General features: G+C 64.7%; 55 protein-coding genes, 1 tRNA gene and 1 pseudogene (2 of these 57 only partly in view). 31 read left to right on the top strand and 26 right to left on the bottom strand.

Annotation, left to right across the window (positions count from 1 at the left end; all coding sequences use genetic code 11):
- Positions 1-79, top strand: the end of a protein-coding gene (locus ACIPUD_RS10340; RefSeq protein ID WP_085384470.1) for a hypothetical protein. It extends 212 nt beyond the left edge of the window; the window shows 79 of its 291 coding nt (coding positions 213-291); its start codon lies beyond the left edge, outside the window; its stop codon occupies positions 77-79.
- Between the two features lie 53 nt (positions 80-132).
- Here ACIPUD_RS10340 and ACIPUD_RS10335 read toward each other — a convergent pair whose 3' ends face one another.
- The gene (locus tag ACIPUD_RS10335; RefSeq protein ID WP_446480521.1) at positions 133-417 is read right to left on the bottom strand and encodes a hypothetical protein; all 285 of its coding nucleotides are present in this window, start codon (positions 415-417) and stop codon (positions 133-135) included.
- Positions 418-699: 282 nt separating this feature from the next.
- Between ACIPUD_RS10335 and ACIPUD_RS10330 the strand changes: the two genes are divergently transcribed.
- The gene (locus ACIPUD_RS10330; RefSeq protein WP_446480520.1) at positions 700-1,140 is read left to right on the top strand and encodes a hypothetical protein; all 441 of its coding nucleotides are present in this window, start codon (positions 700-702) and stop codon (positions 1,138-1,140) included.
- Between the two features lie 18 nt (positions 1,141-1,158).
- Here the strand turns inward: ACIPUD_RS10330 and ACIPUD_RS10325 are convergent, their stop codons facing one another.
- Positions 1,159-2,001, bottom strand: coding sequence for a GNAT family N-acetyltransferase (locus ACIPUD_RS10325; protein ID WP_446480519.1), 843 nt, complete (start codon positions 1,999-2,001; stop codon positions 1,159-1,161).
- 118 nt (positions 2,002-2,119) lie between these two features.
- Between ACIPUD_RS10325 and ACIPUD_RS10320 the strand changes: the two genes are divergently transcribed.
- Both ACIPUD_RS10320 and ACIPUD_RS10315 read left to right on the top strand, forming a co-directional pair.
- Positions 2,120-2,824 (top strand): SDR family oxidoreductase, encoded by a 705-nt coding sequence (locus ACIPUD_RS10320; RefSeq protein ID WP_446480741.1) that lies wholly within the window; start codon positions 2,120-2,122, stop codon positions 2,822-2,824.
- A 267-nt stretch (positions 2,825-3,091) separates the two neighbouring features.
- Positions 3,092-3,913 carry an outer membrane protein gene (locus tag ACIPUD_RS10315; RefSeq protein WP_446480518.1) on the top strand — a complete coding sequence of 274 codons (822 nt, stop codon included), beginning with the start codon at positions 3,092-3,094 and terminating at the stop codon, positions 3,911-3,913.
- A 71-nt stretch (positions 3,914-3,984) separates the two neighbouring features.
- On the opposite strand, the gene ACIPUD_RS10310 is transcribed toward ACIPUD_RS10315, so the two are convergent.
- Positions 3,985-5,040 carry a serine hydrolase gene (locus ACIPUD_RS10310; protein ID WP_446480517.1) on the bottom strand — a complete coding sequence of 352 codons (1,056 nt, stop codon included), beginning with the start codon at positions 5,038-5,040 and terminating at the stop codon, positions 3,985-3,987.
- A 368-nt stretch (positions 5,041-5,408) separates the two neighbouring features.
- On the opposite strand from ACIPUD_RS10310, the gene ACIPUD_RS10305 reads away from it, so the two are divergent.
- Together ACIPUD_RS10305 and ACIPUD_RS10300 are read left to right on the top strand one after the other, a co-directional pair.
- A complete protein-coding gene (locus tag ACIPUD_RS10305) occupies positions 5,409-5,813 on the top strand; it encodes an ArsR/SmtB family transcription factor (protein ID WP_247377527.1) in 405 nt (134 codons plus the stop codon).
- Between the two features lie 2 nt (positions 5,814-5,815).
- The gene (locus ACIPUD_RS10300) at positions 5,816-6,307 is read left to right on the top strand and encodes an SRPBCC family protein (RefSeq protein ID WP_446480516.1); all 492 of its coding nucleotides are present in this window, start codon (positions 5,816-5,818) and stop codon (positions 6,305-6,307) included.
- Between the two features lie 120 nt (positions 6,308-6,427).
- Here ACIPUD_RS10300 and ACIPUD_RS10295 read toward each other — a convergent pair whose 3' ends face one another.
- The 3 genes and pseudogenes from ACIPUD_RS10295 to ACIPUD_RS10285 form a co-directional block, all read right to left on the bottom strand.
- Positions 6,428-7,648, bottom strand: a complete 1,221-nt coding sequence (locus ACIPUD_RS10295) for an ABC transporter substrate-binding protein (protein WP_446480515.1) — start codon at positions 7,646-7,648, stop codon at positions 6,428-6,430.
- Between the two features lie 22 nt (positions 7,649-7,670).
- The gene (locus ACIPUD_RS10290; protein WP_446480514.1) at positions 7,671-8,645 is read right to left on the bottom strand and encodes a Bug family tripartite tricarboxylate transporter substrate binding protein; all 975 of its coding nucleotides are present in this window, start codon (positions 8,643-8,645) and stop codon (positions 7,671-7,673) included.
- Between the two features lie 36 nt (positions 8,646-8,681).
- A pseudogene (locus ACIPUD_RS10285) lies at positions 8,682-9,541 on the bottom strand (IclR family transcriptional regulator).
- A 210-nt stretch (positions 9,542-9,751) separates the two neighbouring features.
- On the opposite strand from ACIPUD_RS10285, the gene ACIPUD_RS10280 reads away from it, so the two are divergent.
- Positions 9,752-10,594, top strand: a complete 843-nt coding sequence (locus ACIPUD_RS10280) for a hypothetical protein (protein ID WP_018455247.1) — start codon at positions 9,752-9,754, stop codon at positions 10,592-10,594.
- Positions 10,595-10,598: 4 nt separating this feature from the next.
- Here the strand turns inward: ACIPUD_RS10280 and ACIPUD_RS10275 are convergent, their stop codons facing one another.
- Together ACIPUD_RS10275 and ACIPUD_RS10270 are read right to left on the bottom strand one after the other, a co-directional pair.
- Positions 10,599-11,261, bottom strand: a complete 663-nt coding sequence (locus ACIPUD_RS10275; RefSeq protein WP_018455246.1) for a response regulator — start codon at positions 11,259-11,261, stop codon at positions 10,599-10,601.
- Positions 11,258-12,643, bottom strand: coding sequence for a HAMP domain-containing sensor histidine kinase (locus tag ACIPUD_RS10270; protein WP_446480513.1), 1,386 nt, complete (start codon positions 12,641-12,643; stop codon positions 11,258-11,260). Before ACIPUD_RS10270 ends, ACIPUD_RS10275 begins: the two co-directional genes overlap by 4 nt.
- Positions 12,644-12,833: 190 nt before the next feature.
- On the opposite strand from ACIPUD_RS10270, the gene ACIPUD_RS10265 reads away from it, so the two are divergent.
- Positions 12,834-13,706 (top strand): DUF2380 domain-containing protein, encoded by an 873-nt coding sequence (locus ACIPUD_RS10265; RefSeq protein WP_446480512.1) that lies wholly within the window; start codon positions 12,834-12,836, stop codon positions 13,704-13,706.
- Between the two features lie 13 nt (positions 13,707-13,719).
- Here the strand turns inward: ACIPUD_RS10265 and ACIPUD_RS10260 are convergent, their stop codons facing one another.
- From ACIPUD_RS10260 to ACIPUD_RS10250, 3 genes are read right to left on the bottom strand one after another with little or no spacing between them, the layout of a single operon-like run.
- On the bottom strand, positions 13,720-14,751 hold the full coding sequence (locus ACIPUD_RS10260) for an L-idonate 5-dehydrogenase (protein ID WP_446480511.1): 1,032 nt from the start codon (positions 14,749-14,751) through the stop codon (positions 13,720-13,722).
- 26 nt (positions 14,752-14,777) lie between these two features.
- Entirely contained in the window at positions 14,778-15,545 is a 768-nt protein-coding gene (locus ACIPUD_RS10255) for an SDR family oxidoreductase (protein WP_446480510.1), read from the bottom strand.
- Positions 15,546-15,556: 11 nt separating this feature from the next.
- Positions 15,557-16,756, bottom strand: a complete 1,200-nt coding sequence (locus ACIPUD_RS10250) for a mandelate racemase/muconate lactonizing enzyme family protein (RefSeq protein ID WP_446480509.1) — start codon at positions 16,754-16,756, stop codon at positions 15,557-15,559.
- 179 nt (positions 16,757-16,935) lie between these two features.
- Here ACIPUD_RS10250 and ACIPUD_RS10245 point away from each other — a divergent pair, with 179 nt between their 5' ends.
- Entirely contained in the window at positions 16,936-17,700 is a 765-nt protein-coding gene (locus ACIPUD_RS10245) for a GntR family transcriptional regulator (RefSeq protein WP_446480508.1), read from the top strand.
- Between the two features lie 25 nt (positions 17,701-17,725).
- Entirely contained in the window at positions 17,726-19,090 is a 1,365-nt protein-coding gene (locus ACIPUD_RS10240) for an MFS transporter (protein WP_085351341.1), read from the top strand.
- Positions 19,091-19,099: 9 nt separating this feature from the next.
- Here the strand turns inward: ACIPUD_RS10240 and ACIPUD_RS10235 are convergent, their stop codons facing one another.
- Together ACIPUD_RS10235 and ACIPUD_RS10230 are read right to left on the bottom strand one after the other, a co-directional pair.
- Positions 19,100-20,350, bottom strand: a complete 1,251-nt coding sequence (locus ACIPUD_RS10235) for an arsenic transporter (protein WP_446480507.1) — start codon at positions 20,348-20,350, stop codon at positions 19,100-19,102.
- Positions 20,351-20,636: 286 nt separating this feature from the next.
- On the bottom strand, positions 20,637-23,114 hold the full coding sequence (locus tag ACIPUD_RS10230; RefSeq protein ID WP_446480506.1) for a PAS domain S-box protein: 2,478 nt from the start codon (positions 23,112-23,114) through the stop codon (positions 20,637-20,639).
- Between the two features lie 215 nt (positions 23,115-23,329).
- On the opposite strand from ACIPUD_RS10230, the gene ACIPUD_RS10225 reads away from it, so the two are divergent.
- The 4 genes from ACIPUD_RS10225 to ACIPUD_RS10210 all read left to right on the top strand — a co-directional run bounded on the left by ACIPUD_RS10225 (position 23,330) and on the right by ACIPUD_RS10210 (position 27,914).
- Positions 23,330-24,400, top strand: coding sequence for a zinc-binding metallopeptidase family protein (locus tag ACIPUD_RS10225; RefSeq protein ID WP_446480505.1), 1,071 nt, complete (start codon positions 23,330-23,332; stop codon positions 24,398-24,400).
- A gap of 172 nt (positions 24,401-24,572) precedes the next feature.
- Entirely contained in the window at positions 24,573-26,588 is a 2,016-nt protein-coding gene (locus ACIPUD_RS10220) for an acetyl-CoA carboxylase biotin carboxylase subunit (RefSeq protein WP_446480504.1), read from the top strand.
- Between the two features lie 163 nt (positions 26,589-26,751).
- Positions 26,752-27,618: an isocitrate lyase/PEP mutase family protein gene (locus ACIPUD_RS10215; RefSeq protein ID WP_446480503.1), complete on the top strand. Its 867-nt coding sequence runs from the start codon at positions 26,752-26,754 to the stop codon at positions 27,616-27,618.
- Entirely contained in the window at positions 27,615-27,914 is a 300-nt protein-coding gene (locus ACIPUD_RS10210; protein ID WP_007603158.1) for an acylphosphatase, read from the top strand. The genes ACIPUD_RS10215 and ACIPUD_RS10210 overlap by 4 nt, the downstream gene beginning before the upstream one ends.
- 8 nt (positions 27,915-27,922) lie before the next feature.
- On the opposite strand, the gene ACIPUD_RS10205 is transcribed toward ACIPUD_RS10210, so the two are convergent.
- Both ACIPUD_RS10205 and ACIPUD_RS10200 read right to left on the bottom strand, forming a co-directional pair.
- Positions 27,923-29,443, bottom strand: coding sequence for a PAS domain-containing sensor histidine kinase (locus tag ACIPUD_RS10205; RefSeq protein ID WP_085351344.1), 1,521 nt, complete (start codon positions 29,441-29,443; stop codon positions 27,923-27,925).
- A gap of 147 nt (positions 29,444-29,590) precedes the next feature.
- The gene (locus tag ACIPUD_RS10200) at positions 29,591-30,445 is read right to left on the bottom strand and encodes a LysR family transcriptional regulator (RefSeq protein WP_446480502.1); all 855 of its coding nucleotides are present in this window, start codon (positions 30,443-30,445) and stop codon (positions 29,591-29,593) included.
- Between the two features lie 112 nt (positions 30,446-30,557).
- Here ACIPUD_RS10200 and ACIPUD_RS10195 point away from each other — a divergent pair, with 112 nt between their 5' ends.
- Complete coding sequence (locus tag ACIPUD_RS10195; RefSeq protein ID WP_446480501.1) at positions 30,558-30,980, top strand: tautomerase family protein; 423 nt, start codon at positions 30,558-30,560, stop codon at positions 30,978-30,980.
- Between the two features lie 61 nt (positions 30,981-31,041).
- Here the strand turns inward: ACIPUD_RS10195 and ACIPUD_RS10190 are convergent, their stop codons facing one another.
- Both ACIPUD_RS10190 and lipB read right to left on the bottom strand, forming a co-directional pair.
- Positions 31,042-31,755: a DNA helicase gene (locus tag ACIPUD_RS10190; protein WP_446480500.1), complete on the bottom strand. Its 714-nt coding sequence runs from the start codon at positions 31,753-31,755 to the stop codon at positions 31,042-31,044.
- A 184-nt stretch (positions 31,756-31,939) separates the two neighbouring features.
- A complete protein-coding gene (gene lipB / locus ACIPUD_RS10185) occupies positions 31,940-32,674 on the bottom strand; it encodes a lipoyl(octanoyl) transferase LipB (protein WP_446480499.1) in 735 nt (244 codons plus the stop codon).
- 79 nt (positions 32,675-32,753) lie between these two features.
- On the opposite strand from lipB, the gene ACIPUD_RS10180 reads away from it, so the two are divergent.
- Positions 32,754-32,996, top strand: coding sequence for a FliM/FliN family flagellar motor switch protein (locus tag ACIPUD_RS10180; protein ID WP_085351347.1), 243 nt, complete (start codon positions 32,754-32,756; stop codon positions 32,994-32,996).
- Between the two features lie 202 nt (positions 32,997-33,198).
- Positions 33,199-33,283: transfer RNA gene (locus ACIPUD_RS10175), tRNA-Leu, on the top strand.
- A 189-nt stretch (positions 33,284-33,472) separates the two neighbouring features.
- Here ACIPUD_RS10175 and fdhD read toward each other — a convergent pair.
- Entirely contained in the window at positions 33,473-34,246 is a 774-nt protein-coding gene (gene fdhD / locus ACIPUD_RS10170; RefSeq protein WP_446480498.1) for a formate dehydrogenase accessory sulfurtransferase FdhD, read from the bottom strand.
- Positions 34,247-34,463: 217 nt separating this feature from the next.
- On the opposite strand from fdhD, the gene ACIPUD_RS10165 reads away from it, so the two are divergent.
- Together ACIPUD_RS10165 and ACIPUD_RS10160 are read left to right on the top strand one after the other, a co-directional pair.
- Positions 34,464-36,785, top strand: a complete 2,322-nt coding sequence (locus ACIPUD_RS10165) for an FdhF/YdeP family oxidoreductase (protein WP_446480497.1) — start codon at positions 34,464-34,466, stop codon at positions 36,783-36,785.
- 34 nt (positions 36,786-36,819) lie between these two features.
- Positions 36,820-37,428 carry a cysteine hydrolase family protein gene (locus ACIPUD_RS10160; RefSeq protein ID WP_018455224.1) on the top strand — a complete coding sequence of 203 codons (609 nt, stop codon included), beginning with the start codon at positions 36,820-36,822 and terminating at the stop codon, positions 37,426-37,428.
- A 12-nt stretch (positions 37,429-37,440) separates the two neighbouring features.
- Here the strand turns inward: ACIPUD_RS10160 and ACIPUD_RS10155 are convergent, their stop codons facing one another.
- From ACIPUD_RS10155 to ACIPUD_RS10135, 5 genes are all read right to left on the bottom strand, one after another.
- Entirely contained in the window at positions 37,441-38,601 is a 1,161-nt protein-coding gene (locus ACIPUD_RS10155; protein WP_446480496.1) for a DUF305 domain-containing protein, read from the bottom strand.
- Entirely contained in the window at positions 38,598-38,777 is a 180-nt protein-coding gene (locus tag ACIPUD_RS10150; RefSeq protein WP_018455222.1) for a hypothetical protein, read from the bottom strand. The genes ACIPUD_RS10155 and ACIPUD_RS10150 overlap by 4 nt, the downstream gene beginning before the upstream one ends.
- A gap of 143 nt (positions 38,778-38,920) precedes the next feature.
- Positions 38,921-40,525, bottom strand: coding sequence for an alpha-amylase family glycosyl hydrolase (locus ACIPUD_RS10145; protein ID WP_018455220.1), 1,605 nt, complete (start codon positions 40,523-40,525; stop codon positions 38,921-38,923).
- A gap of 27 nt (positions 40,526-40,552) precedes the next feature.
- Positions 40,553-41,095, bottom strand: coding sequence for a hypothetical protein (locus ACIPUD_RS10140; RefSeq protein WP_018455219.1), 543 nt, complete (start codon positions 41,093-41,095; stop codon positions 40,553-40,555).
- A 12-nt stretch (positions 41,096-41,107) separates the two neighbouring features.
- Positions 41,108-42,283, bottom strand: coding sequence for a zinc-dependent alcohol dehydrogenase (locus ACIPUD_RS10135; protein WP_018455218.1), 1,176 nt, complete (start codon positions 42,281-42,283; stop codon positions 41,108-41,110).
- A 171-nt stretch (positions 42,284-42,454) separates the two neighbouring features.
- Here ACIPUD_RS10135 and ACIPUD_RS10130 point away from each other — a divergent pair, with 171 nt between their 5' ends.
- Positions 42,455-43,237 (top strand): SDR family NAD(P)-dependent oxidoreductase, encoded by a 783-nt coding sequence (locus tag ACIPUD_RS10130; RefSeq protein ID WP_446480495.1) that lies wholly within the window; start codon positions 42,455-42,457, stop codon positions 43,235-43,237.
- 331 nt (positions 43,238-43,568) lie between these two features.
- Here ACIPUD_RS10130 and ACIPUD_RS10125 read toward each other — a convergent pair whose 3' ends face one another.
- A complete protein-coding gene (locus ACIPUD_RS10125) occupies positions 43,569-43,979 on the bottom strand; it encodes a response regulator (RefSeq protein WP_085384485.1) in 411 nt (136 codons plus the stop codon).
- Positions 43,980-44,068: 89 nt separating this feature from the next.
- Between ACIPUD_RS10125 and ACIPUD_RS10120 the strand changes: the two genes are divergently transcribed.
- The 5 genes from ACIPUD_RS10120 (at position 44,069) to ACIPUD_RS10100 (ending at position 49,785) form a co-directional block, all read left to right on the top strand.
- Entirely contained in the window at positions 44,069-45,076 is a 1,008-nt protein-coding gene (locus tag ACIPUD_RS10120; protein ID WP_446480494.1) for a chemotaxis protein CheB, read from the top strand.
- An 8-nt stretch (positions 45,077-45,084) separates the two neighbouring features.
- Positions 45,085-45,351, top strand: a complete 267-nt coding sequence (locus tag ACIPUD_RS10115) for a hypothetical protein (RefSeq protein ID WP_446480493.1) — start codon at positions 45,085-45,087, stop codon at positions 45,349-45,351.
- A gap of 169 nt (positions 45,352-45,520) precedes the next feature.
- A complete protein-coding gene (locus ACIPUD_RS10110; RefSeq protein WP_446480492.1) occupies positions 45,521-48,688 on the top strand; it encodes a CheR family methyltransferase in 3,168 nt (1,055 codons plus the stop codon).
- The gene (locus tag ACIPUD_RS10105; protein ID WP_085351355.1) at positions 48,688-49,434 is read left to right on the top strand and encodes a Crp/Fnr family transcriptional regulator; all 747 of its coding nucleotides are present in this window, start codon (positions 48,688-48,690) and stop codon (positions 49,432-49,434) included. Before ACIPUD_RS10110 ends, ACIPUD_RS10105 begins: the two co-directional genes overlap by 1 nt.
- 138 nt (positions 49,435-49,572) lie before the next feature.
- Complete coding sequence (locus ACIPUD_RS10100) at positions 49,573-49,785, top strand: hypothetical protein (RefSeq protein ID WP_204511417.1); 213 nt, start codon at positions 49,573-49,575, stop codon at positions 49,783-49,785.
- A gap of 46 nt (positions 49,786-49,831) precedes the next feature.
- Here ACIPUD_RS10100 and ACIPUD_RS10095 read toward each other — a convergent pair whose 3' ends face one another.
- Positions 49,832-50,116, bottom strand: coding sequence for a hypothetical protein (locus ACIPUD_RS10095; protein WP_446480491.1), 285 nt, complete (start codon positions 50,114-50,116; stop codon positions 49,832-49,834).
- 310 nt (positions 50,117-50,426) lie between these two features.
- Here ACIPUD_RS10095 and ACIPUD_RS10090 point away from each other — a divergent pair, with 310 nt between their 5' ends.
- From ACIPUD_RS10090 to ACIPUD_RS10065, 6 genes are all read left to right on the top strand, one after another.
- Positions 50,427-50,633, top strand: coding sequence for a hypothetical protein (locus ACIPUD_RS10090; protein WP_018455208.1), 207 nt, complete (start codon positions 50,427-50,429; stop codon positions 50,631-50,633).
- A 2-nt stretch (positions 50,634-50,635) separates the two neighbouring features.
- Positions 50,636-50,836: a hypothetical protein gene (locus tag ACIPUD_RS10085; RefSeq protein WP_026232903.1), complete on the top strand. Its 201-nt coding sequence runs from the start codon at positions 50,636-50,638 to the stop codon at positions 50,834-50,836.
- 80 nt (positions 50,837-50,916) lie between these two features.
- Positions 50,917-51,993: a flavodoxin family protein gene (locus ACIPUD_RS10080; RefSeq protein ID WP_446480490.1), complete on the top strand. Its 1,077-nt coding sequence runs from the start codon at positions 50,917-50,919 to the stop codon at positions 51,991-51,993.
- A complete protein-coding gene (locus ACIPUD_RS10075) occupies positions 51,990-52,889 on the top strand; it encodes an NAD(P)/FAD-dependent oxidoreductase (RefSeq protein ID WP_446480489.1) in 900 nt (299 codons plus the stop codon). The genes ACIPUD_RS10080 and ACIPUD_RS10075 overlap by 4 nt, the downstream gene beginning before the upstream one ends.
- An 18-nt stretch (positions 52,890-52,907) precedes the next feature.
- Positions 52,908-53,852, top strand: a complete 945-nt coding sequence (locus ACIPUD_RS10070) for a cation diffusion facilitator family transporter (protein WP_446480488.1) — start codon at positions 52,908-52,910, stop codon at positions 53,850-53,852.
- Positions 53,853-54,012: 160 nt separating this feature from the next.
- Positions 54,013-54,201, top strand: coding sequence for a hypothetical protein (locus ACIPUD_RS10065; protein ID WP_446480487.1), 189 nt, complete (start codon positions 54,013-54,015; stop codon positions 54,199-54,201).
- Positions 54,202-54,222: 21 nt separating this feature from the next.
- Here ACIPUD_RS10065 and ACIPUD_RS10060 read toward each other — a convergent pair whose 3' ends face one another.
- A protein-coding gene (locus ACIPUD_RS10060; RefSeq protein ID WP_179950104.1) for a hypothetical protein crosses the window boundary here: on the bottom strand, positions 54,223-54,402 show its 3' portion. It continues 78 nt past the right edge of the window; 180 of the gene's 258 nt are visible here — the last part of the coding sequence; the start codon falls outside the window, past its right edge — the gene reads right to left on this strand; the stop codon is at positions 54,223-54,225.

Raw genomic sequence — 54,402 nt, 5'->3', positions numbered from 1 at the left:
CAACACCGCCATTGTGACGCAGGGCACCGGAAATCCACAGGACATGCTGGACTGGCTACGCAAGCAGCAGGGCCGCTGACGCACGAAGGCCCATCGTCCGTGATGGACGATGGGCCTCATCGTGAGCGGGCGTTACCAGCTGCGATAGACGCCGGTCAGGGTGCCGTTGTTGTTGCCCTCCGGGCCGACATCGCCCTGCGTCGAGCTCGGCGCGGGATGGTTGGTGCCGTTGAGCGCACCGTAAGGTCCGGCTACATCAGGATAGTACGCGCGTGGCTGAACCGGTTGGTAAGCGGGGGCGGTGCGATCCCAACCCGCGCGGGATCCGTTCCAATCATAGCCCTGGGCCGAGGCGGCCGCCGTGCCCGCGACGAGGGAAGCCGTGATCAGGCAGAGGAGTTTCGATTTGTTCTGCATTGGAGATGCTCCTTGCTGGTGTCGGGAGCCAACGACCGCAGTGCGGGAGCGTTCCGGGTGTTGTCGGCCGAAGCGATCAACTCCGATCAACTGGTTATGAAGTCCGTTTCCCGGGAACACGAGCGACATCAGCCGGAATCCCGGGCGTCTTGCCGCAGCTTGTTCCCTGTTCATCCCGTGCCTTAACCAATAATTAATTATACGTTTGCGGGTGGGCGACAGCCCGGCCTAGCGTGCGGTGGGGAGCCGCTATTCGCGAAGCCAAACGAGTTGGTGCGTATCATGATGTCGAGATCATTTGGGGCGTTGCTCGCCTCGCTCAGCGCAGCCGCGCTGCTCCTTGCCCCCAGCGTCAGTTTTGCCAGGCCCGGTGGCACCGTCGCGCATGCCGCCACGCCTTCCGGTCCGGCGGCGCGTCCGCCGATTGCGCCGGGCGCCAGGTTCCGTGGCCGCAACACGCCCTGGGTCTACTGGCCGGGCGGCGGCGGGTTCTACTATGACAATGCTGGCTACGGCCAGCCTTTCGCCGAGACCGCCCAACCCGTCTCCAGCGACGTGCGCTACACCTATACGTACGACGTTCCCTGGGACTGGACGCATCGCTTCCCGCCCAACGTGGTGCCGTCAGACCGGCCCTACGTGCCGAGCTGTCCGACGGAGCAGGTCACTGTGCCCGGCCGCGGCGGCGGCGAGCACACCGTCAACATCATGCGCTGCTACTGAGCAGCGAGTTCGGCTCAGCTAGCCCAGCTCAAAACTGGTCACGCCGAAGACGCGGTCGATCCGCAGCGGCGCGACCGGCCCCGTGTACATCCGCGCCGTCTCAAACACCGGCTTCAGCCCGAGCGATTCCGCGAGTGCAATCGCCTCGCGATTGACGGCGGGAACGTCGAGGAAGATTTCGCCGCCGTTTGCGCTTTCCAGCAAGGCCTCCACGATCGCGTCCGCCGCCGCGCGGTCGTCGGCGACGAGCGGGCCGATCTTGCGGCCGGTCCGGCACGGCCGGATCACGCCCCATGCGGCGAGCTTGCCGTCGCGCAGCAGCGCGCGACCGACATGTCCTGAGGTACCGATCCAGGCACGCAGGAAAGCGCTGCGCGGAGCCGGGAACACCGTTTCATCATCGGCTTCAACGAATGCAAACGGGATCGTGTCGAGCGCAACGACATCGGCGGGCGGCCTCGATGGCGCGGCGACGATGCCGCCGTAGCGGATATTGGCGTAAGCAAGCTGGAAGCCGGACTTTCTGTAATTGTCCTGCTGCGCCACCACGCCGTCGAGGCCGATCACGCGAGCGCCCGCATGCGCGATCGCCGCGTTCCAGATGCGCAGGCCGTGGCCTCTGTCGCGAAAATCCGATCGCACAATGTAGAAGCCGAGAAATGCAAAGCGATCGTCGTAGTGGACGCAGGAGACCGTCGCGACCGGCTTGCCGTCGATCTCGCCGACGAAGAAACCCTTTGGGTCGGGGATCGCAAAACAGGCGGCGTCGGAGAGGCCCGGATTCCAGCCCTCGGCCGCGGCCCACTCGACGGCCATGGCGATCTCCTTGGGGCGCAAATTTCGGATCTGCAAATCGCTCATCTCCAGTCGCTTTCGACGGTGGACCTTCCGGCCGGTCCGGCGTTAGAAGGCCTCATGATAGGCCGGGCCCACGGCTCGCCTCCACGATATCAAAGGATGATCGCTCATGGCAGCAGAGATGGCAGCAGAGAAGGTCGCACTCGTGACCGCCGGCGGCAGCGGCATGGGGGCAGGGGCTGCGCGCCGGCTCGCAGCCGACGGCTTTCGCGTCGCCATCCTGTCCTCCTCCGGCAAGGCCGAGGCGCTGGCAGCCGAGCTCGGTGGGTTAGGGATCACCGGTTCCAACAAGTCGAACGACGATCTGAAGCGGCTTGTGGACGGGGCGCTTGCCCGATGGGGACGCATCGACGTGCTCGTCAACAGCGCGGGCCATGGGCCCCGGGCGGCGATCACGGAGATCACCGACGAGCAGTGGCACACCGGCCTCGACACCTATCTGCTCAACGTGATCCGTCCGACCCGGCTGGTGATGCCAATCATGCAAACGCAAAAGGGCGGAGCCATCATCAACATCTCGACCGCCTGGGCGTTCGAGCCGAGCGCGATGTTTCCGACCTCTGCGGTGTTCCGCGCTGGCCTCGCCGCCTTCACGAAGATCTTCACCGACACCCATGCCGCCGACAACATCCGGATGAACAATGTGCTGCCGGGCTGGATCGACAGCCTGCCGCAGCTGGATGCACGCCGCGACAGCGTGCCGATGCGGCGCTACGGCAAGGTCGAGGAGATCGCCGCGACGATCTCGTTCCTGGCGTCCGACGGCGCGGCCTATATCACGGGACAGAACATCCGCGTCGACGGCGGACTGACGCGTTCGGTCTGAGACGCGGAGCGTCGGATCGCGCGCGGGTTGTCGCGATGCGACAGTGGTGTGCGTCGCGCGTCACGGAGGAGGGATGACGCGTGGCCCTCCAGTCACACCCGTCACGCGTTCGCGTGCCGCACGGCTCACACTACGTCACAGTCCCTATGAACTTCGCCGGAGCCCAAGACGGCGAGGGAACGGCAGCCTATGTCCAATCTGCGCCGGACAACTTCCGCCCGCGCATTCGAAACGCGAGATCAATCGCGCGGGGCAAAGGAGACTGGAATGAAGAAGTTTTTGCTGGCGGTTGCCGCGGTTGTTTTGGGCTCCGCATCCGTGCAGGCGGCCGACCTCGCGACGCACTATAGCAAGGCGCCGATGATGGCGGCGGCCTACAACTGGACCGGCTTTTACGTCGGTGGCAATGTCGGCGGGCAATGGGGCAGCGCCGATCCGGCCACCTCGACCGCGTTCGATCCCGCCGGCTATTTCGCGGACACCAGTGTTACCGCTATTGCTGCTGTCGGCGCCCAGCGTGTCAACAGCTCCAGCGTCACCGGCGGTCTTACCGCCGGCTATAACTGGCAACTCAACAACGCCGTGCTCGGCCTCGAAGGCGACATCAACTATTTTGGCTTCAAGGGCGGTGCGTCCGGCTCGGCGCTCTATCCCTGCTGCGCCCCGACCGGCTTCACCGTGTCCTCGCAGGTCTCGGCAGACTGGCTCGCCACCATCCGCGGCCGCATCGGCTTCCTCGCGGCTCCGATCTGGCTGCTCTACGCCACCGGCGGTGCGGCGATCGCCGAGGTGAAGGGCAATTTCAACTTCGTGGACACGTTCGCTGCGGCGACGGAGTCGGCCGCGTTCCGCGACACACGCCTCGGCTGGACCGCAGGTGTCGGCACCGAATATGCCTTCGGCGGCGGCTGGTCGCTCAAGGCGGAATATCTCTACGTCGACCTCGGACGCAGCACCGTGACCAGCACCAATCTGTTGGGCGGCGCGTTTCCGACCAACGTCTTCACCCACTCGGTCGATCTCAAATCGAACATCGTGCGCGTCGGCGTGAACTATAAGTTCGGCGGACCCGTCGTTGCCAGGTACTGAGCATTCCCGTTCCGATCCTGGCGCGGAAAGCCCCGGCTCAGCCGGGGCTTTCTGTTTTTCGCTAGGCGGATTCAGTGCGATGCCACCAGATGCGCCAATGCTGGCAGGATCCTGTAGCGCGCGACCTCGTGGGGATATTCGCCCCGGTTGGCGAGCAGGACGATCCCGATCCGCTGCGCCGGCACCAGGCCGATATAGCCGGAGGCGTTGTTGAGCCCACCCGGCTTGTCAACGACGGTGACGCCTGGAAGACGCACCGTCTCCCAAGCCATTCCCTGTCCGAACTTGTCGTCGACGCGGAAAATCTCGTGCTGCATCATCCGCAGGGCCTCGCGCAAGTGAGGCTCGGTCGACCGCCCATCGACGCAGGCCGCAACGAATGCGGCGAGATCCCGCGGCGAAGAAAACATCTGGCCGGTGCCGGGGAAATCAAAATAACTCTGCTGGTTGCCGATGGGGCCGATTGCCATGCCCTGATCCGAGTAGCCCTGGACCGCGAGCTGCATCCAGGCGTCGTCCATGACGGCACGGCTGTCCTCGCCGCGTTCGGGCACGGAGGTCGCATTCATGCCGATCGGCTTGAGGATGTGTTGTTCAAACAGGGTTGCGATCGGAGCGCCGTAACAGCGCTCGAGCACGAGTTGAAGCAGCACGTAGCCGGCGTGGCTGTAGACGCGCTGCTTGCCGGGCGCTTCGCCGCCTTGCGGTCTCCAGCTGTTGAACATGTCGATGAGCTGCGCGCGGGAAAACGTGTCGCTCGGCCACGGCGGATGATCGGTCGGCAGCAGCATGCCTGAGGTGTGCGTGACGAGTTCGCCGACAGTGATGCGGCGAACATAGTCGCCGGTGAGCTCCGGCAGATATTTCGCCAGACGATCGTCGAGCCGCAGTTCGCCGCGGAGGGTGCCGAGCGCAACCAGCGTCGCCTCAAACGGCTTGCGCAGGGAACCGAGGTTGAACAGCGTGTCCGGCGTGACCGGCCTTCGCGTGGCGCTGTCGGCAAAGCCGTAATTGAAGAACTCAACATGGCTGCCGGCATAAAGTGCAGCGGCGAGACCGCCCGGCTGGTCCGGCGTCGCGGTCGGCGTCAGTTCGTTCGCAACAATGTCGCGCATCTGCGCGATCATGTCGGAATCCGCGGCGGCCCCGCGCGGCCATGCAAGCGCAAGGGGAACGAGCGCGGCCCGGGCGAGCGCCCGTCGGGTGAGATACGATGAGGTGACAACAGACGACACGGCTCTGGCGCAAGATTCGATGCGCCCCCGGTCCCTTGTAGTGGGAAGGGCCGATCATCCCTATTCACGATTGCGCGTGGTGGGTTCCGCGCGAATGGTCCGTAGCCCGGACGGAGCGAAGCGCAATCCGGAAAGTGCCGCAGCCGAGCTAGCGGCCCCGATTCGCTTCCCTTCATCCAGGCTACCAGTCGGCGAATTTAACTTAGCTAATTGGCTAACAATTGTTGACGCGAGATCATGGCAGCCCTATAGTTAGCCCCATGGCTAACCAACTATCCCGGCTCGATCAGGTTTTCGCGGCCCTTGCCGATCCCACCCGGCGGGCGATCGTGATGCGGCTCTGCGCCGGCGAGGCGTCGGTCGGCGAACTCGCCGATCCCTTCGCGATGGCGCTGCCGAGCTTCATGAAGCACATCCATGTGCTGGAGACGAGCGGTCTCGTCCTGTCGGAGAAATCCGGCCGCGTGCGCACCTGCCGCCTCAGTCCTGACGCGCTCCTCACTGCGGAGGACTGGTTCCAGCACCAGCGTGCGATCTGGGAGGCGCGGCTCGATCGCTTCGAAACCTATGTGATGAAGCTGAAGAAAGAGCGGGCGGCTGCCAAACGGCCGACCAAGACAAGTAACAAGACGATCGACAAGACAACCAGACGGAAAGGTTCCTGACGATGACGAATTCTGCCAATCCCGCTCTGTCGCAATGGTCGCTCGACCGTGAGATCGTGATGTCGCGCGTGATCGACGCGCCGCGCGATCTGGTGTTCGAAGCGTGGTCCGACCCGAAGCATCTGCCGCAATGGTTCGGCCCGAAGGGCTTCAAGGTTGAGACCTTCGAGATCAACGTGCGGGTCGGCGGCGTCTGGCGCTTCAACATGATCGGCCCGGACGGCACGGTCTACCCGAACCGCATGCGCTTTCGCCGCATCGAACGGCCGTCGCTGATGGAGATGGATCACGGTACCGACCGGGACGAGGATCCCGGAATGTTCCGTTTCACCGTCACCTTCGCCGAACAGAGCAACGGCAAGACGGTTCTGATGATGCGGCAGCTGGCGTCGAGCGCGGCGCAGCGCGACGGCATGATCAACTTCGGTGCCGTCGAATACGGCTACCAGACACTCGACAAGCTCGCGGCCTATGTGAGTGGGATGAAGAGGTAGGGCGAGCAGCCACTTCCTCTCTCATGCGGAGGAGGCCGCGGAGCGGCCGCCTCGAAGCACGAGGACCATTGGTGAAGCCTTCATTCTTCAAGGCGCGCGCCCCTCGGGATGAGGGGCGCTTCATTCCTTCGCGTCGTCCGTGACGATGTCGCCGAGTTTCTGCCAGCGCTGGCCGTCGAACTGCACCATCTGGAACTGCTTGTTGACGCGGTAGTCCGTCGGCGTCGTCGTCACCGAGATACCCGGCAGCGTCAGGTCGAGTGCGATGTTGTTCAGGCTGGCGGCCTGGCGCATCACGTTCTCGCGCGTGAGATCGTCGCCGCATTGCTTCAGCACCTGCACCAGCAGCTGCGCGGTGATATAGCCGTAGACGTTCAGGTTCGAATCCTTGTCGCCCTCCGGGTAGTACTTGGCCATGAAGGCGAGATATCGCTTCATGCCGGGATCGTCCTTCCATTCGGGATCGGCTGAATCCTTGACATAACCGACGCTGACGACGCCCTCGGCGTTGTCGAGTCCGGCAGGTTTCAGCACCGCGCTGACCGAGGAGGCGTTGATGTCGATGATGTGCAGCGGCTTCCAGCCGATCTCGGCCACCTTCTTGATCGCCTGCGCGGCCTGTTTCGGCGTGGTGGCGCTGAACAGCACGTCGGCACCGGCATCCTTCAACCGCAGGAACTGCGAGTCGATGGTCGGCTCGGTGATCTCGTAGGACGTCTCGGCGACGATCATCTTCGCTTTGTCACCGAGACCTGCCTTGAAGCCGGCGAGGTAATCCTTGCCGAGATCGTCGTTCTGATAGAGCACGCCGATCCTGGCGTTCGGATGGTTCTTCAGAAGATATTGCGCGTAGATCCGGCCCTCGACGAGGTAGGACGGATTGAAGCCCATGGTCCAGGGGAAGTTCTTCGGATCGGTGAAACGCGCCGCGCCCGTTGCCGCGAAGAGCTGCGGGACCTTCTTGGCGTTGAGATATTTTTGCACGGCGACATTGGGCGCCGTGCCGATGATCTGGAAGGTCAGCATCACCTCGTCGCTTTCGACCAGCTTGGGGGTCTGCTCAACCGTCTTCGGAGGCGAATAGGCATCGTCATACTGGATCAGATTGACCTTGCGCCCGTTGACGCCGCCCTGGTCGTTGATCATCTTCATGTAAGCGGCCTGGGTCTTGCCGATGACGGCATAGGCCGAGGCCGGCCCGCTGAGCGGGACGGTCTGGCCGACCTTGATCTCGGTGTCGGATGCGCCGGGATCGTATTTCTTCTGGGCCTGTGCCGCCGGGATCGATAGCGCGAGAACGATCGCGACTGCCGCGACACGTTTGAGAAGTACGTTTTTCATTTCCATTCCCTGTTCGTGACCGTCACTCGCCCTTGAGACCGGCCTCGCGGATCAGCCCGGTCCACTTTTTTGTTTCGTTGTCGATGAACTGACCGAACTCGGCCGCGGTGCCGGCGCGCACTTCGAGGCCCTGGGCGGTCAGCTTGTCCTTGACCACCGGCTCGGCCAGCGCGCGCAAGACTTCGGCCTGCAGCTTGTCGACGATGGCCCGCGGCGTCGTCGAAGGCGCCATGAAACCGTACCAGCCGGCCGCGGCCACGTTGGGAAAACCCTGGTCGCGCAGGGTCGGCGCCTGCGGGTAAAGCGCGCTGCGTTCGGCCGAGGCGACGCCGAGCACAATGAACTTGCCGCTCTGGATGTAGGGCATTGCGGTCGGCAGCGCCGTCAGCGTGGCATCGACGCGGCCGGCGAGCAGTTCGGTGTAGGACGCCGCATCGCCACGGAAGGGAATGTTGAGCCCCCTGACGCCGGCATCCCTGAACAGGAGTTCGCCGGCAAGATGCGGCTGCGATCCGGCGCCGGGCGAGGCGAAGGTCAGGCCATCCGGCTTCGATTTGCCGTAGGCGATCAATTCGGGGAGCGTCTTGAACGGCGCGTCCGCGCTGATGATCAGGAACAGTGGCGCGATCACCGCCATCGCAACCGGCTGCAGATCCTTGCGCTCATAGGTCAGCTTGCCGAACAGCGCTTCGGCGGTCGCATAGGGGGCCGCGACATAGAGGAGGGTATAGCCGTCGCCCGGCGCATGCGCGACCGTGTCGTTGGCGATGCGCGTGCCGGCGCCCGGCTTGTTCTCGACGATGAATTGCTGGTGCAGGTTGCGGCCGAACTCTTCGGCCAGCAGCCGCAGCGAGATGTCGTTGGAGCCGCCGGGCCCGTAAGGCGAGATCAGCCGCACCATACGCGACGGCCAGGCGTCCTCAGCGCGTGCGGCGAATGGAAGCCCGGATATCGAAAGAGCGAGGGTGCCCAAAAATGTTCGCCGTGTGATGGTCATGGTGGCCTCCCGATGGCGGAGCGCCGATTGTCTTGTTCATCGCCTGGCGCTCTTCTTGTTCTGCTTTTGTGTTTCGGTCGCCGGCGCCGCCCCAATCATGGTGCGGATGCTGTCGGCAAGAGCGGCAATGCGCGGGCCGATCTCGCCCTCCAGCTGGCCGGGCTGGAGCCGGAATGCGGGGATGCCGCAATTGATCGAAAAGGCCTGCTTCGCCTCACGCGCATGAAACAGCGGCGCGGCGACGGCATGGATCGAGGCGATGTACTCGCCGAAGCAGGTGCAGAAGCCGCGGCTGATGCATTGTGCGAGGCCGGCGCGGTATGTCTCTCGGAAGGCCGACCACAGCTCGGTATCCTCGCTTGCAATGCGCTCTTCGAGCAGCGCGGCATCGGCCTGCGGCAAGGTCGCCGCCGCGGCACGGCCCATCGCCGTCATCACCACGGAAATGGGCATGCCGATGTCGGGGACGTGCGGGCCGACGTCGCCGGAGCGCGCGGTCTCGACATAGATCATGGAGGTCGCATCGAGCAGGCCAATCGAGACCGTGCCGCGCACGCTTTGCGCCAGCTCCTGCATCATGGGACGTGCGACCTGGCGGAACTGCATGTCGGCGAGCAGCGGATGCGCCATGCGAAGGGCGCGCGCGCCGACGCGATATTTGGCGCGTTCGGAATCGTAGCGGAGGTAGCCGAGTTCGGCGAGCGTATGCGTCAGCCGCGCCACCGTCGGACGCGGAATCCCGGTCAGCGTCGACAGCTCCATGTTGCCGAGCTGCGTCGCTCCCGCCCGAGACCCTTTGCCAGCGTCGTCGCGAACGCGGCGTCGTCGATGCTGTCCGCCAGCACGGCGGCAGCGGACGAGGAGGCGCGGATCGGTTTGGACGCGGTTTTGGCCATCGAGGATTAATGAACCCGGTCGGGGCGGTTGTCCAATAGATTCATAAAATAGTATTTTTTGTCCACTATCCGGACACGCGCCGGCGTTGCCCGTGCGGATAAAATGTGCGCGACGAGCTCCGCCGCACACAGATTCTCGTCGTGATTCCGTGGGTTGTTGTGACAGGATTATTACGACTGAATGTCATATCGATTACAGCGGAGCGATTCATGTTGCAGTGGCAGGCGCGGACAAATCCCCTCGCGTGGTGGTGGGGGTCCCTGACGCTGGTCAGTGCTGCCAACATTCTCGCCTGGTTCATGCTGTACCGCGCGTTCTATCCCACGTCCGCCGGCAGCATCAGTGGCGGCTCCGACATCGGACTGATGTTCCTGCTCTGCGCCGGCTATGTCTTCGGCTGCGCCTTCCGCTCGTTCCTGCCGCGCGCCGACGTGCAGCGCATCTGTCTGTTCGACACCTGGCTCTCCAGCGTCTTCGTCGGCCGCACGGTCGCGACCGTGGCCGAACTGTGCTTCGCGGCGCAATGGGCGGTCATCCTGCATCAACTCGGGACCATGACGGGCGCCGAGACGGTTGTGAACATCGCGTGGGTGATCGTGCCCATCATCATCATCGCGGAGTGCTTCTCCTGGTATGCGGTGGTGACGACAAACTTCCTGTTCAACGCGATCGAGAACTCGCTGTGGGCGGTGACATTCTTCCTCGCGGGCATCGCGCTGTGCCGGCTGATGCCGGAATTCCAGGGGCCGGTGCGCTGGGCGCTGATTGCCGGCATCGTCGGCATCGCCTGCTTCCTGGCCTTCCTCGTCACCGTCGACGTGCCGATGTATCTCAGCCGCTGGCGGGCAGGGTATGAAGAGGGCAACCGGTTGCTCGGCTTCCTCGAAGGCCTGCATGACGTCTCGACGCGCTGGGTCGTGACCCACGACATCGCGCACTGGAAGGGCGAGCTGACCTGGATGTTCCTGTATTTCACCGCCGCCGTGTGGTCGAGCCTTGCGCTTTGTGCGCTGTACGCGATGGAAGGCTATCTCACGCGCTATCTGGCTTGAGCAATCAGGCCTCGCCGAGATCGACCTCCGTCAAGATGCCCTGGCGCAGCGCCAGCCGGACCAGCTCGATGTCGGATCCGACGCCGAGCTTGTCCTTGATCAGGGAATGCAGGTTCGCCACCGTCTTCGGGCTGACATGGAGCGTCTCGGCGATCTCCTCTGTCGTATTCTCGGCGAGCAGCAGCCGCAGCACTTCGAATTCGCGCGGCGTGAGGACGTCGGCGGCAGAGCTTTCCCCGGCCAGCCGGCTCAGCGCGAGCTCATGGTCGATGTCGGGGCTGATCGCAATCTTGCCGGCAAGCACGTCCATCACGGCGCGCACCAGCGTCTCCGGCGGACTGGTCTTCGTGACGTAGCCCCTGGCGCCGGCGCGGATCGCCTGCACGGCGAAGCCGGCATTCTCGTGCATGGTGAAGACGAGGATCCTCGCGCCCTTGTCCCACTGCCTGATGCGCCTGACCGCCTCGATGCCGCCGATGCCGGGCATGCTCAGATCCATGATGACGAGGTCGGGCGCCTCCGATTTGTAGAGACGATAGGCCTCGGCGCCGTCGGCGGCTTCGGCGATGACGCGAAGTCCCGGCTGCTTCTGGAGCACGGAGCGATAGCCCTCGCGGACGACGGAATGGTCGTCGACCAGCAGAATGGTCGCGCCGGCCGCGCTCATGCGGCGTGCTCCAGCGGCGGCCGATCGGCGGCTGCGAGCGGAATGACGACGCGCAGTGCGGAGCCGCCGTTCGGCTTGGCCTCGAAGCTCAATTGGCCGCGCAAGGCCGCGACGCGCTCGCGCATGCCGAGCAGGCCCATTCCGGATTTCGCGACGGGATCGGTCGCGCGTCCGTCATCGTCGATCGCAAGCGCGATCTCGCTCGCCCCCATCGTCAATTCCAGGCTGACCCGCGTGGCGACGGCATGCTTGGCGGCATTGGTGAGCGCCTCCTGCACGATCCGGTAGAGGCTGGCGCTGATCGTGGCCGGCAGGGTCTCGAATGCGCCGTCGAACCGGATCGAGAAGCGCGTCTCGCCGCGGCTGCGCCCGTTCCAGCCCGCGACCAGGCCTTCGAGGCTGGCGACGAGCCCGAGCTCCTCGACATCCGGCGGCCGCAGCCGGAACAGTGTGCCGCGCAACGTCTCCATCATGCCGGTTGCGGTCCGCGCGATGCCGTCGCATTCGCCAAGCAAGGAAGGGCAGTCCTGCGCGGCGGTCTGGCGGGCGGAGGAGGCGAGCGCGCGGATGGCGGCGAGCGACTGGCCGAACTCGTCATGCAGCTCGCGCGCGAGATGGCGGCGCTCCTCGTCCTGGAGTGCGATCAGCTTCCGCGTCAGCTCGCTGCGTTCGGCAAGTGCGGTCTCGAGGCTTTCGGCGAGATGGTTGAAGCCGTCGCGGATCGCGGAGAGCTCGGCAAGGTCGAACGGCGGCAGCCGCGTGGTGAGGTCGTTGGCGGCAATCCGCTCCAGGCCGGTGCGGATCATGCGGGTGGGGCGCAGCGCGCGTGCCAGCGCGGCGTAGACCAGGGCGCAGAGCAGCGGCAGCGCGATCGCCAGCGCCAGCATCAGGCGGCCGGCCTCGTGCCAGGCCTCCGCCGTCTGCACGGCCGGCTCGACCGAGACCACGGCGTCGCCAAGCTTCGCTCCGCGCACGATCACAGGCCGTGCCGCTTCGCGGCCGGGGTCGAACAGGCTGCGATAGAAGGCCGTGAAGGCTTGCGGCGGTGGGTTTGCCGGGGCGGGCGCGCCGCTGCAGAAGCGCTGGAGGATGTCGCCGCTCGTGCCGCGGAATGCCAGGCACAGGCCGGGCGTCATCACATAGGCCGAAACGGGGTCGAGGTTGGGAAAGTCTGAGCGCGGGCTGGCGACCCACTGGATCTTGCCCTGCTGCAGCTCCAGCGTCTTGGCGACGATGGCGGCGATGTCGTCGAGGCGCGCATGCGCCGCGCGGTCGGCCGTAATCAGGAAGTAGGCGGAGATGGCTGCGAAGCAGGCGGCCGATATCGCGGCCACGCGCAACGTCAGACGGACTTTGAGATCGAACCTCGGGCGGTTCCACATCGGCGGGCACCTGGTGCGAACGGGTTGTCGCGCCCGCATTAAACGGCAGAACGCACCTAGCGCAAAGCCGCTAGGCGCCAGTGCGGTGCACCGTCGTGAAATTTTCCCGGTCATCGCCGGGACCGGCGCTGCTGCGAGCCCTGATTACGCCGTCCAGATTGTGCGCCGCTCCGTCATACGAGGCACATTTATGCACCTGCGCCGGTTGATCCTCTCAGTCTGTCTCCTTGTCGTCCTTCCGGCGGCTTATGCGCTCGGTGCCGAGACTGCCGTCGGCGTCGCCATGGACGATTTCAGTTATACCGATACGTCAGCGGAGCCTGCCAACCAGACCGCCGCCCACGAGCGACGGCTGGCGGCCTTCATGGCTGCGCTCCGGCAAGATATCGGCGGAGACCGGCGCTACCGGCTCGTGCCCTCGGCCCAGGACGGCGCGGCGTTCAAGGTGATCGGCGGCATCCAGAAGACGAGCACACTGGTGCAATGGGCCAAGGTCGCCGTGATCGACGTTGGCGCCAGGAAGGTCGTGATGGACAAGCTCTACACCTTCCGCGGCGACAATGATGAATCATGGGAGCGTGCCGAGATCTTCGTGTCCCGCGAGATCATGGCCGCGCTCGGCGCACCCGCGTCGATCGCGCTGGCGGTGTTCGAATTCGAGCTCGAGGACAACACCGCGGCGCCGGCCGCCGGTCTCGCGGCCGCAGATGCATCCTATCTGGCCGAAGTGACCGGCAGTGTGCGCGATGCCCTTGGCCAATCCGGCCGCTACCGCCTCGTCGATGTCGGCAGCGCGAACGAGGAGGCGGTAAAGGCACGCGCTTTACGCGACTGCGGCGGCTGCGAAGCGGCGATGGCGCAAGGGCTCGGTGCGGATCAGTCTCTGATCGGGGTGGTGCGGCGGGTCAGCCGCACCGAATACACGCTCGGCTTCCAGGTGCGCGATGCCAGGACCGGCGCGGTGCTGGCACGCGGCGACAGCGGCCTGCGCCTGGGCGCGGACTATTCCTGGAAACGGGGCGCCGTGCGGCTGGTCAGTGACCGGCTGATCGAGAACCAATAGCAGCGCTCAGCGATCAGAACGTCAATTGCACCTTCATCGACTGCGAGCGGTCGCTGGCGAGCTCGAACGCTGCGACCGCGTTCTCGAACGGCATGGTCGCCGTGATCAGCGGCTTGACGTCGATCAGGCCTTCGCCCATCAGCCGCACCGCCAGCTCGAATTCGGGATCGAAGCGGAAGGTGCCGCGCAGCTGCAATTCCTTGGCGACGATGGAGTTGATCGGCAGCGTCATTTCGCCGCCCAGGCCGAGCTGCACCAACGTGGCACCCGGCCTGAGCACGTCGAGCGCGGTGCGGAGTGCGGCCTGGTTGCCCGAGGCTTCGAACAGCGTGTCGAACACACCCTTGCCGGTGCGCCACGGATCGAGCGCCGCGGCGTCGGCCGCGACATTGATGGCATGACTGGCCCCGAGCTTCCTGGCGACCGCAAGCGGCGCCTCCGCGACGTCGGTGACCACGATCTCGGCCGCGCCGCCGAAGCGCGAGACCAGGATCATCAGCGCGCCGATCGGGCCGCAGCCGGTGATCAGCACGCGCTTGCCGAGCAGGGGCCCGGCCTGCTTGCCGGCATGCAGGCACACCGCGAGCGGCTCGGCGACCGCGGCTTCCGCCAGCGACAGCTTGTCGGCGATCGGAACGGCCTGCGCGGCATCGACTGTGATGAATTCGCGAAAGCCGCCCTGCACATGGGGAAAGCGCATCGCGCTGCCGAGGAAGCGCATGTCGAGGCACTGGTTGCGCATGCCTTCCTGGCAATGCAGGCACCGGCCGCACGGCTTGCTCGGATTGACCGCGACGCGGGTGCCCGGCTTCACATTCGCGACGCCGTCACCGACGGCTGCGACCACGCCGGCGATCTCGTGGCCGAGCGCCATCGGCTGCTGGATGCGCACGACACCGAAGCCGCCGTGATGATAGTAGTGCAGATCGGAGCCGCAGATGCCGCCGTTCGCGATCTTGACGCGGACTTCGCCCGGACCGGGCGCTGCATCGGGGTAGCTATCGATCCGCAGATCTTTCGGTGCGTGAATGACGACGGCGCGCATGGTTGGCTCCCTCAGCGTTTCGCGGCTCACATCGCAGCGATCATGCCGCCATCGACATAGATGATCTGGCCGTTGACATAGGTCGAGGCATCCGAGGCCAGGAAGATCGCAGCGCCCACCAGCTCGTCCGGTCGGCCCCAGCGCTTGGAGGGAACGCGGCCCATCAGCCAGTTGTTGAAATCGGTGTTGTTGACCAGCGCCTCGTTCATGTCGGTGAGCATGTAGCCGGGGCCGATGGCGTTGGCCTGGATGCCGTGCTGGGCCCATTCCACCGCCATCGAGCGGGTCAGGTTCTTGATGCCGCCCTTGGCGGCGGTGTAGGGCGCAATCGTGGGACGCGCGAGCTCGCTGCCGAGCGAGCCGATATTGATGATTTTGCCGTACTTGCGCGGGATCATGCGCTTGGCCGCCTCGCGGCCGATCACGAAGGCGCTGGTGAGGTTGGTCTCGATCACCTTGCGCCACTCGTCGGTGGTGAACTCCACCAGCGGCTTGCGGTGCTGGATGCCGGCATTGTTGACGAGGATGTCGACCGCGATGCCCCTCTTGTCGAAGTCGTTGAAGGCGGCGACGATCGCAGGCTCGTCGGTGACGTTGAAAGCGGCGCCTTCGGCCTGGTGGCCGGCGGCGCGAAACTCGGCGACGGCCTGCTCGACACGCTTGTGATCGACGCCGTTGATGATCAGCTTGGCGCCGGCCTTGGCCATGCCCTCGGCAATGGCGCGGCCGAGGCCGCGGGAGGAGCCGGTCACGAGCGCGGTGCGGCCGGAAAGATCGAAGAGGGCGGTGCTCATCTCAAGAATCCTCAGACGTTGGAACGGCGCACGGTCAGATCGGAGCGGTCGAAGACGGCGGGCAGAAGGTCGACGCCGAGGCCGGGGCCTTCCATTGGATAGACAAAACCATCCTTGATCGTGGGCATGGTGGTCACGAGCTCATTGTACCAGCCCTTGTAGAAGGCGCGCACCGATTCCTGGATCAGCGTGTTGGGCTGGCTGAACGACATGTGGATGGCGGCGATGAAGCCGATCGGGCCGATGCAGTCGTGCGGCGCGAAGGGCCGGTGATAGGTCTCGGCCATCGCCGCGATCTTGCGGCCTTCGGTGAGGCCGCCGGTCCAGCACAGATCCGCCATCACCACGTGCATGGCGTCGCGGTCGAGCATGTCCTTGTACGGGAAGCGCGAGCCGAGCGTCTCGCTGGCGCAGACCCAGACGTCGGTGCAGCGGGCGTATTCGGCCAGTGCCTGCGGCGAGTTCATCCGGATCGGGTCTTCGTACCAGGTCGGCTTGTAGGGCTCGAGCGCGCGTGCGATCTGCTTGGCGGTCGGCAGGTACCAGAGCGAGTGAAGCTCGACCATGATCTCCATCTTGTCGCCGACCGCTTTTCGGATCTTCTCGAACGGCTCGATCGCCTGCTTCATCTGCGCGGCGGAGATGTAGAGACCCTTGTTCTCTTGCGCCGCCGGATCGAACGGCCAGATCTTCATCGCTGAGATGCCGCTCTCCAGCAGGTTTTCGGCAAGCGCATCGGCGTTGTTCATGAAGCCGTCGAGGTCTTCGTAGGGCCCCTTGGAACCACCGAGATTCCAGTTCGCGACCGGGCTGATATTGGTCGAGCGGACATATTGGGTGCCGGCGCAGGTGTTGTAGATGCGCTGCTTGTCGCGGCAGAGGCCGCCGAGCATCTGGTGTACCGGCTGATTGCAGACCTTGCCGAACAGGTCCCACAGCGCGATGTCGATTGCCGAAGCCGCGCGATATTCGACGCCGGTGGACGACTGCGCCATGGGCAGATTCAGCATGTCGCGATGGATCGCCTCGATGTGCAGCGGATTGCGACCGAGCAGGCGGCCGGCAAAGGTGTCGTGGATCTGGGCTTCGACTGCGCCGGCGCCGTAAAAGGTTTCGCCGAGACCGATCATGCCCGTGTCGGTGTGGACGCGCACCCAGATGACGTTGGAGAATTCTTCGGTGCGCAGTGTCTCGATCGACGTGATCTTCACGGCAATACTCCTCCCCTCGCAGGCGCGCGCAGCGCCGTCTTGTTGTCGTTCCGCACCGCAACATGGTGCGGGCAAGCGTCAAGTCTTACGCCGGCTTGTAATATATCACAACATGTTTTAGGGATATCACCAACAAGGCGCTGCCCTGCAACGACGGCGTGGGCTGAGGGAGAGACGATATGGCAACGCGCAAGCGCGCGCTCAAGGTGGTGAGGAATGACGACGGCGAGGGCAAGCCCTCCCGGCGCAACCGTCTCAACTTCTTCGAGCTGGCCTATCAGAGGATCGAAGAGCTGCTCGTCCATTGCGAGCTCAAGCCAGGCCAGTTCATGACGATGCTGGAATTGCAGCACATCACCGGCTTCGGCCGCACGCCGGTGCATCACGCCGTCAACCGTCTCTCCGCCGATACGTTGATCATCATCCGTCCGCGCCACGGTCTGCGCATTGCGCCGATCGATCTGGCACGCGAACGCATGCTGCTGGCCTTGCGCCGCGACATGGAGCGCTTCGTGATCCGGCTTGCGGCCGATCGCGCCAGCCTCTCGCACCGCAATCAGGCGCTGCACATCGAGCGACTTTTGCGCGAGCGTCGCGCCACTCTGACTCTCGACGAGTTCAACAGTATTGACCGCCGCATCGACGCGCTGGTGCTGGAGGCGGCAGGCGAGCCGTTTCTGGTGCACACGCTACGGCCGTTACACACGCTGTACCGGCGCATCGGCTACATCCACCACCGGTTCATGCCGGGACAGGCCGAACTGTCAGGCACGATCGATCGTCACCTCGCCATTCTCGCCGCGGTCGCCGGCCGCCGCGTCGAGGACGCGGTGAAGGCGAGCGATGCACTGATCGACTACATGGGCGAGATGTTCACCGGCATGGAGGTCGGGATCGACCCGCGCCTGCTCGATTGCAGCATCGAGCCGCTGCTTGGCACGTAAGAAAGTTTTGAAGAGAGGACCAAAGATGTCGACGATGGCGATGCCACAACCGACCGCGAGCGAAGCCGCGGTCCGCTACCTCATCACGAACTACAGTCCCAAGGGCAACAAGGTCGGCTGGCTGATGATGGCCTCGATCCTGGTCGAAGCCTGGGATCTCTACTCGATCGCCTTCGTGCTGATCTTCATCAAGGAGCAGTTCAATCCCGATCCGCTGATGCTGGGCCTGGCCGCGGCCGGTACGCAAGGCGGCGCCCTGATCGGTGCGCTGCTCGGCGGCTGGCTCTCCGACAAGATCGGCCGCCGCGTCATGTTCCTGGTGACGATGGTGCTGTTCATCGTGCTGGCGCTGGCGCAGGCCTTCGTGCCCAATGTGTTCTGGCTCGTCGTGATCCGCTTCTTGCTCGGCGTTCCGCTCGGTTCGGACATCTCGACCGGCTACACCTACATCATGGAATCCATGGCCAAGGGTGAGCGCGAAGTCATGGGCAACCGCTGGCAATTCATGTTCGCGGTCGGTGAGGTCCTGACGATCGGCGTCATCGTGATCTTCCTGCTGCTCGACATCAACCACGAAACGCTATGGCGGGTGACGCTCGGCCTCGGCGCGCTGCCGGCGCTGATCATCCTGATCATGCGGCACGACGTGCCGGAGACGGCGGTCTGGCTGGTGCAGAAGGGACGCTACCGCGAGGCCAAGCAGGTCGCGCGCGAGATGTTCAACGACGACCTCGCCATGCTGCCGGACCATGACGTGGAGGTGCCCAAGGTGTCCACCCGCGACTTCCTCGCCGACCTCAAGAAGGATCCGATCCGCTGGCGCGCCACGATCTACGGCTGGATCGCCTGCTTCGCGCAGGCCAGCGAGTTCTCGACCTTCGCGTTCTACCTGCCGGTGCTCTTCGTGATGGTCGGCGTGTCGAGCGTGCTCGGCATCAATCTGGTGACGATGGCGCTGTTCTCCTTCGCTGCCGTGTCGGGCTGGGTCGGTCCGCTGCTGACCCCGAAAATCGGCCACCGCGGCATCTCGATCGCGGGCTTCTCGATCGTGCTGGTCTCGCTGCTGGTCGCGGCCTTCGCGCTCTACACCGACAACAAGATCCTGCTGCCGTTCGCGGCTGCCGCGATGCTGTGGGGCCATTATTGGGATGCCTCCAACTGCATGACGATCCCGACCATGGTCGCCAAGCCGAAATATCGCGGCACCGCCAGCGGCTTCGCCTACATGTTCGTGAAGCTGCCGTCGTTCCTCGCGATCTTCCTGTTCCCGTCGTTGTTCGCGGCGATTGGGCAGGCGAATGCCACACTGTTCGTCGCGATCTTCCCGCTGATCGGATTGCTTGCCGCAATCTTCATCCTGCCGGAAGTCTACGGCTACGAGAACGACTGATCTCGCAAGTTACCTGATCGCGGCCGCCAAGGCCGCGATCAGGGCCGGCGGCGTCACGAGCATGCCAAGCTTGAGGAACGGCCAGGCGCCGACTTCGATCTTCTCCCGCCGCAGCGCCACCAGCCACAGGATGGTGGCAAGCGAACCGGTCACCGACAGATTCGGTCCGAGATCGACGCCGATCAGGATGGCGCTCACGACCGGTGCGGGCAAGGGATCGCTGGTGGCGACCGAGCCTGCAACGAGGCCGACGGGAAGATTATTGGCGATGTTGTCGGCGACCGCGGTGGCGATGCCGACGCTCCAGGCCGCCTTCGTCACGGATTGTCCGACAGCTTCATGCAGCAGCGCGCTGAGCTGCCCGATCACGCCGGTCTTGATCAGCGCTTCCACCATCACGAACAATCCGCCGACCAGCGGCAGCACGCTCCAGGAGACGCCGCGCAGCACGGGGAGCGGCGATTGCCGGTTGAGCAGCAGCACGATTGCGGCTGTCACCACGCCGCAAACGAAGGTCGGCAGGCCCAATTGCTTGTCCAACGCGGAGGCCGTGACCAGCACGACGCCGATCGCCACGATGCCGATGGCCGTCAGCTTGCCGCCGCGGCCGAGCTTTGGATGCGGCACGCTGCGTGCGATCGTCTCTTCCTTCAGGGCGCGGTGCTGGGTCAGGCGCAGCACGACATAAGTCAGCAGGATCGAGGCCGCCGAGGGCAGGGCGAACAGGCGCAGCCATTCGGTGAGCGCAGGCATGTGGGCGCCGAACACGACGAGATTGGCGGGGTTGGAGATCGGCAGCACAAAGCTCGCGGCATTGGCGATGAAGGCGCAGACGAAGAGATAAGGCAGCGGCTTGGCGCCGGCCGCACGCGTCGCGGCATAGACGGCGGGGGTCAGCACGATCGCGGTGGCGTCGTTCGAGAGCAGGACGGTGACGAGCGTGCCGACAATGTAGATCAGCAGGAACAGCCGCTGCGGCGAGCCGCCGGCATGTTCTACGGCGAGCGCTGCGAGATAGTCGAACAGGCCTTCGAGCCGCGCCAGCTCGGCGATCAGCATCATGCCGATCAGGAAAAGATAGACATCCACGCCTTTCTCGATGCCGGTGAGCGCATCCCGCCAGGGCAGCAGACCGAACAGCACGAGCGCACTGGCGCCGATGATGGCCCAGATCGCCTCCGGCAGGCGAAAGGGCCGGATGATGACGCCTGCGGTCGCGACGACGATGATGCTCCAGGCCCAGATGGCGTTAGACGGCACGTTCGATCCTTGAGATGTGTCGGTTCATTCGGCAGCGATAGCGGAAGCCGATGTCGATGTCTTCCCCCCGCGAGCGCGGACGGCTATCTGCGATTGCCGCGTCTCGGCCCGAGTTTCAGTCCACAATGTTGTTCAAAAGCCCGTTGGGTTGGAGCGGCGCGATAGCGCCGTCATTGCGAGGAGCGCAGCGACGAAGCAATCCAGACTGTTTCCGCGGAAAGATTTTGGATTGTTTCGCTGCGCTCGCAACGACGGAGTTTGTGGCAGCTTCGTGCGAGCATAACACTCACCGCGTCAACGACGGCTTTGCCGTGATCGCCTTGCGCAGGATGCGCGACAGCAATTCCACCGAATACGGCTTCTGGATCAGCTCGAAGCCACGGTCGGCGTTCTCGGCGAGAACGTTGCTGTAGCCAGAGGTGAGCACGACGGGCAGGCCTGGATAGCGTTCGCGGATGATGCCGGCGAGCTCGACGCCGTTCATGCCGGGCATGATGACGTCGGAGAAGACGAGGTCGACGGCGAACTCGTTCTCACCGAGGATGGCGAGCGCCGCATTGGCGTTGGCGACGCGGCGGACGACATAACCGAGGTCTTCCAGCAGCTCGGTGGAGAAGCGGCCGACCTCGTCGTCGTCTTCCACCACGAGCACGCGATAGCCGCGCCCGGTGGCCGCGGCCTCATAGGTCAGCGCCGCGGCTTCCTGATCGGTCGCGGGGCTATGCGCCCGCGGCAGATAGATGGTGAAGGTCGCGCCTTCACCATGCGTGCTCGTCACGGCGATGTCGCCCTCGGACTGCTTTGCGAAGCCGAAGGCCTGGCTGAGGCCGAGGCCGGTGCCCTTGCCGACCTCCTTGGTGGTGAAGAACGGCTCGAAGATGGCTTCGATGTTCTCGGGCGCGATGCCGCTGCCAGTGTCGGCAACGGAGATCGCGACATAGTCGCCGCCGCGCGCCGGTTGCGTGCGGAGGTCGGGGATCCCCTGAACTTTCCGGACCGCGATGGTGAGACGGCCTTCGCCATCCATGGCGTCGCGGGCGTTGATGGCGAGGTTGATCAGCGCGGTCTCGAATTGCGCGATATCGGCGACCGTGAAGCAGTCGCCATCGTGAACCTCCACCGCAATTTCGATGCGGCCACCGACCAGCGGCCGGACCAGTTGCGCCACGCCTTCAACCTGGCTGCCGACATTGAAGATCTGCGGTTTCAGCGGCTGCCGGCGCGCAAACGCCAGCAGCTGGGCGGTCAGCTTGGAGGCACGCTCGACGGTGTCCGAGATAGCATCGACATAGCGGCGACGGCGCTCCTCCGGCAGCTCGCGGCGGCGCAGGAAATCGGTGGCCGAGCGGATGATGGTGAGCAGATTGTTGAAGTCGTGCGCGACGCCGCCAGTGAGCTGGCCGATCGCCTCCATCTTCTGCGATTGCCGCAACGCTTCCTCGCCGCGGCGGCGCTCGGTGATGTCGACAGCCTCGGGCACCGCGCCGGTGATGTTGCCGTGGCGGTCGAGCACCGGGCGCATGCCGAACTCGAAATCGCGCTCGCCGATGGGAAGGCGCAGGCGCATCTCCAGCCGCACGGCTTCGCCCTTGAGCACGGTGTCGAAGGCCTCGCGCACCCGCGCGCTCATGCCGTCCGTCGTGCTGAACCAGGGCGTCTGCCACAACGGCTTTCCGATCACATCCGCAGGGCTCGCCTTGATGGCGTCGAGCACGGTCGTGTTGGCGTAAAGCAGCTCGCCACTGAGATTGACGAGGCCCTGATACTGGTTGCTGGTCTCCAGGATGGCGCGCAGCCGCGCCTCGTTGGATTCGAGTTCGGCGGTGCGCTCGGCGATGCGTTCTTCCAGCGTCTCGTTGAGCTGCCGGAGCTCGATCTCGGCCTGCTTGGCCACCGTGATGTCATGGGCAACGCCGATGAAGCCGATATGCCTGCCGGTCGGGTCCCAGCGCGGCTGCGATTCCGAACGCAGCCAGCGCCATTCGCCGGCGGCGTTCTTGTAGCGGGCTTCCAGCACGAACGGTTTGAGTGATGCTTCGCCCTGAACGGATTGCTGTAGCACGTGGGGCAGGTCGTCCGGATGCAGCACCTTGCGCCAGTCGAAGGCAATGGCCTGGTCGTAGGGCAGGCCGACGAAATCGACATAGGCCTGGTTGGCGAAGGACCGTGTGCGGTCGAGTTTGGTGACCCAGATCGGCACCGGCGCGCTGTCAGCGATCAGCCGGAAGCGCTCCTCGCTCTCCCGCAGGGTCTCGCGCACCAGCATCTGGTCGGTGACGTCGATATGGGCGCCGACGAGGCGAAGGGCGCGGCCGCCACCGTCGCGCTCGATCTTGGCGACGACGCGGATCCAGCGGGTCTCGCCGTCGCTGGGGCGGATGATGCGGTATTCTGCGGTATAGTCCTCACTGCTGCCGGACAGCGCTTCGATGAAGTGCTTCACCGTAGCGTCCCGGTCGCCGGGATGAATGCGATTGATCCAGTCCTCGTGCGACTCGTCGGCAGCTTCCGGCGGCAGGCCGTGAAGCATCAGATATTCCGGCGAACGGCGGTTCTTGAAGCCTTCGCGGAAGTCGACTTCGAGACCGCCGACCTTGCCGATGCGCTGGATGCGCGCAAGCTCGGCTTCGCGCTCCTGGAGCGCGCGATAGGCGTTGTCGCGCTCGCGCGCAACATCTTCCAGGTGCTGGCGCAGCTTTTCGGCAGCGATGGTCTCGGGCAAGGGATCGTTCAAGGCATTGGCCGTTGTGATGCGAGAGCGCACGTGGCGGACCGATATTCACACAGACGTAGCGCGATGGCCATTGCTCAAAGGGAATATGGAAAGAAAGGCGTCGCCGGATGCAGTATGGTGGGCATGAGCGAACGCCAAGTCTGGCTATTTGTTCCGAACATTGGAACGATGAGCCCGCCGCGCGCGTATCCGCGAGGCGCCACAACTGTCATTCCCAAAAGCTCCCTTTCCGAAGAGGCTAAATCTTGAAGCTTTTTGTCTGCCAGGCCTGCGGCAACGTCCTCTATTTCGAGAACCGCACCTGTGAACGCTGCGGCCATCGGGTCGCGTTCCTGCCGGAGAAGGAGACGATGTCGGCGATCGAGCCCGACGGAGAGGTCTGGGCCACGCTCGCCGACAAGGGCAGCGGACGCATGCCGTGCCGTAATGCCGAATATGATTCCTGCAACTGGCTGACGGATGCAGGTGATACCACCGGCTATTGCCGCGCCTGCCGGCATAACGGCGTCGTGCCGGATCTGTCGGATCAGGCGCAACTCGCCGGCTGGCGCGAGCTGGAGATGGCGAAGCACCGGCTGTTCTATTCCCTGATCCGCTGGAAGCTGCCGCTCCAGACCCGGCAGGACAATCCCGAACATGGCCTGATCTTCAATTTCCTCGCCGACGATCCGCAGAGCGGGCAGAAGGTCCTGACCGGCCACGACAACGGCCTGATCACGATCGCGCTGACCGAGGCCGACGACATTGAGCGCGAGCGGCGCAGGCTGGAGATGGGCGAGCCTTACCGGACGCTGCTCGGGCATTTCCGCCACGAGGTCGGGCACTATTTCTGGGACGTGCTGGTGCGCGACGGCGGCAAGCTGGACGAATGCCGTGCCGTGTTCGGCGACGATTCCGCCGATTACGGCCAGGCCTTGCAGCGCCACTATGCCGAAGGCGCCCCGCCGGACTGGCAGCAGAACTACGTTTCTGCCTACGCGACTACGCATCCCTGGGAAGATTTCGCCGAGACCTGGGCGCACTATCTTCACATCGTCGACACCCTGGAGATGGCCAGCGAGTTCGGCATGGAGGTGCGGCCCAAGGTGGACCGCGACGGGGATTTGACGACGCGCATCCGCTTCAACCCGTACGAAGCGAGGGACGTCGAGGCCATCGTCAACGCATGGCTGCCCTTCACCTTCGCCATGAACAGCGTCAACCGCGCCATGGGCATGCGCGACCTCTATCCGTTCATCCTCTCGCCGGTCGTCGTCGACAAGCTCGGCTTCATTCACGGCCTGGTCCGGGACGTGGTCAAGGCCGGGAAGCCGTAGGCCGTCCGGGGCCTGCCAGGCCCGTTTCGGTCTTGCGCTGGTACGCCAGAGGGGCCGGATTTTGACCGTTGCCTCCGGCCTATTTTGATGTACCACGGGAGCCACACGGCCCGTCCCATAGGCTCCAACGGCCAGGGAAGGGTCCCGCCCAAGGTCGAGACTCAAGAAAAGCATGTTCAAACGCATTCTGATCGCCAATCGCGGCGAAATCGCCTGCCGGGTCATCAAGACCGCTCGCCGCATGGGAGTTCAGACGGTCGCGGTCTATTCCGAGGCCGACCGCGACGCTCTCCATGTCGAGATGGCCGACGAGGCCGTGCTGATCGGCCCGCCGGCTGCGGCCGAGAGTTATCTGGTGATCGAGAAGATCGTGGAGGCCTGCCGCAAGACCGGCGCCGAGGCCGTGCATCCCGGCTACGGCTTTCTCTCCGAGCGCGAGGCGTTTCCGCGCGCGCTAGAGGCGGCCGGCATCGTCTTCATCGGCCCCAACCCGGGCGCGATCGCGGCGATGGGCGACAAGATCGAATCCAAAAGGGCCGCCGCGAAGGCAAAAGTGTCGACCGTGCCCGGCTATCTCGGCGTCATCGAGGACGCCACGCACGCGGTCAAGATCGCCGACGAGATCGGCTATCCCGTGATGATCAAGGCCTCCGCTGGCGGCGGCGGCAAGGGCATGCGCATCGCGCATTCGACCTCCGAGGTCGCCGAGGGGTTCAACCTCGCCAAGGCGGAGGCCAAGGCCTCGTTCGGCGACGACCGGGTCTTCATCGAGAAGTTCATCGTCGATCCCCGCCATATCGAGATCCAGCTGCTCGGCGACAAGCACGGCAACGTGATCTATCTCGGCGAGCGCGAATGCTCGATCCAGCGCCGCAACCAGAAGGTCATCGAGGAAGCGCCGTCGCCGCTGCTCGACGAAGCCACCCGCCGCGAGATGGGCGAGCAGGCGGTCGCACTCGCCAAGGCGGTGAATTACGACTCCGCCGGCACCGTCGAATTCGTCGCGGGGCAGGACAAGAGCTTCTACTTCCTGGAGATGAACACGCGCCTCCAGGTCGAGCATCCTGTCACCGAGCTGGTCACCGGCGTCGACCTCGTCGAGCAGATGCTCCGCGTCGCCGCCGGCGAGAAGCTCGCCATTGCGCAGAAGGACGTCACGCTGACCGGCTGGGCAGTGGAGTCGCGCCTCTACGCGGAGGACCCGTTCCGCAACTTCCTGCCCTCGATCGGGCGCCTGGTGAAATACCGTCCGCCGGCGGAAGCGAGCCAGGACGGCATCACCGTGCGCAACGACACCGGCGTGCAGGAGGGCGGCGAGATCTCGATCCACTACGATCCGATGATCGCCAAGCTCGTCACCCACGCGCCGTCGCGCGTCGCCGCGATCGAGGCGCAGGCCACCGCGCTCGACTCGTTCTACGTGGACGGTATCCGCCACAACATCCCGTTCCTGTCGGCGCTGATGCATCATCCGCGCTGGCGCGAAGGCCGGCTCTCCACCGGCTTCATCGCCGAGGAATTTCCGAAGGGCTTTGCTGTCCGCGTGCCGGAAGGCGAGGTCGCACGACGGCTCGCCGCAGTCGGCGCCGCCATCGATCACGTGCTCGGCGAACGCAAGCGGCAGATCTCGGGTCAGATGGGCGGCCGCATCGTGCAGCGCGAGCGTCGCCGTGCGGTCTGGCTCGACCGCCAGGAGATCCTGCTGGAGATCGCGCGCGAGGGCGAGGCGGTCGCGGTGCGTTTCGTCGATGCTGATGGCAGGACCGGCAATGCGCATCTGTTGCAGTCGCCGTGGAAGCCGGGCGATCCGGTCTGGCAGGGCACCATCGACGGGCACATCGTCGCGGTGCAGGTGCGCCCGATCGCGAACGGCATCCGCCTCGCGCATCAAGGCGTCGAGGTGCCGGTCTATGTCTGGACCGAAGCGGAAGCTGCCTCGGCGCGGCTGATGCCGGTGACCACGGCTGCCGACACCGGCAAGAAGCTGCTCTGTCCAATGCCCGGTCTCGTGGTCTCGATCGCGGTGACCGAAGGGCAGGAGGTCAAGGCCGGCGAGACGCTCGCGGTGGTCGAAGCCATGAAGATGCAGAACGTGCTGCGCGCCGAGCAGGACGGCACCGTAAAGAAGATCCACGCCAGCGCCGGCGCGACGCTTGCGGTGGATGCGCTGATTTTGGAGTTTGCGTAACGTCATTGCGAGGAGCCACCGGGTCCGCGCGAAGCGCGGCCCGATGACAGGCTCCGCGACGAAGCAATCCAGTCTGTCTCTGCGGATGCATTTCTGGATTGCTTCGCTTCGCTCGCAATGACGGAGTATGCTGCGGCCTCCGTGACCTAACCGAGACTTCACCATGGCCTTTCGTTCCCGCCGCGAAAAACTGCGATCGATCCTGTCGGGCGGGACGTGCGTCCATCCCGGCTCGGTCTACGACGCCATCTCGATCCGCATCGCCGAGGATCTCGGTTTCCCGCTCGGCATGTTCGGCGGCTCGGTGGCTTCGCTCGCGGTGCTCGGCGACCCCGACATCACGCTGATCACGCTCACGGAACTTGCCGAGCAGATGCGGCGGATGTCGCGTGCTGCAGCGCTTCCGGTGTTGGTCGATGCCGATCACGGCTATGGCAACGCGCTCAACGTGCGTCGCACGGTGCAGGAGCTGGAAACGGCGGGCGCCGCCGGCCTCACCATCGAGGACACGCTGCTGCCGGCTGGCTTTGGCGAAGCGAAGACGCAGCTGATCTCGCTCGAGGAGGGCGTCGGCAAGATGAAGGCGGCAATCGACGGCCGCGGCGACCCCTCGCTCGTCATCATGGGCCGCACCGGTGCGGCCTCGATCACCTCGATCGAGGATGCGAGCCGCCGCGCCAGAGCTTATGAGGCTACCGGCGTCGACGCGCTGTTCTTCACCGGCATCAAGTCGCGCGCCGAGCTCGAGGCCATCGTGTCTGCGACGCGCCTTCCGATCGTGCTCGGCGGCGCGCCGGAGGAGTTGAACGTGCTCGAATACCTCGCTGGCCAGCGCGTGCGCATCGCGCTTCAGGGCCACGCGCCGATCGCGGCCGCAACGCAGGCCGTCTACGAGACGCAGAAGGCGCTACGCGACGGCACTGCGCCGAAGAATCTCAAAGGTCTCCCATCGTCGGACTTGACCAGCCGCGTCACGCGGGAGGCCGACGTCAAGGCGCGGAGCGCCGATGTCCTCGGACTGAAACAATGAGCCGGGCGATCCTCCAGGTCATGATCCGCGGCCGCGTGCAGGGGGTAGGCTACCGGGCCTGGCTCGAGTATCAGGCGACGACGTGCGGTCTCGAAGGCTGGGTCCGCAACCGCCGTGACGGCAGCGTCGAAGCGCTGTTCGCGGGGCCGCCGAAGCACGTCGCGGACATGGTTGCGCTGTGCCGCCACGGCCCGCCGTCCTCGCGCGTCGACAGCGTCACCAGCGAGACGGCTGACGTCGATGAACTGAACTTGCGCCGGGCAGGCGAGGCGTTTTCGGTGTTGCCGACGGTGTAGCTAAAGAATCACCGTGGCAGCTTGGCGATCGCTTCGCTCAATTCGTGGATTTCGTAGGGCTTGCGCAGAATCGGGAAATCGCCGCGCACGCCTGCGGCGACTTCGCTGTAGCCGGTGGCGAGCAGAATCGGCAGGCCGGGGCGGATCTGGCGGAGGTGATGGGCGAGGCTGAGCCCGTCCATCTTGCCGGGCATGACGATATCCGAGAACACGAAGTCGACGCCGTTCTTCTCGATCTCGCTCAAGGCGGCTTCGGCGTCCGCGACCCGGCGCACCTGATAGCCGAGCTGCTCCAGAAGACCGATGCTGACGGCGGCGACGTCCGGATTGTCCTCGACCAGCAGCACCGTGCCGCTGCCTTGGAACGCCGGTTCTCCCGCCGCCTCGCGCGATGGCTCGTCTTCTCCGCGCGGCAGCAGGATAGTGAAGGTCGTGCCCTTGCCGAGCGCGCTCGCGACCCGGACCGTGCCGCCGGCCTGATGGGCGAAGCCGTGCACCTGGGAGAGACCGAGGCCAGTGCCTTTTCCGATCGCCTTGGTCGTGAAGAACGGCTCGAAGATCTTGTCGAGAACGTCGGAGGGAATGCCGAGGCCGGTATCGGTGACGTCGATCGCGATGAATTCGCCCACGAGGGGGTCCTCGTCGAGCACGAGATTGCGCGCTGCGATCGTCACCGTGCCTCCGTCGGGCATCGCGTCGCGGGCATTGATGACAAGGTTGAGCAGCGCGGTCTCGAGCTCGGAAACGTCGGTCCTGATCGGCCAGACGTCGTCGCTGACGTCGAAAGCCAGGCGCACGGAGCTGCCGACGCCGGCATCGAGTACCTCGCGGATCGCCGCGATGCGGTCGGCGAAGTCGATCGCCTGCGGATTGACGCTCTGCCGCCGCGCGAAGGTGAGGAGCTGGTTGGTTAGCGCGGCGCCGCGCCTGGTAGCGGTCTCGATGGCCGAGATCGCGCGCTGAAGCTTGGCTTCGTCGTCGGCCCCTCGTTTCAGCATGTGGAGGCTGCCGCTGATGATCATCAGGAGGTTGTTGAAATCGTGGGCGACCCCGCCGGTGAGCTGGCCGAGCGCGTCGAATTTCTGGGATTCGGCGAGCTGCTTCTGCATCGCCTCGAGCTTGAGCTGGGTATTGCGCCGCTCGGTGATGTCGCGCGTGATCTTGGCGAAGCCGACCAGCTCGCCGGCCTCGTAGATCGGATCGATCACGACGCTGGCCCAGAAGAAGGTGCCGTCCTTGCGGACGCGCCAGCCTTCCTCCTCGTAGCGGCCCTTTTCCCGCGCGATGCCGAGCGCACGTGCGGGCTTGCCGTTGGCGCGGTCGGTCTCGGTGTAGAACCGGGAAAAGTGCTGGCCGAGGATCTCCCCGGGTGAATAGCCCTTGATGCGCTCGCCGCCAATGTTCCAGCTGGTGATTCTCCCGGTGGGATCCAGCATGTAGAGTGCGTAGTCCGCAACTCCTTCAACTAACAGGCGGAAACTGCGTTCGCTTTCGAACAAATCCCTCTGCTGACTAGACTTCTCGACCATTCCCGGACCCTGCCTCAACGGGGGCAAACGCAGTAGGTGGCGGATTGTTCCCGGAGGTTGGAACATTTTTAGGCAACATTGCGCGTCCGTATGCAGGACGCAAGCCAGCAGACGCTCGCCCGCATTCGAGCCGGAAAGCCGTGCGCGTCAGACCGCCGCCACGCTCCGGAACGTCGCCGCCACCGCACGCAGCGCCCCAAGCTTTGCGGGATCGCTGACCTTCGAATGGAGCATCACCTTTGAGCTGCCGAGTTTCGGCAGCTTGTGGGCGGGGCCGACGTCGACCAGGCCTGCCGGCGCGATCCGTCGCGCCAGCGGCGCGATTGCAAGTCCGGCGAGCGCGGCTGCAACCACGGCGGTGACGCCGCCGCCGACGAAGCGCTCACGCCATTTCAGGCCGGCCTTGTCGAGCGCGCGCACGGCGATGGCGCGGACGCCGCAGGGCGGGGCGAGCGTCGCGAGCGGCAAAGGCTGCCCCTTTGGCACGGTGAAGCGTCGTGACGCGAACCAGCCGAATTCGTCCTCGGCCAGCGTCTCTCCGCCGCGCCGGCTGCCTTCCTGGCGCACGATCACCGCATCCAGTCGGCCCGCATCATAGGCCTCCTGCATCTCGCGCGAGAAGCCGATGATGACGGCAAGCGTGAGGTTCGACGAGATCGCATGCAGGCGTTCGAGCAGGGGTACCAGCTCCGGCCCCGCAGCATGGTCGGAGATGCCGAGCGAGAGCGACTGCGCGACTGAGGCCTCGCCCGATAGCGCGCGGTCATGCGCCGCGATCAGCGCGCGGGCGCGCTCCAGGAACGTCGCGCCGTCTGCCGTGAGCCGGACCGCGCGCGGCGAGCGCTCGACGAGACGTTTTCCCAGCAGCGTCTCCAGCCGTTGCAGCTTGAGGCTGACAGCCGCCTGGGTCGTGCCGAGCGCTTCAGCGGTCCGCGTAAAATTCTGGAGGTCGGCGACCAGCAGGAAGGCCTGGACGGTGGCGATGTCGAGCGTTGCTGTCATTACGATGTCTTATCACTGGTATCAACAGAGATAAGATACCAAAATGTCGGTGGCGGGTCTAGCTTCTCATGAACGCCGCGCAACACCTGCGCGACATCCGAGGAGAACGACCATGCCGCTCATCACCGTGTCCTACACCACCTCCCGCCAGTCGCCCTCGCTGAAGGCCGACATCGCGAGCGCCGTGTCCGAGCTCACCGCAAAAATCCTGCACAAGGATCCTGAGGTCACGGCCGTCATCGTGAAGTCGGTGGAGGCGGGCGACTGGTTCGCTGGCGGCAAGTCGCTCGCAGAGCAAAAGCTTGCGAGCTACTGGATCGACATTCACGTCAGCGAAGGCACCAACACCAAGGACGAGAAGGCCGCCTATCTCGCCGCGATGTTCCAGCGCATGGCCGGGATCCTGGGCCCGCTGCATCACGAGACCTATCTGCATGTCGACGAGGTCAAGGGCGACGCCTATGGCTTTGGCGGCCTGACCCAGGAGCGGCGCTACATCGCCGGCAAGCTCGAGGTTTCGCCGAAGAAGGCGTGAGGAGGGAGGCCGCGGGTGAATAACCGCACCCGCGGCTTGAACCGGTTGGGCCTCCTGATCGTCAGCTCGCTATGCGAAACTGAACTTCGTCCTTGTTCAGGAAACAGGTCTTGTCGAACAGCTTCAAATCGAGCGGGTTCGGCAGCCTGACATCGTCCAGGTCAGGGCAGGGTTTGAGCGAGGGATCATAGGAGCGGTCGATCTGCGAGATGAAGACGACGATCAATCCCTTGTCGCGCGCGAATGATTTCAACGCGCGCACCTGAACGGTGAGGTCGGGATTTTCCCGCCGCTGGTCCAGCAGCTGCAGATAGTCGATCACCACGACCGTGCCGCGCGGTGCTGCGGCCATCTGCTTGACGACGTAATCGGCACTGATGGCGTCGGAGCAATCGACCTCGAAGAGTTTTTCGAACTGCGCCAGATCCACGCCGATCGCCCGAAAGCGATCCAGAACATCTTTCTCGGTGTATTCGAGCGAAAAGAACGCGGCGCGGTGGCCCGACCGCATCGCCTCCACGGCAAGCCCGAGGCTCATCAGGGTCTTGCCCTGGCCGGCACGCGCGCCCACCAGCACCAGGTCACCCGGTTGAAACTGCGGGAAAAGCCGGTTGGCCGGCGTCGCTGCCGCAGCTTTCGCCGCGAGCATGCTCCATGCGGAAAATCCTTCCGTCGCAGCGACGCGGTCGAGCGCATCGTGCAGCGGGATGCCTTCCTCGCGGGACAGGCGCTTCGCTTTTCGTTTCAGATGATAGATGGGTGCAGACAGTCTCATCGCAAAAACCTCCCATTGCGAGCTGAAGCGCAACCCCTCCTTATGCCTGGCGCTCGAACAGTCGGTCCGATGATCAATTCGCCCGGCATGACATCTGCTTTCCCGGCGGAGGGGGGAGGCGTGGGCGACACCGGAATCGAGGGTAGCTGATTCCGGGTTTGCCGAGAATGAGGAAGACCGGAAGTTAGGCCGCTGCTTCCGGCAGCAGCGCCCGGGTCGGCCCGAACAGCTCCTCGAAGGCCTGCCGGAGCGCAACGTCGACATCGGCCATCGTCACGAGCTGGCCGAGATCGACCAGCGAGGTGACGCCGTAGCGGGGATCGGCGACGCCGCAGGGCACGATGCCCGCGAAATGCGACAGCTCCGGCTCGACATTGATGGCGATGCCGTGGAACGAGACCCAGCGCTTCAGCCGGACGCCGATTGCCGCGATCTTGTCCTCGTGCTCGGGTCCCTTGTCGGGGCGCTTGACCCAGACGCCGACCCGGTCCTCGCGCCGCTCGCCACCGATGTTGAAGGCGGCGAGCGTCCGCAGAATCAGCTCCTCCAGGCTCGCGACATAGGCCCGGACATCCGGCCGGCGGCGCTTCAGGTCAAGCATGACATAGGCCACGCGCTGGCCGGGCCCGTGATAGGTGAGCTGGCCGCCGCGCCCGGTGGCAAAGGTCGGGAATCGGGCATCGAGCAGGTCGGTGGTCTTGCCCGAGGTGCCGGACGTGTAGAGCGGGGGGTGCTCCAGCAGCCAGACCAACTCCGGGGCTTCACCTGCCGCGATCGCCGCGACGCGCGCCTCCATTTCGGCGACCGCCTCCGGATAGGGCACCGGCGCGTCCGAAATCCGCCATTCCGCCGGCTCGCCGGTGGAGGCGAACGGCGTCAAATCGAGCTCTTGGCGGGGGTGTTGGGGCGAATTAACCATTGGCTAACCATAACCGGGTGATGATCCCAGGAGCAAATACCAGTCCCTAGTCCTAGTCCCAAGTTGCGGTGGTGCTGAAGTGCCTACTCTCGACAAAGTCACCGTGGACCTCATGGTCGTCCTCGGGACGACGACCATGCCGATTCATCAGGTATTGCGTCTTTCCCGCGGCGCCATCATCGAGCTGGACGCAACCGAGGCCGACGAGGTCAAGGTTCTGGCCAATAATTTGCCGGTCGCCTCCGGGGTCGTGCTGGTCGACCGCAACCGCATCGCGGTCGAGGTCAAGCAGATGCTGCCACGTGTCCCGGGCACACGGTAGCGGCCCGGGCACGCGTCGCGGCCTGGGCACGCAGTAGCGGCCGGGCAGGCGGAAAAAGGCCGATCCCGGCGCAAGGAGCCGGAACTTTCCTGCCAAGCTTGTGGAATTCAGGACCTTTGGAGGCTTGTACCCCTCTGGCGGATTTGTTAGATCGGCGCCGTTGATCCGGTTGGCCTTCAAGCCTCAAGCCGGCATCCCCAAAGCGCTCGTGGCGGAATTGGTAGACGCGCTGCCTTGAGGTGGCAGTGAGTAAAATCGTGGGGGTTCGAGTCCCTCCGAGCGCACCAAGCGAACAGACACGCGAAGGATCTTTTCGCGAGCTTCAGTGCCCGCGTTGTCGCGCGTCGCGAACCCCGCGATGGGGCCTTCCCAAGTCTTCAATGTTCGATCTCCCGGCCGAGGGTTCGCTCCGTCGGCGCGATCGGGCGTGAAGGTGAGCGCGGCGAAGTTCGCTATCCCCTCATGTCCGGGTTCCCTTAGTTTACCTGCGGTCGAGACTCCGGCTTGATCTTCGTGGCCGCGGGCTTAAACACCCTCGCCGGATGGCTGAAGATCTCGAATTCGTCGCCCCGCGCTATGCCGACAAGCGTGATCCCGCTGGCTTCGGCCGTTCGGACTGCGAGCGCGGTCGGTGCAGACATGGCAACGACGACGCCGGCGCCGATCGCGGCGGTTTTTTGCACCATCTCGACCGAAATCCGGCTGGTGAGAATGACGGCGCCAGCGCGGCCGGATGGTCCTTCCGTCGCGAGAGCGCCGGCAAGCTTGTCGAGGGCGTTGTGGCGCCCCACGTCCTCGCGCACCATCATGGTCTTACCGACTGGGTCGAAAAAACCCGCGGCGTGAGCGGCGCGTGTCTTGTGGTTGAGGATCTGTGACTCGCTGAGGGTTGCGACGGCCGTGCTGATCTGCTCCGCCGTGAGGCTCGCCGGCTGCTCAACGCACTGAACGATCCGCCCGGCTTCCCGCAAGCTGTCGATGCCGCACAGGCCGCAACCCGTCGGCCCGACCAGATGTCGCCGGCGCTCCTTCAGGCGGCGCCCGGCGTTCGGTCGCAGCCATAGCCGCAGTTCGATGCCGTCGCGACCGGGGATGACCGTGAGCTCCTCGATCTCGCCGATGTCCCCGATGATCCCTTCGGTCAGGCTGAATCCCACAGCAAGATCGGTCAGATCGGCGGGAGTTGCCATCACAACGGCGACGGTCGTTCCGTCGTAGACGAGTGCCACGGGACATTCCTCGGCCAGCATCCGCTCATCCCGCGTTCCGCTCGACGTCAGCCGGGGCATTTTCATGGATGCCGTGGGCGTGGATGCGCGATCGTGTGCGCCGGATCGAGAGCCGTGCATGGGTGTTCGTCCTACGTCGATTCATCGACGCACGAACCGGAGCAAGGTTCCGAACGCTTGGAACTTGCCATCCCATCTCGGGTTTTGCGTGCAGGGCCTGCGATTGAAGGAAAACGCCATGCGGCAAAAGGCAAAGGTCGAGAACTATGATGCGCCGGCAGGCGGCTGGGGATCGCTCAAAGCCGTTGCCAGTATCCTGACACAGGAAGAGGTCGCCGTTCTCGGCAGCGAGATCCTGCTCAAGCAGAACAAGCCGGACGGATTCATGTGCGTGAGCTGCTCATGGGCCAAGCCGGCCAAGCCGCGTCCACTGGAATTCTGCGAAAACGGCGCCAAGGCGACCGCCTGGGAGATTACGCGCAAGACCGTGACACCGGAGTTCTTTGCGCAACATACGCTGGCTGAACTACGAACTTGGTCCGATCATCAGTTGGAGGAGCAGGGGCGCCTGACGACGCCGATGCGTTACGACAGGGCAAGCGACAAATATCTGCCGGTCGACTGGGAGGAGGCCTTTGCGGCTATCGGCGCCGAGCTGAACCGGCTCGATCCCCGTTCGGTCGTGATGTACACGTCTGGACGTGCCTCGCTCGAAACCAGCTACATGTACCAATTATTCGGCCGCATGTACGGCACCAACAATTTCCCCGACAGCTCGAACATGTGCCACGAAACCACGTCGGTGGCGCTGCCGGAGGTGATCGGAGTTCCGGTCGGGACCGTTCTGCTGGAGGATTTCGAGACTACCGGTTGCATCTTCTTCTTCGGCCACAACACGACCACCAATGCGCCGCGCATGCTGCATCCGCTCCAGGAGGCGGCGCAGCGCGGCGTGCCGATCATATCTTTCAATCCGCTGCGCGAGCGCGGCCTGGAGCGTTTCGTCAATCCGCAAAATCCGGTCCAGATGATCGCCGGCGGCACGCGCATCAGCTCGCAATATTATCAGGTGCGGGTCGGCGGTGATGCTGCGGCGATCGTCGGGATTTGCAAATGGGTGATCGAGGCGGACGACCTCGCGCGCAAGAATGAAGCTGCGCGCGTGGTGGATGTCGAATTCATCCAGCAGCACACGGCCGGCTTCGAGGAGTTCGCCGCATTCTGTCGTACACAGGATTGGGACGAGATCGAACGGGCCTCGGGGCTTTCGCGCGGTGCGCTGCGCGAAGCCGCGAACACCTATATGGAAGCCAAGGCTGTGATCGCCAATTACGGCATGGGCATCACCCAGCACAAGCACGGCGTCGAGACGAACAAGATGATCGTCAACCTGCTGCTGCTTCGCGGCAATATCGGCAAGCCGGGCGCGGGCATTTTGCCGATCCGGGGCCACTCCAACGTGCAGGGCCAGCGCACCGTCGGCATCTCCGAGAAGACCAAGCTGGTGCCGCTCGACAAGCTTGCGGAGCTTTACGGTTTCGAGCCGCCGCGGTGGGAGGGACTGTCCACCGTCGACGCCTGCCAGGGTATTCTGAAAGGCGACGTTCGCGGCTTCGTCGGCCTCGGCGGCAATTTCCTGCGCGCCGTTCCGGAGCGGTCCCTGATGGAGTCCGCCTGGTCCGGCCTGCGCCTGTCGGTGCAGATCGCGACCAAGCTCAACCGGACCCACCTCGTGCCGGGCGAGGTCACTTATCTGCTGCCGTGCCTCGGCCGGATCGAGATCGACCGGCAGGCCAGCGGCGCACAAGCGGTGTCGATGGAGGATTCCACCACCTGCATTCACGGATCGCGCGGCCAGCGCAAGCCGGTGGCCGACCATCTCCTGTCGGAGCCGGCGATCGTCGCCGCCCTGGCAAAGGCAACGTTGAAGCCCAACCCCAAGATCGATTGGGACGCCTGGGTCGCCGACTATTCGCGGGTTCGGGACGCCATCGAGCGCACCTATCCCGACCAGTTCAAGGACTTCAATGCGCGCATGTTCGAACCCGGCGGATTTGCGCGGCCGCTCGCGGCGCGCGAGCGGAAGTGGAAGACCCCGAACGGCAAGGCCAACTTCACCGTTCCGAAGTCGGCCTTCGCGCCGCCGCGCGAGACCGACCGCGTCTATGAGCTGATGACACTGCGCGCGGACGGGCAGTTCAATACGACGATCTACGCCGAAGGCGATCGCTTTCGCGGCATCGAGGGCGGCCGCTACGTCGTGTTCATGAATCCCGCCGACATGGAGGGAGACGGGTTGAAAGCAGGAGATACCGTCACGCTGGTGACGGAGGCGGGCGACGGTGTCGAACGCAGCCTGAGCGAACTCCAAATCGTCCCCTATGGCATCCCGCGCAGGAGCATTGCGGCTTATTATCCGGAGTGCAACGTGCTCATTCCGCTCTGGCATTACGCGGAGGGCAGCAAGGTCCCTGCGGCAAAATCCATTCCGGTGCGTCTGTTCAAGGACATCCTTCCAGAGATCGTCGAGGCCGGAGAGGCTCCGATCTCGGCGTCGTGAACGCCGTCGATCACGCCCACAGGAGTGAAGGACGATGAGAGACAGCGCGTCGGACGTGACCGACATCAGCGACGCCGTTCACTTGTGCATCGACATGCAGAACATCTTCGCTCCGGGTGGCCTTTGGGAGACGCCATGGATGGCGCGAGTGTTGCCGACGATCGCCTCGATCGTTTCGCGCCATCAGGCCAGAACGATCTTCACGCGATTCATCACGCCGGAAGATCCGGAAGATCGTCCCGGACAGTGGCAGCGCTATTTTCGTCGCTGGCGCGAAGCGACCCGCAAACATCTGCCGCCATCCGGGCTCGAACTCGTGCCGGCTCTGAGCCGCTTCGTTCCGCCGGCTGCCGTCATCGACAAGCCGGCCTATTCCGCGTTCAGCAATCCTGGCCTCGCGAGCCTGCTGATCGACAAGAACGTCGGCACGGTCGTCATCACCGGGGCGGAGACGGACGTCTGCGTGCTCTCGACGGTCCTGAGCGCCGTCGATCTCGGCTTCAGGGTCGTCATCGTCGAGGATGCGCTGTGCAGCTCGTCCGACGTCGGCCATGATGCGCTGATGACGATGTATCGCACCCGCTTTCACGGCCAGGTCGATCTGATGACCGCCGAGGAATTGGCGGAGTTCTGGCGCGAGTAGGGCACGACCCGCTCAATTGACATTGTCGCCGAGCATGTTGCGGAAGGCGGCGGCGACGGCGGCAATGCCGCTGGCGCCGTGCATCAGCGCGATCTCGCCCTGTTGCTCATGGCGGATGGCGTGGGCCATCACACGCAGGCGCAGATCGCCGCGGCTATGCCACATCTGGTCGGCCATCCTGACCGCGCCTGCGTGATGCTTGCTCATCGTCTCGACGAACACCGTGTCGAATTGGTCCGCCGGCGCGGCCTTGACCTGTCGCATCTCGGCCTGTGTCAGCAAGCCCGGCATGGCGGCACGTTCGTCCGAGCTGCAATCGGGCATCTCGGTGTCGAACCAGCTCAGCCACCACGTCTCGAAAATCCGGTTCTCGCCGGTCTGGCTTGCGACCATCAGCATCGCCAGCTTTCGCAGATGCGGGTCCTGCGCGCGCTCGGTGGCGATCCGGGCCAGCGCGATGCCCTGGGCGTGATGCGCAGTCATGTGGCGGATGTAAGTCTGGTCCGCGTCCCTGTCGCGGCCCGCCCACTGCGGCTCGTAACCATGGCTGCCGAACAAGGCAGCCGCGCCGAGCAGTGCGATCAAAGCCAGCGCGCCGGTGATCCAGGCATTGGTGAAGCGAACATCGCGCGCGGGTGCTGCTCCCCCGGTCCAGCGCAGCCGGGCAAACAGGGGGTACATCACGGCCGAGGAGCCGTGGACGAGCAGGCCGATCCAGTAGGGCTGCTGCAGCGTGAACAGCGGTTGCCAAAACGGAAACAGGGGCACCAGCACGAACCATTCCATGCTTGACGAGAACACGGCCCAGGGCAGCGCGAGCAGCAGGATCGTCAGCGGCCGCAGGTCGGCGGTCCAGCGCCCGAGCACACCGAAGAACACCAGAGCCCAGGAGAAGTCCGCCCATTGGTGGAAGGCGATCCCGACAAGGATCGCGCTCCACGACGGCTCTGCGCTGATCGCCCAATCGCGCGCGGGGATGGCGGCGACCGTCATCCAGTCGACGGCGGCATCGCGTCCGATGCGCGCGGCGAAGAGCTGGCTGACGATGGTCGAGAAGGTGCTGCTGACCAGGCCGAGTTCGGCAGCGGCGACCCAGCGCGAGCGTCGCCGTGAGGCGGCTTCATCACCGGTGCGAATTGACTTGGAAATGGCTGACGGCGCGGCGGCGTTCACGTCAGCTGATTGAGTTTCTTCAACGGATTGAGCTCGCTCGGCTTGCTCTGTTCGTCCCGGCCGCGCTCCGCTTGCTGCTTGCCTTCCTCATGGAGATCCTGATCCCCGACGATCTCGCCGACGGCCTGTTTCGTCTTGCCGGCGATCCGCTGACCGAGGCCCTTGGTCTTGCTCATGATCCGCCTCCTGGCTCACGCCGCCACCCCGGCGCTTGAAGGGGGTGAGCGCCGGGGCTGCGGTTTCGTCTATTCAGCCTCCGGCAGGGGGGACGTCGGAGGCGTTGATGAGACTCTCTGACGCGCGGATGGTTCCTCGGCCGTCACCGTGGCTCGAGTTCGATGATCACGCCTTCATTGCCGCGGAGCAGGATGGAGGCGTCCGGCAGCGGCTCGGATGGCAGGTCGAGATGCGTCGACATCAGCAGGCGGCCGCGACCTTGCCAATGCAATTTCCGCGGCTCGGCGGCAATGTTGAGCGCGACCAGAATTTCCTTGCCGCCATCCGTCCGCCTGTAGGCAAGAACGTCGTTCTGCGCGCGTAGGGGCTCGTAGCCGCCGTGGCGCAGGCACGCGCGCTCGCGCCGCAGTCGCATCAGCGCGCGAAACAGCGCCAGGATCGAACGTGGGTCGCGCTGCTGCGCGGCCACGTTGGCCGCGCCGTCGCGCGGCTCGAGCGGCAGCCATGGATCGCCGGTTGTAAAGCCGCCGTTGCTGCTGTCATCCCATCGCATCGGCGCGCGTTCGGGATCGCGGCAAAGGCCATACCCCGGCACGAGCTTCTCGAAGGGATCGTGGACGCGGTCGGGCGGAATGGGAACGCGCTTGCGGCCGATCTCGTCGCCCATGAAGAAGAAGGGCGTTCCCCGCAGCGTCATCAGCAGCATCGCCAGCACGCGCATTTGCGGCTCGCCGATTTGGCTCGCGATCCGTTGCTTGTCGTGACCACCGATCACCCAGACCGGCCATGCATGATCCGGGATGGCGTTGAAATACGCGTCGATCGTTGCTTGCAGGGACAGCGCGTCCCATTGCGAGTCCAGCAGTGCGAAATTGAGGGGCAGATGCAGGCGCGGTCGGTCGTTGCCGTAGAAGTGGCCGATGCGGTCGGTCTTGCCTTGGACTTCACCGCACAACATCCGCCCTGGATAGCCGTCGATCACCTCGCGAATGAATTCGATGCAATCCATCGTCTCCGGCCGGTCGTCGGTAAAGACGGGCGTCTGGCGCTGCGGCGGCGGCTTGCCTTTCGCTTGCGGGTTATGCGGATTGTCGCGCAGCAGCGCGTCCTTGATCAGGACCGCGCTGGCATCGACGCGAAAGCCGTCGACGCCGCGATCGAGCCAGAAGCGCATGACGTCGGCGATCGCGGCGCGCAGTTGCGGGTTGCGCCAGTTCAGATCAGGCTGCTCGACCAGGAAGGAGTGATAGTAATATTGCCGCCGCGCCTCGCACCATTCCCAGCCGCTGCCGCCGAAGCGGCTCAGCCAGTTGTTGGGCGGGCCGCCGTTCTCGGCTGCGTCGGCCCAGATGTACCAATCGGCCTTCGCGCTGTTCCGTGAGCTGCTGCTCTCGACGAACCATGCGTGATCGTTCGCGGTATGATTGGGCACGAGATCGAGGATCACGCGGATATCCGCCGCGTGCAGGGCCTTGAGCAGGCGGTCGAACGCCTCGAGGCTGCCGAACGCAGGATCGATCGAGCAGTAGTCGGAGATGTCGTAGCCCAGGTCGCGAAACGGGCTCTTGTAGACCGGCGTCAGCCACACCGCGTCGACGCCGAGCCATTTCAGATAGTCGATGCGGGATGTCAGGCCGGCGAGATCACCCTTGCCGTCGCCGTCCGAGTCCTGGAACGAGATCAGTGCGATTTCGTAGATGACGGCGGATTCCCACCACGCACCTTCGTTACGGGACGCTTCGCTCATTGTCTTGCATCACCTCGTCGCGCGTTCTCAGGTCCGTTCCGTCGCGGCGTGCGCTGCGATCTGCTTGGCCGCGGTTCGGGCGCTCTCGATGCCCTTGGGAAAGCCGCTGCGGTTCGGATACAGCTTGCGCCGTGCGTCGCGCTGCGGCCGCTGCGGCTTGGTGTCCTGCGCGGCGCGGTAATCGAGCATCGCGATGCCGCCGACCATCAGCAGCGCCAGCGCGATATTGCCCTTTTTGGGATTGTCCGCGGTCAGCCCCGAGAGCAGCGCGGCGGCATCGAGGCCGTCGCCGCCGACGCGGGCCCACAGGCCGGCGTTCTTCTCGACCGAGAGCGTCATGACCCCGGCCAGGATCTCGCGCAGGCCGAAGGTGCGGACCAGCGTCTCATGGCCCTCCATGCCCAGCGTTTCCGTGACGCGCCGCGGCGCGAAGAATTCCACGACGCCGAGACCGATGCTGAACCAGCCGAGCGCACGGGCGAGCTGGTCTTCGGGCCGCTTCAGGCTCGGGCCGCCCTCGACGATTTTCGGGTCGCCCTTGGTGCGAACGATGTTGGAGAAATGAAACATGGGTCTTGCTCCTCAGGGCTTCAGCACGACCTTGACGCAGGAGTCGCGCTTGTCGCGAAACACCTGGTACATCTCGGGGCCTTGGCTAAGCGGGACGGTGTGGGTGATGACGAAGGACGGATCGATCTGACCTTCCTCGATGCGATGGAGCAGGTCGTCGGTCCAGCGGTTGACGTGGGTCTGGCCGGTGCGCATCGTCAGGCCCTTGTTCATGAAGGCGCCCATCGGCAGCATGTCGGAGAATCCGCTGTACACGCCTGCCACCGAAATGATGCCGCCGGGCCGGCAGACATAGATCATCTCGCGCAGCACATGCGGCCGGTCGCTCTCCACCATGACCATCTGCTTGGCGCGGTCGAGCAGCGTGTCGGGCAGGGACGCCATCACATGCGACTCCATCCCGACGCAATCAATACACTTCTCAGGGCCTCTGCCGTCGGTGAGCTCCTCGAGTCGCTCGAGGACGCTTTCGGTTTCGAAGTTGATGGTGGTGGCGCCGCCCGCTTCGGCCATGCTGAGCCGCTCGGGCAGGCAATCGATCGCGATCACCTGGTTGGCGCCGAGGAGGATGGCGCTGCGGATCGCCATCTGCCCCACGGGACCGCAGCCCCAGATCGCGACCGTGTCGGTCGGCTCGATGTCGCATTGCACGGCGGCCTGCCAGCCGGTCGGGAAGATGTCGCTGAGAAACAGCAACTGCTCGTCGGGAATGCCCGCGGGCACCTTGATGTGCGTGGCGTCAGCGAACGGCACGCGCAAATATTCGGCCTGGCCGCCGGGATAGCCGCCGGTCAGGTGCGTATAGCCGAACAGGCCGGCGCCCGAATGACCAAACGCTTTTTCAGCGAGATGACTCTTGCGATTGGTGGTTTCGCAAACCGAGAAATTGCCACGCTTGCACTGGTCGCATTCGCCGCAAATGATTGTGAAGGGCACGACGATGCGGTCGCCCTTCTTCAGCTTGCCGTCGACGCCCGAGCCGACCTCGACCACTTCGCCCATGGTCTCGTGGCCCATGATGTCCCCGGGCAGCATGCCCGGAATGTAATTGTGAAAGAGGTGCAGGTCCGAGCCGCAGATGGCGCAGCTCGTGACTTTGATGATGGCATCCCGCGCGTCCTGAATTTCCGGATCGGTAACGGTGTCGCAGCGTATGTCTTCCTTGCCGTGCCAAACCAGCGCCTTCATCTCTTTTCTCCCGAGCTACGAGGCAACCAAGTCGAACAACGAACGATGGTTGCTATTGCACAGTGCAAAATCTTTGCGCCGCACCAGCGTGCGTCCCCGATAGGAACGAGCGGCCATTGCGGTGATTGGAGCGTCATCAATCCCACTCAAGGACTAGCGAAGGATACGCTCATGCTCGCCAATCAACTTGCCGTCGTCACCGGCGCCTCCACCGGCATCGGGCTGGAACTCGCCAGATGCTGTGCCCAAGCAGGTTTCAACCTTGTCATTGCGGCGGACGAGCCTGAGATCGAGAGGGTGGCCGTCGATCTCCGCAGGCTCGGCACCAGCGTCGAGCCGGTCCAGGCCGATCTCGCCACCACGCAAGGCGTCGACAAGCTCTGCGCCGCGGTCGGCGACCGACCGATCGACGCGCTGCTGGCCAATGCCGGCGTTGGTCTTGGCAAGGCCTTTCTCGACCAGGATTTTGCCAGGATCAAGCACCTCGTCGACACCAACATCACCGGCACGCTGTATCTGATCCATCGCGCCGGCAACGCGATGCTTCGCCGCAATTCGGGGCGCATCCTGATCACGGGCTCGATCGCGGGATTCACGCCGGGCAGTTTTCAGGCGGTCTACAACGCCAGCAAGGCGTTTCTTGATTCATTCTCATTCGCGCTCCGCGAGGAGTTGCGCGACAGCGGCGTCACCGTCACCTGCCTGATGCCTGGCGCCACGGAAACGGAGTTCTTCCGCCGCGCCGACATGATGGATACCAAGGTCGGCACCGAGCCGAAGGACAGTGCCTACGACGTGGCGAAGGCCGGCTTCGACGCCATGTTGCGCGGGGAGTCCGACATCGTGACCGGAATGAAGAACAAGATCCAGACCACGATCGCCAACGTCACGCCGAACGAGATGCTGGCCAAGCAGCATCGCAAGATGGCGGAGCCGGGCACGGCGAAGTCGTAGAACGATACCGTCGCAATCTAAGCTAACCGGTGCGGCGCGGACCGATAAGGAGGACGCCGATTCACATAGCCTAATGCGCAAAGCTCCCCGCGCCGTCAGACTGGTTCGGCTGGAAAAAGGGGGCTGTGATGCCGATGGATCGCGTCGAACAGGCCTTTGTCGCAACGGCAATCACGGGTTTTCTCGTCATGATGGCGGCGATCGTCTGGATGATGATGGGTTGATGACCGGGAGGGCTGCTGATTTGCGGATCGCGTTGCCCTATGCTGCGGTGCTTCTGTGTCTGGCGGTGACCGCCTGGCTCGCTTTCGCGCATCTGTTCTGATCGCCGTCAGGCTCGGCCGTGCGGATCGGCGATCAGCGCCGCCAGCCTCTGTGCCATCGCAGGCATATCGATCGGTTTCTCCAGGATCGGCACGTCGTGGAATTCCGGACTGATCGTGACCTTGTCGTATCCGGTCGTGAAGAGGAAGGGGACGTTCCGTGCCTTCAGTTCGCGCGCGACCGGAAAGATCATCTCGCTGCGGATGTTCACGTCGAGGACGGCGGCATCCAAGACACTGCCGTCGTGCAGGATACTGAGTGCATCGTTGAGATCGCCCACCGGGCCCGCGATGTCTGCGCCGAGCGCGCGACATGCTCTGCCAATGTCGTCGGCGAGAAAATATTCGTCCTCGACAATGAAGATGCGTCGCCCGCTGAGCGCCGACTCTGGACCTGACGATCGAGGCGACATCGCCATGGTGCCTTCCACCCCTTCGTTGCCGGTTCATAGGAACATAGGGCGGTGACCCGCCTTGGTACAAACGAATACAACCGATAGTGGGTTCCATGAGCAACCGCGACATCATCGTCATAGGTGGCTCGGCCGGCGCGACCGCGCCGCTGAAGCAGATCCTGGGCCGGCTGCCGCCGGATCTGCCCGCGGCGGTGTTCATCGTGCTGCACATCCCGGCGCAGGGCATCGGCATTCTCTCGACGGTGGCCAGCAGCGCCGGTCCGCTCCCGGTCCGGCAGGCCGAAAACGGCATGAAGATCGAGCCAGGCCGGGTTTATCTGGCCGCACCGGACCACCATCTGCTGCTGTCCGACGATCGCGTATTCCTCGGGCGCGGCCCGCGCGAGAACATGGTCCGGCCGGCCATCGATGCCTTGTTTCGCTCGGCCGCCATCAATTACGGCCCGCGTGTGATCGGTGTGCTGCTCAGCGGCCTGTTGTCGGACGGTTCGGCCGGTCTCAACGCCATCAAGCGTTGCGGCGGGATTTCGGTGGTTCAGGACCCATCGGATGCCATCGCCGATGAAATGCCAAGGAGCGCCCTCGAGGCGACCATCATCGATCTTTGCGTTCCCGGCGCCGGAATGGGCGACGTGCTGTCTGATCTCGCCAGGGAGGCTGCCGGCGCCGCACTGCCGATTCCGCCGGAGATCCGGCTCGAGGTCGAGATCGCGGCCGGCGAACGGATCGGCAGTGACCGTCTCGTCTCGATGGCCGATCCGGTTGCGCTGACCTGTCCGGCCTGCGGGGGCGTCCTGTCCGAGATGAAGGAATCGCACCCGATGCGCTTCCGTTGCCAGGTCGGTCACGCCTTCGCCGCCGACGTCCTCGCAAAAGAGCAGGAGGGGCAAGTGGATGAAGCCCTGCGGGTCGCACTGCGCATCATCGAGGAGCGGGCCGAGCTGGTGCAGCGCATGGCCGCCGACGGACGGCGCAACGGCCGGCCGGCGGTGGCCGAGATGTACCAGGCGCGCGCTGCCGAATATCGCGAATATGCCGACATGATCCGGCGCGTTGTGCTAAAGTCGCTCGATCCTCCCATTCGCAAGCGGGAGGCTTGAGGGTCGCGATGGCCATTCCCCTCACCGAATGGACCGAGCAGCTCGATACCGAGCGCCGCCATCTGATCAAGGCCGATCGGGATATCGAGGAGGGTTCGCAGCGCATCCTCGATCAAGAGGCGCGCATCCGCGAGCTCAGTGCCGGCGGCCACGACGCGGGCCAGGCGGAACGGTTGGTCGAGGCGCTGAAGCAGACCCTCACGGAATGGCTGCGCCATCGCGTCCTGATCGAGCAGCGGATCGCCTATCTTCGGCAGCAAGTCGGTCCGGAGTGATCTGGGGGCGTTGGCAGGCCACCCAAGCTCAATGCCTAATGCCCAATGCTCGCTGTACGGAACGCAGCGTGACGTTTCCGCCTTGCACCTGTTGGGATAATATCAATTCTGCTATTTGCGGCGAGCGGGCGTCCTCTGGTTCCCGTCACTGAATGAGGCTATCGAGATCATGCATGAAATCGGCGACCAGCCGGTCGAAAGAGAGCGCCAGACCAGGTCTCCGCTGATCATCGGGGTGGGCGCCGCGCCGACAGCTCTGGATAGTGTCGAGCGGTTCTTTTCCAGGCTGACCGTAAGCGCCGACCAGGCCGTCGTGCTCGCGTTCCAGCATCATGAGGCCCTCGACGAGCCGCGGCTGCGCCAGATCGTGCGAAATTCCCACGGTGGCAAGATTTCCGACGTCGGTAACGACCAGACCATCGAGGGTGGCACGATTTATCTGTGCCCGCCCGCGATGATCACGACGATCCACGGCGGTCGCTTCGGCGTTCGCCCGGCCGAGCAGGCGCCCGGCGAGCGGGCCACGATCGACAGCTTCCTGGTGTCCTTGGCGGAAGAACGCGCCGAGCAATCGATCGGCGTGATCCTGTCCGGCATCGGCGGCGATGGCACGTTGGGTACCGCGACACTGAAGGACCACGGCGGCCTTGCCATCGCCGAAAAAGGCGCGAGCGACGAGGCGGATCATCTGAAGGACGCCGATACGCCGGCCGCGATCGCCGACTACGTGCTGACCGCCGAAGACATCGCCGAGCACATCCAGGTCTATGCCCGTCATCTGCGCCGGCTGGAGGAGAAGCAGGGGTTCGACGAGGTGCTGGCCGCTGCAGCGACCTCGCTGTCGCGCATCGCCGACATCCTGCGCAGCAAGACCGGCAATGATTTCCACGGCTACAAGCAGAACACCTTCCTGCGTCGCGTGCAGCGGCGGATGCAGGTGGTCCAGATCGGCGACATTTCCGCTTACGTCGATTTCCTGCGCAACGACCAGGACGAGGCGCAGCACCTCTTCAACGACCTCTTGATCGGCGTCACCGAATTCTTCCGCGACAACCGCGAATTCGAGGTGCTGGAGAACCAGATCGTCCCGAGGCTCTTCGAAGGCAAGGACGCGAGCCAGCAGGTTCGCGTCTGGGTGCTCGGCTGTGCCACCGGGGAGGAGGCCTATTCGATCGCTATCCTCCTGCGCGAGTACATGGCCAAAATGGACTCGCCACCGCAGGTTCAGATCTTCGCGACCGACATCGACGGACGGGCGCTGGCGGCTGCGCGCGTCGGCCGCTATCGCACCAAGATCGAAGCGGAGATGACCGGCGAGCGCCTGGCGCGCTGGTTCGTGCGCGAAGGTGACACCTATTGCGTGGTCAAGGAGCTGCGCGAAATGTGCATCTTCTCGCAGCACAATGTCATCAAGGACGCGCCGTTCTCGAAGCTCGATCTCGTCTCCTGCCGCAACCTGCTGATCTATCTTAATGCCGAACTGCAGAACCGGGTGATTCCGCTCTTCCACTTCGCGCTTCTGCCGGATCGCTTCCTGTTCCTCGGCAATTCCGAGAACGTCACGCGGCATCCAAAAATGTTCGTGCCGATCGACCGTCGCGCCCGCATCTTCAAGAAGCTCGAGACCGGAACCCGGCTGCCGCCGGAATTTCCCATCACGACCGCTGCCGGGAGGGCAACCCTCGAGGTGGCGCCGTCGCGCTCGTTCCGCCCCGACGTCGGGCTGGAGCGCCGCGCACAGCGGATCGCCGAGCGCTATGCGCCCGCCTATGTCATCGCCGACAGCAACTTTCAGGTCCTGCACTTCTCCGGGCGCACCGGACGCTACATCGAGCCGACGGCAGGCGCCGCCACGCTCGATCTGCTCCAACTCGTCCACCGCGATCTCCGCCTGGACCTGCGTGCGGTGCTCAGCCGCGCGGCGGAGACCAACGAGCCCGCCCATGCCGAACAGGTGCAGCTCGGCGCCAACGGCCAGCACATTCCCGTCGACATCACGGTGGAGCCGATCCAGGAGAGCGGCAGCGGCGATCGCAATTTTGTCGTCCTGTTCAAGGACGGCCCGGTGCGCGCCATCGATGCCGGCGCAGGCAAGCCCAATGCGTTGGTGCAGACCGAGCATGTCGAGCGTATCGAAGGCGAGCTGCGGGCGACGCGGGAGCGCCTTCAGGCGACCATCGAAGAGCTCGAAAGCACCAATGAGGAGCTGAAGTCCTCGAACGAGGAATACCAGTCCCTCAACGAGGAGCTCCAGTCCGCGAACGAAGAACTCGAAACCTCGCGCGAGGAATTGCAGTCGGTCAACGAGGAGCTGACCACCGTCAACGGCGAGCTTGCTCACCGCGTCCAGGAATTGACGCGCGCCACCAGTGACCTCCGGAATTTCCTGGAGAGCACGCAGATCGCGACCGTATTCCTCGACAACGAGTTGCGCGTGATGAACTTCACGCCGGCGATCACGCAAATTCTGCATCTCGTAGAAACCGACATTAGTCGGCCCATCGCGCACATCAAGGCGCGCGTCCCGATCGAGGACCTCTATGACGACGTTCGCAGCGTGCTGCGGACGCTTGCCAGCGCCGAGCGCGAGCTGAGGGCGCCGGACAGCGGCACGCGCTACATCGTGCGAATCCTGCCCTATCGCAGCATCGAAAACTTCATCGCCGGGGTCGTGATCACCTTCGTTGACATCACCGCCATGACCCGCGCCGAGGAGCGGCAGCGCCTGCTGCTGGCCGAGCTTCAACATCGGGTCCGCAACACGCTCGGCGTGGTGCGCTCGATCGCCCGTCGCACGGCCGATACGAGCTCGACCGTCGAGGAGTTTGCCTCTCATCTCGACGGCCGGCTCAACGCTTTCGCCCGTACCCAGGCGCTGGTGACCCGCGATCCCGAAGGCGGCGTCGATCTCGAATACCTCGCCGTCGAGGAGATGCTGGCCTATAATGCCAGGGAGGGCGAGCAGGTACGTGTCAGCGGTCCCCCGGTGCGTTTTCAGTCGAAGGCAGCGGAAACCTTTGCCCTTGCCATTCACGAGCTCGCGACCAACGCACTGAAATACGGCGCCCTGAGCCGGCCGACCGGTCGCATCGAGATTTCCTGGCGCCTCGAGCAGGGCACCGACCCGGCGGAGCTGGTGTTCGAGTGGCGGGAGCGCGGTGGGCCGCCGGTTGCGCCGCCGCCGCACAAAGGATTTGGGACCGAGCTTCTGGAGCGCACACTCGCGTTCGAGTTCAAGGGGCAGACCAGGTTGGCATTCAGTCCCAAGGGATTGGAATGCACGATCACCATTCCCCTCAGCAAGCGGGCGTTTCATACACCGGCGGTGGCCAGCTGATGCCCTTGTCGACGCTAGATCGCAGCCAGGTGGACCCGGTCATTCGCCGGCTGAACGTGCTGAGGCCCTTGTCGACGGAGGCCCGCACCTCGCTCGAATACGCGATGCTCGAGGGAATCCAGCGCGCAGGAGCGGGCGAGGATCTGATCTCGGAGGGCGATCCGGTCGACAGCGTGCGCCTCGTGCTGTCCGGCTGGCTCTGCCGCTACAAGACGCTGGAGGACGGCCGGAGACAGATCGTCAATTTTCTCTTTCCCGGCGAAAGTTGCGACGCGCACGCGTTCCTGCTCTCGGTGATGGATCATTCCATCGCGGCGATGACGCCGGTCGTCTACACCGAAATCAAGCGCGCGCGGTTCGAGAGTCTGGTGGCGGGGGACCGTGGGCTCGCGGAAGCGTTCTGGTGCGAGACGCTCGTCAACAACGCGATCCAGCGCGAATGGGCCATCAACCTCGGCCGCCGGGTGGCCTTTGAACGCGTGGCCCATCTGTTCTGCGAGATCATCGAGCGGCTGCGTCCTGTCGGCATGGTCGAGGGCAATTCCTGCGTGATGCCGGTGACGCAAATGGATCTTGCGGACGCCACCGGCCTGTCGGTGGTCCATCTCAATCGCACGGTTCAGGAGTTGCGTGCTTCCGGTCTGATCGTGCTGCGCGATCGCACGCTGACCATCACCGATCTCGATGCGCTCAAGGATGCGGCGCTGTTCTCCCCGAGCTATCTGCAACTCTATCGACGGAGCTAAGCGTTTGCTCGCTTCGGGAACGGTCGTACTTGATCCAGGTTAGTGTTCGCGGATGTTTTTTGAGCGGATGGCTGGTTTTGAGTAATTGACGTAACTTACGTAAAGGCAGTTTCGTCCCGAATCCTGTATTGTCGTTCCATGAACGACGTCCTGCTTGCCCGCGCTGAGCGCGCGATCGAAGCAAGCCGCGCCCTCCGGGCGCAGCGCAGAGCGGTCGCGGACCAGCTTGATGACGCCACGCGCGAGGTGCGCCGGGTGGTGATGGAAAGCGCGATGCTGCGCTCGGAGCTGAAGGCCCTTCGCGACAACCGGGAAGAGCAGGATCTCAGATACCGCGTGCCGCCGGCATAGGAGCCGACGACACCAACGTGCAGCATGCGCCGGGATAGGGCCCCAATCAACGCCGCTTCGCTGCTTTGGATCGCCTGTTGTAAGGCGAGCGGTTGACGGGTCTCAGCGAAATGCCTTCGCGTTGTGCCTTGCTGCGAATGGCCGCGACCGGACGCTGCAGCTTGATGCTCATGACGCCTGTGGGGGTGTTTCCTTTTGCGAGCTGTTTCAGCTTGCTCACGTCCGCGGGTGTCCACCGTTCGCGCGTCCGGCGCTTGTACGCGGGATTTGCCTTGCGTGGGCCTTTGCGGCCGATCGGTGAGCCCGGCCGTTTCCATGCTGCTTTCGCCATGATGATCCTCCTTCAAGTCCTTCATCAATCAGCGAATCAGCATTTCGGTTCCGGCGCAGACGAGATGGCGCCAGCGCGCGAAGGGAATGCGCGCATCCGTCGCTGCTCGGCCGCCTCGTTTCGCACCAGCAAAATCACGCACCGTTAACTTATTGAAATGCCGGAACCTGCGGTTGCGGCCGAAGCTGCCAACACTGCCGGGCTGGGCCGCCCCAACCGGCACGAAACTCTGGCCCCGGCGCCGACCTCCCGCCGGGGCCAATTCCTCCCATCCCAATTCCTTCCATCTGAAGGGCTTTGTGAAAGTACAATGACCGCGAAACGCAACCGCAGGAAACAGACCCAATCGCTCCAGGAGCGGTTGGCGGCATTCGCCCAAACCGCTCGCGAGCGCGCGCGCAGCCTGCCGCCCGGCAAGGAGCGCGACATGCTGCTTCAGCGCGCCAAGCAGAACGAGGTGACCTCGAACCTGACGGACTGGCTGAGCGAACCCGTGTACCCGAGACGGGGAGGGTGACGATGCGGAGCATCAAGCACTACCGCGCGTTCCAGATCGATCCGGACGGGCATGTGTTTGGATGCATCAACCTGGTCTGCGACGATGATGAGCAGGCCAAGCGCGAGGCCGCCTCGCTCGTGCTGGTGCACCGCATCGAACTGTGGCGGCTGGACCAGCGCATCGCGCAGTTCGATGTGCCGCCGGAAGTTGTCCGCCAGTAGAGCAGCGACACGAGAGCGAGAAGGAACCGCGCGCTGCGCCCCGGGTTGGTCGAACTGTACCGACCTCGCGAGGAGCCAGCATGACGGAAGCCGACATTCGCAAGGGGATGCCGCCCGTCAAGCTCTCGCGCGAGGCCTTCGAGCACCGCTACAGGAGCCGGTTCGTCGATCCCGCCTTTGCACCGCTCCAGCGCGAGCTCGACGCCATCGTCGGCGCAGCCTGGGATGCCTACAGCAATTCACGCAAGGCCCCGCTGACGCGAAAGGCGGGCGCGGGATTCTCCGATCCCGATTACGACATCGCCATCGACTGGCTCGATGCGCGCGCGAAGATCCTGGCAGCGCAGCGACGCCATGACGACGCGGACGAGACGCCGCGCATCCTCATCATCAACGGCTCGGCCCGCAGCGAGCACACCTGTCCCGGCGAGATGTCCAAGACCTGGCGCCTGGTCGAACTCGCCGAGCCGGTCTTTGCCGAGCTTGGATTTGCCGTCGACATCCTCGATCTGTCGCGCCTGGCTTCGGAGTTCGGCAGGACGATCCATCCCTGCAAATCCTGCGTCGGAACCGCGATGCCGCTCTGCCACTGGCCGTGCAGCTGCTATCCAAACTACTCGCTGGGACAGACCGACGACTGGATGAACGATATCTATCCGCTGTGGGTCGCCGCCCACGGCATCCTGATCGTGACGCCGGTGAACTGGTATCACGTGCCCGCCGGATTGAAGGCGATGATGGATCGCATGGTCTGCGCCGATGGCGGCAATCCCGATCCGACCTCGACCCACGGCAAGAAGGCTGCCGAAGCCAAGGCGCTGGAGCTGAAGGGCTGGTCCTATCCGCGCCATCTCGCCGGCCGCCATTTCGGCCTCGTCGTTCATGGCGATGCGGTCGGTGCCGAGGGTGTGCGCCGGACCTTGTCGGATTGGTTGACCGATATGCAGCTGATCTCGGCGGGCCGCTTCGCTGAGCTCGATGGCTATGTCGGCTACATGGAGCCATACGCCACCTCGCACCGCGACCTCGATGACGACAGGGCATTCCAGACAGAGGTGCAGAACGTCGCGCGCGCACTCGGCAATGCGGTCCGGCTGGCGCGGAGCGGACAGCTTCGCGAGCCCGGTGCGGGCCTGTCGGATCCAAACCCCAAATGACGGATCAGTCCTATGATTGCCTGATCGTCGGCGGCGGCCCCGCCGGGCTGATGGCCGCGATCTACCTCGCGCGATTTCGGCGGCGCGTCTGCGTCGTGGACGCAGGCGCGAGCCGGGCGGAGCTGATCCCGCGCAGTCACAATGTGCCGGGCTTCGTCCACGGCCTGTCCGGTACCGACCTGCTCGCGCGCATGTCCGCGCAGCTGAGCGAGCTCGCGGTCACGCGGGTGGGCGCCGAGGTCACCGACTTGCGGCGACACGAGCGAGGTTTTCAGGCGATCTGGAACGGCGGCGCGCATACGGCCGCCAGCGTCGTTCTCGCCTGTGGGATCGTCGACACCCACCCGCCGTTCGACGAATGGCGCGCGGCGGTCGCGGACGGGCTGTTGCGCTACTGCCCCGTCTGCGACGCCTACGAGGCGATCGGCCGTCGCATCGGCATCGTCGGTCCGCTTCACCGTGCCGCCGGCAAGGCGCTGTTCATGCGCGGCTACTCGCGCGACGTGACGTTGCTCGCAACGGGCGAGGATGACGGCAAGGCCGCGGCACCGGAGCTCAATGAAGCGGGTGTCGAAATCGTCGTCGCGCCCGGCCTGCGCCTGAGGCGGAGAGACAACGGCGTCGAAGCCGTTTTCGCCGACGGCCACACGGCGCAATTCGAGATGGTCTACCCGGTAATGGGTGCGGAGGTGCGCTCGCATCTCGCGATGAATCTGGGGGCCGAACATACCGGGGAGGGTTACCTGAAAGTCGACGACCATCAGCGCAGTTCGGTCGACGGGCTCTACGGGATCGGCGACGTCGTCACTGACCTGCACCAGATCTCGGTCGCGTTCGGCCACGCCGCGGTCGCCGCCTGCACGATCCACCACAGCCTGCCGCGGCGACTGGTATGAAAAACGGGGTATCGGACATTGGCAACAGAATCATCCTCGAAGACCGCGGTCTATGCGGCGCTCTTCGGCAACGTCCTCGTCGCGGTCACGAAGATCGGCGCCGCCGCCTGGACGGGAAGTTCGGCCATGACGAGCGAAGCCGTGCATTCGCTCGTCGACACGACCAACGAGATCCTGCTGCTCTACGGCTACCGGCGCGCGAGCCGTTCGCCCGACGAATCTCATCCGCTCGGCTATGGGCGCGAACTGTATTTCTGGAGCTTCATCGTTGCGCTGCTGATCTTCGCCCTGGGCGCCGGTGTCTCGCTATATCAGGGCATTCTGCATGTCGCCGCACCCGAGCCGATCGAAAGTCCGATCGTCAGCTTCGTGGTGCTCGGGCTGTCGTTCCTGTTTGAAGGCGGCTCCTGGCTGGTTGCCCTGCGGCGCTTCAGCCCGGACGGCCAGCGGTTCGGATATTATCAGGCTTTCGTTCGCAGCAAGGATCCTCCGGCATTCATGGTGCTGCTCGAGGACAGCGCGGCGCTGGTCGGCATCGCCATTGCCGCGGCGGCCACTGCGGCGGCCGTATGGCTGCGCCAGCCGGTCTGGGATGGGATCGGTTCGATCCTGATCGGGATATTGCTGGCGGTCGTGTCGATCGGTCTCGCGCGCGAGAGCAAGAGCCTGCTGATCGGCGAGCCCGCCGATCCGGAGCTTGCGCGATCGGTCCTGGATATCGCAGGGCGTTCGCCGGGCGTGCTCAGGGCCAACGGCCTGCTGACGGTGCAGCTGTCGCCGGTCGAGGTCGTTGCGGCCCTCAGCATCGAATTTGCGGATGACAAGCGCGCCGACGACATCGAGCGATGCGTCGTTTCGATCGAGACCGAGATACGCAAACGTCATCCGAGCGTGGCGGCGCTGTTCATCAAACCGCAGACCGATGCTCGCTACCGGGCGGTGCGCGCGAGGCGGTACGGCTAGCTTCGCGAAGTTCCCCCGAGGTCGCAATCGACACGACGGCAGGAACGATCACAACATCCCACGGGTTGAGCGGTGCGGGTCGGTGGCATGGACGAATGCGTCGCCATGTGCCGCTCCTGCGCGCAATCCTGCCGCGCGATGGCGGCCTGAGGACAAGCCCATGCTGGAAGAGAAACTCACGGAAGCCATCGTCGAGGAGCTGAAGCGGCAGGCGGCCAACCGGCCGCGATTGCTAAAGGTCGAACGGGCGGACGACGCGAAAGCCTCGGAGGAGCTGATCGTCAACGGCAAGATCGACTTGGCCGCGCTGGTCATGGTGATCGCCGGATCGGTCGCCGGCGGGCCTTAAGTCCGGCCGTCAACGGCGCCCTCAGCCATATTCCTCGCCGATGCCGTATTCCCGGTAGATTTCCAGCGGATCGAGATCGGGAAACAGCCGGCATTTGGCCTGGGCGAGATGCAGGGTCACAGCCGCCGGCTCCTTGCCGTTCGAAAGCATCTTGCGGATGTCGTCCATATGCGCGCTCGGCTGGTGCTTGGTGTCGAGCTG

Source organism: Bradyrhizobium sp. CAR08 (assembly GCF_052871955.1).
Note: the sequence above shows the minus strand (reverse complement) of the source record. Positions and strands in the feature narration are given on the sequence as shown.

Excerpts from the sequence above, each read along its gene's own strand:
- ACIPUD_RS10335 (WP_446480521.1), bottom strand. The coding sequence starts at position 417 with ATGCAGAACAAATCGAAACTCCTCTGCCTGATCACGGCTTCCCTCGTC.
- ACIPUD_RS10330 (WP_446480520.1), top strand. The coding sequence starts at position 700 with ATGATGTCGAGATCATTTGGGGCGTTGCTCGCCTCGCTCAGCGCAGCC.
- ACIPUD_RS10325 (WP_446480519.1), bottom strand. The coding sequence starts at position 2,001 with ATGAGCGATTTGCAGATCCGAAATTTGCGCCCCAAGGAGATCGCCATG.
- ACIPUD_RS10320 (WP_446480741.1), top strand. The coding sequence starts at position 2,120 with ATGGCAGCAGAGAAGGTCGCACTCGTGACCGCCGGCGGCAGCGGCATG.
- ACIPUD_RS10315 (WP_446480518.1), top strand. The coding sequence starts at position 3,092 with ATGAAGAAGTTTTTGCTGGCGGTTGCCGCGGTTGTTTTGGGCTCCGCA.
- ACIPUD_RS10310 (WP_446480517.1), bottom strand. The coding sequence starts at position 5,040 with ATGATCGCGCAGATGCGCGACATTGTTGCGAACGAACTGACGCCGACC.
- ACIPUD_RS10305 (WP_247377527.1), top strand. The coding sequence starts at position 5,409 with ATGGCTAACCAACTATCCCGGCTCGATCAGGTTTTCGCGGCCCTTGCC.
- ACIPUD_RS10300 (WP_446480516.1), top strand. The coding sequence starts at position 5,816 with ATGACGAATTCTGCCAATCCCGCTCTGTCGCAATGGTCGCTCGACCGT.
- ACIPUD_RS10295 (WP_446480515.1), bottom strand. The coding sequence starts at position 7,648 with ATGAAAAACGTACTTCTCAAACGTGTCGCGGCAGTCGCGATCGTTCTC.
- ACIPUD_RS10290 (WP_446480514.1), bottom strand. The coding sequence starts at position 8,645 with ATGACCATCACACGGCGAACATTTTTGGGCACCCTCGCTCTTTCGATA.
- ACIPUD_RS10280 (WP_018455247.1), top strand. The coding sequence starts at position 9,752 with ATGTTGCAGTGGCAGGCGCGGACAAATCCCCTCGCGTGGTGGTGGGGG.
- ACIPUD_RS10275 (WP_018455246.1), bottom strand. The coding sequence starts at position 11,261 with ATGAGCGCGGCCGGCGCGACCATTCTGCTGGTCGACGACCATTCCGTC.
- ACIPUD_RS10270 (WP_446480513.1), bottom strand. The coding sequence starts at position 12,643 with ATGTGGAACCGCCCGAGGTTCGATCTCAAAGTCCGTCTGACGTTGCGC.
- ACIPUD_RS10265 (WP_446480512.1), top strand. The coding sequence starts at position 12,834 with ATGCACCTGCGCCGGTTGATCCTCTCAGTCTGTCTCCTTGTCGTCCTT.
- ACIPUD_RS10260 (WP_446480511.1), bottom strand. The coding sequence starts at position 14,751 with ATGCGCGCCGTCGTCATTCACGCACCGAAAGATCTGCGGATCGATAGC.
- ACIPUD_RS10255 (WP_446480510.1), bottom strand. The coding sequence starts at position 15,545 with ATGAGCACCGCCCTCTTCGATCTTTCCGGCCGCACCGCGCTCGTGACC.
- ACIPUD_RS10245 (WP_446480508.1), top strand. The coding sequence starts at position 16,936 with ATGGCAACGCGCAAGCGCGCGCTCAAGGTGGTGAGGAATGACGACGGC.
- ACIPUD_RS10240 (WP_085351341.1), top strand. The coding sequence starts at position 17,726 with ATGTCGACGATGGCGATGCCACAACCGACCGCGAGCGAAGCCGCGGTC.
- ACIPUD_RS10220 (WP_446480504.1), top strand. The coding sequence starts at position 24,573 with ATGTTCAAACGCATTCTGATCGCCAATCGCGGCGAAATCGCCTGCCGG.
- ACIPUD_RS10215 (WP_446480503.1), top strand. The coding sequence starts at position 26,752 with ATGGCCTTTCGTTCCCGCCGCGAAAAACTGCGATCGATCCTGTCGGGC.
- ACIPUD_RS10210 (WP_007603158.1), top strand. The coding sequence starts at position 27,615 with ATGAGCCGGGCGATCCTCCAGGTCATGATCCGCGGCCGCGTGCAGGGG.
- ACIPUD_RS10205 (WP_085351344.1), bottom strand. The coding sequence starts at position 29,443 with ATGGTCGAGAAGTCTAGTCAGCAGAGGGATTTGTTCGAAAGCGAACGC.
- ACIPUD_RS10200 (WP_446480502.1), bottom strand. The coding sequence starts at position 30,445 with ATGACAGCAACGCTCGACATCGCCACCGTCCAGGCCTTCCTGCTGGTC.
- ACIPUD_RS10195 (WP_446480501.1), top strand. The coding sequence starts at position 30,558 with ATGCCGCTCATCACCGTGTCCTACACCACCTCCCGCCAGTCGCCCTCG.
- ACIPUD_RS10190 (WP_446480500.1), bottom strand. The coding sequence starts at position 31,755 with ATGAGACTGTCTGCACCCATCTATCATCTGAAACGAAAAGCGAAGCGC.
- lipB (WP_446480499.1), bottom strand. The coding sequence starts at position 32,674 with ATGGTTAATTCGCCCCAACACCCCCGCCAAGAGCTCGATTTGACGCCG.
- fdhD (WP_446480498.1), bottom strand. The coding sequence starts at position 34,246 with ATGCTGGCCGAGGAATGTCCCGTGGCACTCGTCTACGACGGAACGACC.
- ACIPUD_RS10165 (WP_446480497.1), top strand. The coding sequence starts at position 34,464 with ATGCGGCAAAAGGCAAAGGTCGAGAACTATGATGCGCCGGCAGGCGGC.
- ACIPUD_RS10160 (WP_018455224.1), top strand. The coding sequence starts at position 36,820 with ATGAGAGACAGCGCGTCGGACGTGACCGACATCAGCGACGCCGTTCAC.
- ACIPUD_RS10150 (WP_018455222.1), bottom strand. The coding sequence starts at position 38,777 with ATGAGCAAGACCAAGGGCCTCGGTCAGCGGATCGCCGGCAAGACGAAA.
- ACIPUD_RS10145 (WP_018455220.1), bottom strand. The coding sequence starts at position 40,525 with ATGAGCGAAGCGTCCCGTAACGAAGGTGCGTGGTGGGAATCCGCCGTC.
- ACIPUD_RS10140 (WP_018455219.1), bottom strand. The coding sequence starts at position 41,095 with ATGTTTCATTTCTCCAACATCGTTCGCACCAAGGGCGACCCGAAAATC.
- ACIPUD_RS10135 (WP_018455218.1), bottom strand. The coding sequence starts at position 42,283 with ATGAAGGCGCTGGTTTGGCACGGCAAGGAAGACATACGCTGCGACACC.
- ACIPUD_RS10130 (WP_446480495.1), top strand. The coding sequence starts at position 42,455 with ATGCTCGCCAATCAACTTGCCGTCGTCACCGGCGCCTCCACCGGCATC.
- ACIPUD_RS10125 (WP_085384485.1), bottom strand. The coding sequence starts at position 43,979 with ATGGCGATGTCGCCTCGATCGTCAGGTCCAGAGTCGGCGCTCAGCGGG.
- ACIPUD_RS10120 (WP_446480494.1), top strand. The coding sequence starts at position 44,069 with ATGAGCAACCGCGACATCATCGTCATAGGTGGCTCGGCCGGCGCGACC.
- ACIPUD_RS10115 (WP_446480493.1), top strand. The coding sequence starts at position 45,085 with ATGGCCATTCCCCTCACCGAATGGACCGAGCAGCTCGATACCGAGCGC.
- ACIPUD_RS10110 (WP_446480492.1), top strand. The coding sequence starts at position 45,521 with ATGCATGAAATCGGCGACCAGCCGGTCGAAAGAGAGCGCCAGACCAGG.
- ACIPUD_RS10105 (WP_085351355.1), top strand. The coding sequence starts at position 48,688 with ATGCCCTTGTCGACGCTAGATCGCAGCCAGGTGGACCCGGTCATTCGC.
- ACIPUD_RS10100 (WP_204511417.1), top strand. The coding sequence starts at position 49,573 with ATGAACGACGTCCTGCTTGCCCGCGCTGAGCGCGCGATCGAAGCAAGC.
- ACIPUD_RS10095 (WP_446480491.1), bottom strand. The coding sequence starts at position 50,116 with ATGGCGAAAGCAGCATGGAAACGGCCGGGCTCACCGATCGGCCGCAAA.
- ACIPUD_RS10090 (WP_018455208.1), top strand. The coding sequence starts at position 50,427 with ATGACCGCGAAACGCAACCGCAGGAAACAGACCCAATCGCTCCAGGAG.
- ACIPUD_RS10085 (WP_026232903.1), top strand. The coding sequence starts at position 50,636 with ATGCGGAGCATCAAGCACTACCGCGCGTTCCAGATCGATCCGGACGGG.
- ACIPUD_RS10080 (WP_446480490.1), top strand. The coding sequence starts at position 50,917 with ATGACGGAAGCCGACATTCGCAAGGGGATGCCGCCCGTCAAGCTCTCG.
- ACIPUD_RS10075 (WP_446480489.1), top strand. The coding sequence starts at position 51,990 with ATGACGGATCAGTCCTATGATTGCCTGATCGTCGGCGGCGGCCCCGCC.
- ACIPUD_RS10065 (WP_446480487.1), top strand. The coding sequence starts at position 54,013 with ATGCTGGAAGAGAAACTCACGGAAGCCATCGTCGAGGAGCTGAAGCGG.